The organism is Pseudoalteromonas aliena (assembly GCF_038155085.1).
In the GTDB taxonomy this organism is placed as follows: domain Bacteria; phylum Pseudomonadota; class Gammaproteobacteria; order Enterobacterales; family Alteromonadaceae; genus Pseudoalteromonas; species Pseudoalteromonas aliena_A.
The window spans coordinates 576716-623593 of the sequence record NZ_JBAKAU010000001.1; the positions used below are offsets into that span (position 1 = coordinate 576716).

The following is a 46878-nucleotide window of genomic DNA, read 5'->3' on the forward strand; positions in this document are numbered from 1 at the left end:
GCCGCTGGCGCGCCTTCTGATTTAGCTGGTGCTGATTCTTCTTTAGATGAACCTTCACTTGCTGGCGCTGCATCAGCATCACCAAGTAAACCCATAACTTGATCGCCAAGTACGGTTGCACCTTCTTCTTGTGATATTTCTGTAATTACACCATCATGCTGTGCAACAACTTCTAAAACCACTTTATCTGTTTCAATATCTACCAAGTTTTGATCACGAGTTACTTTGTCGCCAACACTTACATGCCATGTAGCAACGGTAGCATCTGCAACCGACTCAGGAAGAACAGGAACTTTAATTTCTGTGCTCATTGCTTATCCTTTATTTTCTATAGTAAGCGCGTCGGCAACGAGCGCTTGTTGTTCTTTAGTATGTACTGACATGTAACCACACGCTGGTGATGCAGACGCTTTACGTCCTGCATATTTTAATTTAGCACCTTGTGGGATTGCATCAATAAAGTGATGTTGTGAACAGTACCATGCACCTTGGTTTTGTGGCTCTTCTTGACACCATACAAAATCAGTTACGTGTTGGTAACGCTCCATAATTGTTTGCATTTCGTCATGTGGGAACGGATATAACTGCTCAACACGAACAATAGCAATATTATCTTGCTCAAGCTTACGACGCTCTTGTAATAGTTCGTAATAAACTTTACCACTACAAAATACAACGCGTTCAACTTTCTCAGGGTTAATATCATCAACTTCGTCGATCATATTATGGAAAACACCATGCGATAGCTCTTCAAGCGATGAAGTAGCAAGAGGATGACGAAGCAACGACTTAGGCGTCATAACAATCAACGGACGACGTAGTGGTCGAACTGATTGACGACGAAGCATAGCGTAAACTTGTGCAGGAGTAGATGGAACACATACTTGCATGTTGTGATCAGCACATAGTTGTAGGAAACGCTCTAAGCGAGCTGAACTATGCTCTGGACCTTGTCCTTCGTAGCCATGTGGTAACAAAATTGTAAGACCACATAAACGGCCCCATTTTTGCTCACCAGAACTTAGGAATTGGTCAAATACAACTTGTGCACCGTTGGCGAAATCACCAAACTGTGCTTCCCAAAGCACTAATGAAGTAGGCTCAGCTGTTGCATAACCATATTCAAAAGCAACAACAGCTTCTTCAGATAAAACAGAGTCATATACTTCAAAAGTACCTTGATCTTCGCTTAAGTGCTGAAGAGGTGTATAAGTAGCGCCGTCTGATTGACTGTGAACAACAGCATGACGATGGAAGAATGTGCCACGCCCTGAATCTTGACCAGTTAAACGAATATCAGTACCTTCAGTTGCGATTGTTGCATAAGCAAGTGTTTCTGCCATACCCCAATCTAGAGGTTTCTCACCAGAAGCCATTAATTTACGATCATCGTAAATCTTTTTAACGCGTGACTGTGCTTTATATTGCTCTGGGTAAGAAGCAATTTTCTCACCGAGTGCTTTAAGCTCCTCTACAGGCACACTAGCATCGTAATTAACATCCCATTCATGGCCAACATACTTTGCCCAATCTGAAGAATGCGATGTCACTGGTTGTATTTCTGAAACAACACAGTTGCCTTCGTCTAATGCATTTCGATACTCATCAGCAAGTGCTTTTATTTCTTGTTCAGAAAAAGAGCCTTCAGCTATAAGTTGGTCTGCATAAATTAAACGCGGAACCGGGTGCTTTTTAATTTTTTGGTACATAACAGGCTGAGTTGCATTAGGCTCATCAGCTTCATTGTGACCATGGCGACGGTAACATACTAAATCGATTACTACGTCACGTTTAAATTTGTTTCTGAAATCAAGTGCAATTTGAGTAACAAATGCAACTGCTTCAGGGTCATCAGAGTTAACATGGAAGATAGGTGACTGAACCATTTTAGCAATGTCAGTACAGTAATCAGTAGATCGTACATCGTCTTGTTTTGATGTAGTAAAACCAACTTGGTTATTTACAACAATACGAATACTACCACCACAACTAAACGCGTTAGTTTGTGATAAGTTAAACGTTTCTTGTACAACACCTTGGCCTGTAACCGCAGAATCACCATGAATTGTAATTGGTAAAGCTTTAATACCAGAACTGTCACCTAAGCGGTCAAGACGAGCACGTACTGAGCCCATAACAACTGGGTTTACAATTTCAAGATGAGAAGGGTTAAACGCAAGCGCCATATGAACATTGCCGCCTTTAGTAGCAAAGTCAGATGAATAACCCATGTGGTACTTAACATCGCCAGAACTTAATGTTTCTTTATGTTTACCAGCAAACTCATCAAATAATTCTGATGGATTTTTACCAAGTACATTTACAAGAACATTTAAACGACCACGGTGAGCCATACCAATAACAGCTTCTTGTTGGCCGCTTTCACCAGCGCGGTGAATAAGCTCTTTTAACATTGGAACTAACGCATCACCACCTTCAAGTGAGAAACGCTTAGCACCTGGGAACTTAGCCCCTAAATATTTTTCAAGTCCGTCAGCAGCAGTTAATCCTTTAAGGATACGCAGCTTTTCGTCTTTTTCGAATTTTGGCCTAGACTGGACAGATTCTAAACGCTGTTGTAACCAACGCTTTTCCTCTGTTGATGTGATGTGCATATACTCAGCGCCAATTGAACCACAATATGTAGTTTTTAGTGCTTGGTATAGTTCACCTAAAGGCATAGTATCGCGGCCTACGGCAAACGATCCTACGTTAAACTCGCGGTCAAAATCACTTGAAGATAAGTCGTGGTACTCTAGCTCTAAATCTCGTACACGCTCTCGTTGCCAAATACCTAATGGATCTAGGTTTGCATTTTGGTGTCCACGAAAACGGAAAGCATTAATAAGTTGTAGAACTTTAACCTGTTTAAGGTCACCGCCACTACCCTCTGCTACCACTACTTCTCTATGCTTGTTTTTTGCAAGCTGTGCAAACTGCATTCGAACTTCTGAATGTTTTACTTCAACATCCACACCATCAACTTTAGGTAATTGTTCGAACACTTCTCGCCATTCATCTGGCACAGAAGTCGCATCGTCTAAATACGCTTCATAAAGCTCTTCTACATAAGCAACGTTGCCGCCGTTTAAATGTGAAGATTCTAGCCATGCCTTCATCACACCTTCGTGCATTTATAAGCCCTTTTCTTTAGCGCAGAAATTAATAGTTATCATAACAAGATGGCTAATAATCTATATTAGCCATCTTACGTTTACTAAGTAATCAAACCGCTCGGTTTAATAACATAGATTTGATTTGCCCAATTGCTTTAGTCGGGTTAAGACCCTTAGGACAAACGCTAACACAGTTCATGATACTGTGGCAACGGAACACGCTAAACGCATCGTCTAAATCCGCTAAACGTTCTTCAGTTGCTGTATCTCGGCTATCAGCTAAGAAACGGTAAGCGTGAAGAAGGCCTGCTGGACCAATGAACTTGTCTGGATTCCACCAGAACGAAGGACACGATGTCGAACAACATGCACACAAAATACACTCATATAGCCCATCTAATTTATCACGTTCTTCAATAGATTGAAGACGCTCGCCTGCTGCAGGCTGATCATTAATTAAATAAGGTTTTACTTTTTCGTACTGAGTGTAGAACTGACTCATGTCAATAACAAGGTCACGAACCACAGGTAAGCCTGGTAATGGACGTACTACAATTTTACCTTTGCCATTTTTTTGTAGCGTAGATAAAGGAGTAATACATGCTAAACCATTTTTACCATTCATGTTAACACCATCAGATCCACACACACCTTCACGGCATGAACGACGGAAAGATAATGTCGGATCTTGTTCTTTTAAAAGAATAAGTGCATCTAACACCATCATGTCGTGACCTTCCTCTGTTTGCAAGGTGTATTCTTGCATACGAGGAGCGTTGTCAACATCTGGATTATAACGATAAACTGAAAATTGTACTTGTGCCATCGTCTATCTCCTAGTAAACACGTGCTTTAGGTGGGAAAGCTTCACGCGTTTTAGGCGCATAGTTTACATCACGCTTGCTCATTTCATCCGTTACAGGATTGAATACTGAGTGACATAACCAGTTTTCGTCATCACGATCTGGGTAGTCAAAGCGAGAATGTGCACCACGGCTTTCTGTACGGAAGTTTGCAGCTACTGCAGTTGAGTAAGCTGTTTCCATTAAGTTATCTAGTTCAAGACATTCGATACGCTGCGTATTGAAATCTGATGATTTATCATCAAGACGAGCATGTTGCAGACGTTCACGAATTTCTTTAAGTTCTTGAAGACCTGAAGCCATTGAATCACCTTCACGGAATACCGAGAAGTTAAGCTGCATACATTGCTGTAGGTCTTTTTTGATTTGAACTGGATCTTCACCTTGGCCAGCCGTTGAACTTTCCCAACGGTTGTAACGTGCAAGAGATGCTTCTAAATCTGACTCTGAAGCCGCTTTTGATACTTCAACATCTTTAAGGTATTTACCTAAGAAGTTACCAGCAGCACGACCAAATACAACTAAATCTAGTAATGAGTTACCACCTAGACGGTTTGCACCGTGTACAGATACACATGCAATCTCACCAACAGCAAATAAACCTTCAACTACTTTTTCGTTGCCTTGAGCATCGATTTGTAGTGCTTGCCCATTTACGTTAGTAGGAACACCACCCATCATATAATGACAAGTAGGAATTACTGGAATTGGCTCTTTAGCTGGATCAACGTGAGCGAAAGTTTTAGCTAGATCACATACGCCAGGAAGACGTAAGTTAAGCGTTTCTTCACCTAAATGGTCAAGTTTCAGCTTGATATGAGGACCCCAAGGACCATCACAACCACGACCTTCACGGATTTCAGTCATCATTGAACGCGCAACAACATCGCGAGACGCTAAGTCTTTTGCGTTTGGTGCGTAACGTTCCATGAAGCGCTCGCCATCTTTATTTAAAAGATAACCGCCTTCACCACGACAGCCTTCAGTTACTAGCGTACCAGCACCTGCAATACCCGTTGGGTGGAACTGCCACATTTCCATGTCTTGCATAGAAATACCAGCGCGTGTTGCCATACCAACACCGTCACCGGTGTTAATGTGAGCATTTGTTGTTGATGCGAATATACGACCAGCACCACCAGTGGCTAATACAACTGCTTTAGATTTGAAGAAAGTGATTTCACCTGTTTCAATCTCAATTGCTGTACACCCTACTACATCACCATTGTCGTTTTTAACTAAGTCAAGTGCATACCACTCAGAGAATACATTTGTTTTGTTTTTAACATTTTGTTGATATAAAAGATGAAGTAAAGCATGACCAGTACGGTCAGCAGCAGCAGCAGTACGTGCGGCTTGTTCACCACCAAAGTTTTTCGATTGACCACCGAAAGGACGTTGATAAACACGGCCATTTTCAAAACGAGAAAATGGTAATCCCATGTTTTCTAATTCAGTAATAGCTTCTGGGCCAGTTTGACACATGTATTCGATAGCGTCTTGGTCACCGATAAAATCGGAACCTTTAACGGTATCGTACATATGCCATTCCCAGTTGTCCTCGTGTGAATTACCAAGCGCTACTGTAATACCACCTTGAGCAGATACAGTGTGTGAGCGCGTTGGAAATACTTTAGATATTAATGCACACGTTTTGCCAGATTCTGTAATTGCTAAAGCAGCGCGCATACCAGCACCACCTGCACCAATTACTACGGCGTCAAATTCACGAACAGAATATTTCACTTAAACACCCCATAATACGATTAGACCAATAGCTACGTAAGCAAGCGCCATCAGGTTTAATACAAAACCTAAAGCTGCACGTAGCTTTGCACACTTAACATAATCGGTAAGAACTTGCCAAAGGCCAATACGGGTATGAACCATCATGCAAATAAGGGTAATTAAAGTAAACCCTTTCATTGCTAGGTTTGAGAATAGGCCTGTCCAGGCTTCGAAAGTGACTTCTGGCGTCGCTAAGAAATAGCCGATAATAAAAATCGCATATGCGCTGATTATTAATGCCGTGGTACGTAAAGATACAAAATCTTGCACACCATCACGTTTAAGAGTTGCTTGATTTAAGACCATATCCACACCCCTGCCAATACGGCAAATACAACGCCAAGTGCCATTGCAATTTTAGCGCTTAGGTTACCTGATTCAAGTTCTTCCCAATGTCCCATATCCATAATGATGTGACGGATACCACCGATTAAGTGATAACCCAATACAGAAAGGGTGCCCCAAGCTATAAATTTGGCAATGAATCCGCTTAGCAGACCCTTGACGAATTCAAAACCTTCAGCTGAAGAAAGAGACTCTGACCAAGCCCAAATGACAAACGTTAAAGCAAAAAATAATGCAACACCGGTGACGCGGTGAAAAATTGAAGCTTTAGCCGTTGCCGGCATAGATATAGTTGTTAGATCTAGATTTACAGGTCTTTGCTTTTTCACAGTTACTTGCCCATCTTTGCTCACAGTGGAGCTCATCTACTTGTTTTTCTAAAAACCCACCAAATATTACTGGTGGAACTATCAAAGTAAACGCATCAAAACAGTTAAAGTTCACAAAAAAGTAAAATTTAAGTTGTAAAAATATGTTTACCCAAAGTCAAAACGGTTTAAAACCACCGTTAGTATATATACCCATAGAACTTTTTACAATTCTTGTTTATTTATAGGTGTTTGCGAATTAGCCAATAGTATTATATTTAATTAATACCGAATATTTATTATACATATATGCATAATGTTTATATAAATTGACTTTAGCCCCCTCTTTCACGTTAAAATGTGAATATGTGCTTAAAACAGATTTCAGAACTTTAAAATCTAAAAATCAGAATAGATATCTTAATAGGAGATACATAGCGATGGCAGATAAAAAAGCCACAGTCCATATTGATGGGCTAGATCCAATCGAACTTCCAATTTATCAAGGCACTGCTGGCCAGGATGTGATCGACGTTCGTACGTTAGGCTCACATGGTCACTTTACTTATGACCCAGGTTTCATGTCGACTGGTTCTTGTGAATCTGCAATCACCTACATTGATGGTGGCAAAGGTGTACTACTTCACCGCGGTTACCCGATTGAGCAATTAGCTGAAGATTCTAACTACATTGAACTTTGTTACTTATTGCTAAATGGTGAGTTACCATCGAAAGAGCAATATGACTCTTTTGCTAAACAAATAACTCGCAGCACTATGCTTGATGAGAAAATTGCTAACTTTTTCCAAGGCTTCCGCTTTGATGCTCACCCTATGGCAATGTTATGTGGTGTAGTAGGTGCTTTATCATCTTTTTATCATGAAGACCTTGATATTACTGACGCAGGACAACGCAAAACAAGCGCAATTAAGTTAGTAGCTAAGCTACCTACTATTGCTGCAATGGCTTATAAAACAAATATCGGCCAGCCGTTTGTATACCCGCGTAACGATTTAAGCTACGCAGAAAATTTCCTACACATGATGTTCTCTGTACCTGCTGAAGAATACAAAGTTAACCCTGTAACTGCTAAAGCGATGGATAAAATCTTTATGCTTCATGCAGACCATGAACAAAATGCATCTACGTCTACAGTACGTCTTGCTGGTTCATCAGGTGCTAACCCATATGCTTGTATTGCTGCAGGTATTGCTTCACTTTGGGGCCCTGCACACGGCGGCGCTAACGAAGCATGTTTAAACATGTTAGAAGAAATTGGTTCTGTTGATCGTATTGATGAATACGTAGCTAAAGCTAAAGACAAAGCTGACCCGTTCCGCCTTATGGGCTTTGGTCACCGTGTTTACAAAAACTTCGACCCACGTGCTACAGTAATGCGTCAAACGTGTCATGAAGTTTTAGCTGAACTAAATATCCAAGATCCACTTCTTGATATTGCTATGAAGCTTGAGCAAATTGCCCTTGAAGACCCGTACTTTGTAGAGAAGAAACTATACCCTAACGTAGATTTCTACTCTGGTATTATCTTAAAAGCGATTGGTATTCCAACAAGCATGTTCACTGTAATTTTTGCAATGGCACGTACTGTTGGTTGGATCACTCACTGGGATGAGATGCTATCTCAACCTGGTCATAAGATCAGCCGCCCTCGCCAAATGTATACCGGTTATACTCAACGTGACTACGTATCGACTGACAAGCGTTAATTAACGCTGGTTAGTTTAAAAGGCCGCATTTTGCGGCCTTTTTTATTAACAGCACTTGAGAATTATCATAAACCAATTACAATCCCTGCCTTAAAAACACTATGTAGATAAGCTATGCCTACTTTAAAGTTTGATATAAATAAAATTAGAAAAGACTTCCCGACATTAAATCAAACAATAAACGGCTGCCCGCTTGTTTATTTAGACTCAGCAGCAACCTCACAAAAGCCTCAATCAGTTATAGATACAATTACTGAGTTTTATACGTCTCAAAATGCAAATGTACACCGTGGACGCCATACACTTAGTGAGCAGGCCACTTATTCTTATGAACAAGTCAGGGATAAAACTGCAAGATTTTTTAATGTCTTAAGTAAAGAGATTGTATGGACTAAAGGTGCTACAGAAGCCATAAATTTGGTCGCTAACGGCTTAAAAAAGCGTTTAGATGAAAGTCATACCATAATAATATCTCCGCTTGAGCATCACGCAAACATAGTGCCTTGGCAACTAGTGAGCCAACAAACGGGAGCTAAATTAGTCTCTCTGCCACTTAATAATAACGGCACGCTAAACATACAACAATGCTGTGAATTTATAAAAGAAACAAAACCTGCCTTATTAGCTATTACACAAGCATCGAACACACTGGGTAATATCACTGATTTAAAGCCACTAATTGTAGCTGCAAAAGAGGTGAATTCGCTTGTTTTAGTGGATGGTGCACAAGGTGCACTGCATTTAAAACCCGATTTACGTGAGTTAAACTGTGACTTTTATGTTTGCTCAAGCCATAAAATGCTCGGTCCAACAGGCTTAGGTGTACTTTATGGCCAATATGAAGAGCTAAATACGCTAGATATTTACCAATCTGGCGGAGAAATGATCGATAAAGTTTACTTAACTCATAGCACTTATCGCCCAGCTCCTGCCAAATTTGAAACTGGCACACCAAATATTTCTGGAGTTTTAGGCTTTGGTGCCGCATTAGATTATTTAAATGAATTAGACCACGTGAAAATACAGCAATACGAACAAGAATTGTTTAGTTACGCGGCACAAAAATTGGTTAGAGTAGAAGGCATTACCATATTCAGTAACCTATCTGACAACATTGGTACACTCTGTTTTAATTTTAAAGATGAACATCCTTACGATTTGGCAACTTTACTTGACGGATATGGAGTTGCAGTCAGAAGCGGACACCATTGTACACAACCATTAATGACACATTTAGGGCTTAATGGAACACTAAGAGCGAGTTTTTCTTTTTATAATACCTACAAAGATGTAGATATATTCATTGATTCACTTAAAAAATGTATCGCTTTATTAGATTGAGCGCCAGTTTAATAGAATTAATTAGGATAACTCATGACAAATACGTTTAACAAAGTCACAGAATCTATAAAAAATGCACCTGCTTGGCAGCAAAAATATCGAGAAATAATGCTTTTAGGAAAAACGTTACCGGCTTTAGCTGATGTTTTAAAAACTGATGACGCACTCGTCTCTGGTTGTGAAAGCAAAGTATGGATGTTTGTTGAATTTGACTTAACCGAAAATACACTTGTTGTAATAGGTGACTCTGATACTCGTATAGTAAAAGGGTTATTAGCTATTATTTTAGCGCTTTATAACGGGCTCACACCAGAGCAGGTAGTGAATAAAAATGCGTATGAAGAATTTGAAAAGCTGGGCCTTATTAGCCACTTAAGCGCATCACGTGGTAATGGTATTAAAGCCATGGTTGAAAAAATTCAAACCATGGCACAACACAAGCTTAGTTAACCAGGGTCTGTTGATCTTTCAAGGTTAAATTGCAGCAGTCTGTTTGGTATTTAGGCAAGGCAGACTCTAGGCTTGCGAGCGTTGTTTTTTATCTAGGTATTTACGTACAGCTTTAGCAGCTACAAAAAAACCAAAGCTTCCTGTGATCATAGTCACAGAACCAAAGCCATTATTACAGTCCATATTCATCGTGCCATCAGCACTTTGCTTAGCATGACATACGCTGCCATCGCTTCCTGGGTAAACCAGTTGCTCTGTTGAGTAAACACAATCAATATTAAACTTACGTTTAAGATTATTACTAAAATTATATTGCTTGCGCAAGATATAGCGAACTTTTGCAAGTAATGGGTCTTGCGTAGTTTTAGCTACATCACCAAACGTTATTTGGCTAGGATCTGTTTGCCCGCCAGCACCACCAGTTGTGATTATAGGCAGTTTATTGCGTTTGCAGTGAGCAATTAATGCTGCTTTTTCTTTAACTGCATCAATGCAATCAATTACATAATCAAAGCCTTGAATATGCTCTTGTATATTATCAAGCGTAATAAAGTCATCTATTACGCTAATTTGGCAATCTGGATTTATAAGCTCACAGCGCGCTTTCATTGCATCTACTTTAGCTTGGCCTACAGTCCCGCTAAGTGCATGAATTTGTCTATTGACATTAGTTGCACAAATATCATCCAAATCGATAAGTGTAATTTTGCCTACACCAGTACGGGCAAGAGCTTCTGCTGTCCAGCTTCCTACACCACCAATCCCTACTACACAAAAATGTGCTTGTTGAAGCCAATCAAACTGTTGATGACCATATAAACGTTTAATGCCACCAAAACGTATATCTGTAACTCTTTCGCTCATTTACCAATCCAGTTGCCATGGCGATTGCCATGCTTGAAAATCTTGATGTTTAATTAACGCCAAAAACTCATCACCATTATCGGGTAATAAAGTTAGCTGTATTTGTTCACCTTGCCATAAAAAGCTCAACGCATATGCATGTAAATAGGTACGACTTGATGGCGTGCCTGCATACATTGCATCGCCTAAAATAGCTGCCCCCACACTTTTTAGTGCCACTCTTAGTTGATGTGTTTTGCCAGAGTAAGGTTTTAAAATATACCCTCTAAATCCTGGCTTATAACTTAGAGAATAGAATCGCGTTATTGCAGGGTTAAGTGTACTAGTCAGTAACTTAAACGAGCCACGGCGAGACTTAGCCATATCGCCTTTTATCCACCCCTGCTTCTTTTTTGGTTTAGCATCACTAATCGCTAAATAAAATTTAGCAATCGCATGCTCAGTAAACATAACAGTAAAGGCGGCTGCGGCAGCTTTACTTCTAGCTAAAATAATAAGCCCTGAAGTTACCTTATCTAAACGATGAACTGCATAAAGTTTTTGAAATAATTGCAGTTCGGCTAAAACAACGAACCCAGGCCCATCATCTGAATGAAAACTAAGACCCGCTGGCTTTTCTAAAATATAAAAATCGTTATGCGTATAAACAACTTTCAATATTTTACTTGCTTGTTCATTCACGCGTTTTTACTTTTAATATACGCTATCACTTTATCTAGGTCATTGGGCGTGTCGACACCTGCGTGAGGAGCAATTTGAGCTTGTTCTATTTTGATTTTATAACCATGATACAACACACGTAACTGCTCAAGTGATTCAAGTAACTCAAGTGGCGAAACACTCAATTTTATATATTCCTTAATAAAGCCCGCTCTGTACGCATAAATGCCTATATGGCGCTGAAACGCTTCTAAATTAAGGGCACTGCTATCATCCATCATTGTATTTCTATCAAAAGGTATACTTGCACGAGAGAAATACAGGGCATTTTTATTTATATCACTAAGTACTTTCACTGCATTAGGATTAAATACTTCATCACGCTCTTCAATAGCAACACTTAGCGTTGCCATAGGTGCTGTTGACTTGTTTAATAGCGCAGCAACTTGAGATACGTTTTCTGGTGCAAGTAACGGCTCATCACCTTGTACGTTAACCACAATTATATCGCTATCTAGGTTAAGTAAATCAACAACTTCTGCTAACCGTTCAGTTCCCGATTGGTGATCTTCGCGAGTCATTACCACATCACTTGTAAATCCACTTACTGCATCGAATACTTTTTGATGATCGGTAGCTATAACAACTTTACTTGCGCCTGATAAACATGCTTTTTCGTAAACATGCTGAACCATAGGTTTGCCACAAATATCGGCAAGAGGCTTACCTGGTAACCGTGTTGAAGCAAAACGAGCTGGGATTACAACTACGAATTCCACTTTTCGATCTCTTCTAAAGATAATTCACGAGCTTCATTTTCAAGCAATACAGGAATGTCATCTGTAACAGGGTAAGCTAATTTAGCTGCGGTGCTGATAAGCTCGCTATTTTCCTTATCAAAGTGAAGTTTCCCCTTGCAAACAGGACAAGCAATTATCTCGAGTAACTTTGTATCAAAGGCCATTAAGTATTCCTTTTTCTTTTAATAATAAATTTAATGTGTTTATTACGTTATCGGTAGGTTGTGCATCTACAGGTAAATAATACCAATTAGGTTTTGCAAAAGACTGACATTTAACAGCGTCTTTTTCAGTCATTATAATGCAATCATCACCGAACTGGGCAAAATCATCTGCGGCATAAGCATAGTGGTCCCTAAAATGATGAGTCGATAATAACTTAATATTTCGTGCTTCTAATGAGTTTTCAAATCGTTTAGGGTTCCCTATTGCACTTATTGCATGTGCTTCGCTTACGTGATTTTTTGCATAATCGTTTGAATTAACTAAACGAAGATTACTTACTTGTAATACGTAGCTATTATCAGTCTCACCGCCATTTTCAACTACCATATCAACACTTTGTAAGCGTTTAGTTGTTTCACGAAGTGGGCCTGCTGGCATAGCAAAGCCATTCCCAAAACGGCGTTCACTATCAACAATACAACACTCAATGCTTCGGGGCATTTTATAATGCTGCATCCCATCATCAGAAATTATCACATCGAGCTTATAGTTATTTTCTAATAAATCGATATTATGCTCTCTATTAGGACCAACCGCTATTGGGCACTTTAAACGGTGATATAAGAGTACAGGCTCATCTCCAGCCTGCTGAGCATCAACAAGCCCAGTAACTAATAGCGGGTAATTATCTGCTTTACCACCATACCCTCTACTAATAATACCAACAGATAAACCTTGCTGTGTTAGGTGCTCATACAGCCACAAAACAAAAGGCGTTTTACCATTACCGCCTACACTTATATTACCGACTACAATAATAGGCGTTTTGCACTTAAAAGGTTTAAGTATTTTAGCGCTGTACAAGTATTTTCGAAATGTCGATACAACCCAAAACAAAGCACTTAATGGTAATAACAATAAAGTAATTAGGCCAAATGGTTTATACCAGCTTTGCTCTATTTTGCTCACGCCTGATCACCAAACTGCATTTTGCAAAGTGCTGAATAAGTACCGTCATTTATTAATAAGCTATTATGATCGCCACTTTCTATTACACGACCATTATCAATAACATAGATTCGGTCACTGTTTTCAATGGTAGAAAGCCTGTGAGCTATTACAATAGACGTTTTATCTTTCATTAATGTATCAAGCGCATGCTGAATTAATTTTTCAGATTCGGTATCAAGCGCCGATGTCGCCTCGTCTAAAATCAAAATAGGTGCATCTTTTAAAATAGCGCGAGCAATAGCTATTCGCTGGCGTTGACCACCAGAGAGCATGACACCATTTTCACCCACCATAGTGTTAAGTTGCTCTGGTAAATCTTTTACAAACTCCCAAACATGGGCTTGTTTAACTACTTGCTCTAATTCTTTATCTGATACATTTCGCTGTATTCCATAACAAATATTGTTAGCAATCGTATCATTAAATAACACGACTTGCTGAGACACTAAAGCAAATTGACGACGTAAATCTGTTAATTTATAATCCTGCAGTGCGATTCCATCAAGTAATATTTCACTCGGTAGCTCTAAATCATAGTACCGTGGTAGTAGATTAGAAATTGTTGACTTACCCGAGCCTGAACGCCCTACCAAGGCAATACTTTCACCCGCTTTAATCGTTAGTGATAAATCGTTTAGTACGGCTTCATCTTTTGTTGGGTACTTAAAGGTTACATTCTTAACTTCAATTAAACCTTTAGCTTTATCGACTGAAACGGTGCCAGTGTCTTTTTCCATTTTTTCATCTAAAACTAAAAATATACTTTGAGCAGCAGAGATACCACGTTGCATATCACTATTTACATTGGCGAGTTGTTTTAGTGGGCGTAATAGCATCATCATTGAAGCAATTAATGCCATGAAGTCACCGGAGGTAATCGTATCAATCATTGAGGGGAGGGATACTGCCCATAAAATAACAGCCATAGCACTTGCTGCTAATATTTGGATAATTGATACACTTAATGCTTTTGTGGCATCCATTTTAATGCGCTGCTGGCGATTATGATTGTTAATCTTTGAAAAATGGTTTATTTCTTGATCTTGCCCGCCAAAGCCATGAATAACTTTGTGGCCGCTAAGCATTTGCTCAGAGCTTCGAGTAACCTGCCCCATAGCTGATTGGATACTTTTAGAAATATGTCGAAAACGCTTAGAGACAATTGTAACGATAATAGCAACAAGTGGGATAATCACTAGAAATATAAGTGAAAGCTTCCAACTGGTATAAAACATCACACTAAGTAAAAAGACAACAAAGGCCCCTTCACGTACAACAATAAGTAGCGCTTTAGTAATAGCTTGCTGAACTTGCTCTGTGTCAAAAGTGATTTTTGAAATTAAGTCGCCCGTGGAATTTTTGTCATGAAAAGAAACTGGTAAATGTAATATGTGCTCAAATAACTCTTGGCGTAAAGACCTTACAACTTGCGAACCTACATAACTTAGGCAATACGAAGACATAAAGTTAAAAATTCCGCGCCCTAGCACTAACGCTATCACTACAAAAGGGGCATATTTTAAAACTTCAGTATTTCGCTGGTTCAAACCTTGATCTATAAACGGCTTCATTAATTGGATAAATAAAGCATCCATTGCTGAATAGCCAATCATTCCTATAATTGCGACGAAAGCGATAGTTTTGTATGCGCCAACGTAAGAAATAAGCCGTTTATATATTTGTGTAGTACTTTGATCCATAACACTCTCTAAATACAGTAACAACCTGTATTGTATCCTTCGGTGAGAGAAAACTAAACGTCAATCTTTGATAAACCAGTAACTTTCCTGCTCTCTTGCTGTTTCTATAACCAAATTATCTGAATAAAATTTAACAGTTATTTGCCCTACCTTACCTGTGGTTAATTGTTTAGCTCCTGCTTTTTTATAACGAGATACAACAGCTGGTTTTGGAAATTCCCATTGCCCTTTATAAGCACTCGAATGAATCACAATTTCAGGGCGAACTGCATCAATAAATTCACTGCTGGATGATGTATCACTACCATGATGAGGACTCAACATAACAGTACTTTGTAAGTTATAATTAGCAGCAATTAATAAAGCCTCCCGAGATGTAGATATATCGCCAGTAAGTAAAACACTGTAGTCAGTACTAAAGACCTTAACGACACATGAGTCATCATTTTCGTTATCAAAAACTTTACTATTAAAGCTTTGAACTGTAAGTCCCTTAAAGTTAATGGTTTTATCAGCGCAAACATCTTGTGTACTATTAGGGTGAAACTGTGTAAACGTGTTTTTGTATCCAGCGGTTATGAAATGTTTTAATCCTCCAGCATGATCATTATCTTCATGGCTTAAAATAGAGGTAGTCACAATTAGATTTTTAGCTTTTATGTATGGCAATAAGATACTTCTAGTACGGCTATAACGATTAAAGTAACTGGGCCCAAAATCGTAAACGAGTGCTTGACTATCTTTTTCTATTAACACCATTAAACCATGCCCTACATCAAATACATGTAATTGCCATAACGGTTTATTTTTTACAAAATAATTAAACACAATTGTAGTAATCGGTAATAAAGCCAACCACTTAAAAGGCATGAAATAGAACAGTAGCATTGTAGTGTATGCAAGCACTACAAAAGTTATACTCACTTGCCCTGTACTAACCCACCTAATTGCTTCTGGTATTTGTGAAAGTAATTCAAATATATAATGAAGAACTTTATCAAAAGCTAATATTATTACACTTATATCAATAAAACTGCTTAGTAGAGTAAAAACGATTAATAAAGGTAATATCACAACTGACAGCAATGGTATAGCAACTAAGTTTATAACTAATCCAACAATGCTTACCCCATTAAAAAAATAGAGTGATAGAGGTGACAAGCCAATAAATAACCCTACTTGAATAACAAGCATCGATAAAAGTTTACTTTTTATTCCAGTATTAACGATAGGAAATTTATTTAGTACGATAAAAATAATAGCAACGGCTAAAAAAGAAAAGTAAAGTCCTGGGTTTAATAAATAAAATGGATTAACGAGTAGTACTATTACCAAAGCAAATAAAATACTTCGCCAACGTAGCGGTTGTATTGCTATAAGATATAATAACAAACAACATGCCAGCATTATTAAAGCACGTGTCGCAGATACTAAAAAGTTACTTAAATATACGTATAAGAATGCCGCTAAAAATCCCGCTATACTATAATAAACAGATAAGTTTTTTGTTTGATCAAACAACACATTTATTTTTATAAATACAAAACGCATAAACATATAAGCAAAACCAAAAATCAAACTTATATGTAAGCCTGAGATAGCTAATAAATGACTTAACCCAAGCGATTGCATAAATTGCTTATCATCAAAGTTCATTAAAGACTTATCGCCACTTAAAAGTGCATAGTAAAGCCAAAGTAGCTTAGTATTTTTATAAGTATTTTTTAAAAATTGTTGATAACGTATAATTAATCTATCACCACTGTTGTGTTTTATTTCTAACTTTCTATTTAATACCTTACCTTTAAAAAATATTTTATTTATAAAAGCATTCTTTTCGTTATCAAATACATTAAAATTTTTATTACTTCTAAAATACTTTAAATTTAATGAAGCGGAAAACTCATCCCCTTTAGATAAAATATCGAGAGTATTAACGCTTAACAAAGCTCTCGGCGCTACAAAAATTGGGTACCTACTTGTCTCCAAGGATAGAATTTTAACTTTTATATATTGTGGTACTTTTGCTGAAATAACCTCCTCAATTATAACATCAGCATTAAGCGCATACTTTTCACTCGATTTAGGGATTTCAAAACTATAAAAAACATAAAAATTGATAACCACGCTGCAAATTGCGCAAATAAAGCCTAACAATACGTTCAAAAACGGCTTAAAATAAGCACTTACAATTACAATGGAAATTGTGAGTATTGTAAATTCGAGAGTTTGGTAATAAAACACGGTTGCTATACAACCAATTACAAACCCAAGACATATCCACACAGAAGTAAATGGTTGCTTTAAATGGCTAAAAAAACGATCCAAAGATTTTTACCCGATCCAAATAAAATTAGACATCATAAAACTCTAAAAATATTTGGACGCCTTTTGCAAGATGCAAATCTTTGGCATTTGAACAGGCGCTCTGCGCGAGGTGCGTTTGCTGTTGGATTGTTTTTTGCCTTCATCCCTGTTCCTTTTCAAATGGTTTTAGCAGCAGCAGGCGCTATATTATTTAGGGTAAACTTACCTATTTCTGTTGCTTTAGTATGGCTTACTAACCCGTTGACCATGCCACCTATTTTTTATGGCTCATATTTAGTAGGCACATTAATTCTTAACCAACCAGAACAACACTTCGTATTTGAAGCCAGCTGGTCTTGGTTTCTTGAAAGTATAGAAACAATTGGTCCTGCATTTCTACTTGGTTCATTTGTATGTGCTTCTATAGCTTCAATTACGGCTTATTTTAGTATTGATATTATATGGCGTCGCTCTGTTAAAAAAGCCTGGTTATCTCGCAATCAGTAACAAAAATAAATTATTTACATAACAATCTCTGTAAATAATTTATTATAGACGAAAAAAAACCAACTTCATTAAGTTGGTTTTTTAGTTAACACTTATTGGGTTTTAAAAACGAAATACACGTCTTATTGCAACCAATGGTAATAACAAGAGTGAATACCAAGGAAAGCTAGCTGAATTACGTTCATATACTTCGGCCTCTGGTGGAGCACAATTTTCCACTTCACCATTAGCAATTGGGGTTAGCTTAACTGCAACAGCAATACTCTCATATTCAATCTCACCATTGATATCAGTTACAATACCACCTAAAGTATCACGCTTTTCTACTGTTTTTGTAGCTGTACCAAATATTTCATTATTTTCATTAATTGATGTCGCTTCGGCGATAGTATAAGGGTAATCAGTTTCACCATCAGTATCATAACAAGGTAATAGATCATTTAAATTGGTAATTTTATCTTCACCAATTTTGTATATAAATGCTTCTTTGCGACGAGTATTATCCGATACCCCAACTTCGCCTTCACCAACAATATAACCTTGATTGTTAATATCATTGCCATAGGAGCTTGAGCTTGAGAAATAATCTGTAGGGAAAACAGTGCTACCCGATGCAATGTCATGATAGAAGAATTTATTGCGAAGAGTACCCTCTATGCGTTTAGTCGCATAGCCTGTAATCACATCATTATCATTAATCGCTACGGACTTTCCAGCCTGCCAGTCATCTTCTTGATCAATAAAATCAATAACGGCACCATCTTTAAAATAAACGGGCATTGTAAGAATCGTATCGTCATTATTGTAGTAACGCGTATTCGACGAACCTACAATTGTGCCGTTACTATTTACAGCTAAGGCAGTGCTCGTAAATGCATCATCTTCTGTTTCACCTTCATCTGGGGCTAATGCTAGACCTAGTTCTTCAACAGAAGTAATATTTAACGACTCATCAAGCTCCCACTTAGCAGCACGCTTATTAAATATCCCTCTTGAAATGTTAGTATTTAATAAATTAATACATACTGAAGTTGGCTCATCTTCGTTATCACAGTTATCATCTATATTATCTTGCCTATCTGCTGGAATACTCGTAGATATATTACCAACCACTGTGTAGCCACTATTAGTTTTTATGATATCGTTCGCGCGACTTGTGCCACCATATTCATTAAATTCAGGCATAAGTGGCACTTGCACACCATCCGCACTTATTACAATTCCACGCTCTATAAATTCATGGGTGAACCACGTTTCAGCATCATCTTCATCATCAGGTGTAAAAGAAACTTTGTCATAAGGAGCACTACCCCAACCAACTGTTACACCATCTTCACTCACGGCATTAAATATATTTGCTGTAGAACGAGTTAATCCATCATAATCTACGGATGCAATATCAAATAATGGCTGTTCGATTACTTCTGTATCTATATACTTAACACCAACTAATGAATTTAATTTTTGATATTCAAAATTTGTAGAAATTGAAGATAAAAAACTAACCATAAAATTATGCGCGTCAGGGTTAGTAGTAACAGCATCACTATTCTCAATATCATCGAGTGTGAAAGTTATAACTTTATCACTTAGCTCAAATGCCGCTTCTGTATTATCGTAACTATTTTCGATAATATTTTCTGAAAAATCTATGTAGCTGGTATCTATTGGTAAATTGTATAAACCATTTGCGAAACCAATAATATGTCCACTTTCACTTACATCTGTTACATAAGAATATTTAGCGCCTTCAAGATTTCCCAATTCACTTAACTGATATGTAGCGCCTATTGCTGAAGTGCTTAATGTCGCTAAAATACTAGCTGCGAGTAATTTATATTTCATTTTAGTCCTTACTACTGATTCTTTAATTCTTCAAGTTCTTCCCAGCGCTCAAAGGCAGCTTCAAGGTCAGACTCGAGTTTTGTTAAATAGTTCAATGCCTTAGTTGTCACATCGCTGTCTTGTTTAAAAAAGTCAGGATCGCTCACTATTACTTGTTGCGCTTCAACTTCCGCTTCTAGTTGCTCCATTTTATTAGGCAACTGTTCTAATTCAAGTTTTAATTTGTAAGAGAGTTTATTGCTTTTATTTTCTGCTTTAGCTACGGGTGCGGGTGCTGTTTTTTCAGCTTTTTTGACCGGCTGCTGTTGTGCTGTTTTTTCTTGTTCAGCTAAGTATTTTACATACGCTTCGTAATCACTATAACCACCAACAATATCAGTTACTTTACCATTACCTTCAAATGCCCAAACACTTGAACATGTATTATCAATAAATTCTCGGTCATGGCTTACAATCAGCACTGTACCTTGATACTGATTAATAATGTCCTCTAGTAACTCTAACGTTTCAATGTCCAAGTCATTCGTTGGTTCATCGAGAACAAGTATATTAGATGGTTTTAAAAAAAGTTTAGCTAATAGCAGTCTATTTTTTTCACCACCAGAGAGTGCTTTAACAGGGGTTCGAGCCCGTGCTGGAGGGAATAAAAAGTCTTGCAGGTAACCTAAAACATGACGCGAACGACCGCCCATCATCACTTCTTGTTTACCTTCGGCAACGTTATCTTGAACAGTTGCTTCTTCGTCAAGTTTTTCACGGTATTGGTCAAAGTAAGCAAACTCTAAATTAACACCTTGCTTAGTTACGCCGCTATCGGGTTCTAAATCACCAAACATTAGTTTTAATAGTGTTGTTTTACCAATACCATTAGGGCCAACTAAACCAATTCTGTCACCACGCATTACAAGTGTCGAAAAATCATCAGCAATAACTTTGTCTTTAAATGCATGGGAAAGGTGCTTAGCTTCAAATACTAACTTACCAGAGCGATCAGCTATTTCAATATTAAAGTCAGTTTTTCCAACTTGATCAACACGTTGCTTACGCTCATTTCGTAACTGTTTAAGTTCACGAACTCGCCCTTCATTTCGTGTTCGGCGGGCCTTAACGCCTTGTCTTATCCATGCTTCTTCTTCGGCTAAACGCTTATCAAATAATGCATTTTGAGCTTCTTCTACTTTTAAATCATGCGCTTTTTGTTCTAAATAAGTCGCGTAATCACCAGGGTAAGAAATAAGCTTACCACGGTCTAAATCTAAAATACGTGTAGCAACAGCGCGAATAAACGCACGGTCATGCGATATAAATACGATGCCGCCTTTAAATTCTTTTAAAAACTGTTCAAGCCACATTACACTTGCCATATCTAAATGGTTTGTTGGCTCATCTAATAATAATAAATCAGGCTCACTTACAAGTGCACGCGCAAGTGCAACTTTACGTAACCAGCCACCTGAAAGGGACTCAAGTTTAGCCTCTGGCGTTAATTCTAACTGTGTTAAGACTAATTGAATCCGGCTATCAAAACGCCAGCCATCAACGGCTTCAAGTTGGTTTGATAAACGTTCCAGTTTGTTTAATAGCTTATCAGTACACTGTGTTTGCAGTTCGTTACTAACATGATGAAAATCAATTAGCAGGTTAGCAATTTCCGGCATACCTTGTGCAACGTAGTCAAATACAGTTCCGCTTGCACCTTTTGGTGGATCTTGCTCAAGGCGAGATATTTTTAATCCACCTAATTGGTTAATTTCACCATCATCAAGGATAACTTGACCATCAAGTATTTTTAAAAGTGTTGATTTACCGGCCCCATTACGGCCAACAATACACACTCGCTCGCCACTTTCAATTACAGCATCCGCATTATTAAGTAACGCATGTGTACCAAAAGCAAGTTGTGCTTTTAAAATTCTTATTAAATCCATGTTCTTATTTGCTCTTATTCTGCTTGTGCTAAAAATTCGCGCACAGAGTGTAAAGTAAAAGGCCAATATAACTTCTCGCCTTTTTCACTTTTTAATACAGGAATAGTAATTTGATACTCAGCAATAAGCTGCTCATCAGTCATAATATCGATTAGTAATAACTCACTGCTGTCATTTAGTACATCAGTGATAAGTTGCTCAGCTTGTTCGCACAAGTGGCAACCATCAGTATGATATAAAATCCATTTAGCCATGCGTAATTAGCCAGCTATTGTGAATTTTTTTATTACGTTTGAAGTCTGGTGATAACGTTTTATCTGAGATATTAACGGTTTTTAAACCTAGACCAATCAGGCTAACTTCATCCATTACAAAGCCACGCTTGTTATTAGAAAAAATCAAAGTACCTGATGGACTTAAAATCTTTTTAACCCAAGTTAGTAGTTTAATATGGTCACTTTGCACATCGAACGCATCTTTCATACGTTTAGAATTAGAGAACGTAGGCGGATCTAAAAATATTAAATCGTACTGTGCTGTTGCATGCTCAAGCCATTTTAAGCAATCGGCTTGTTCAAAACGATAACGTGTATTGCTTATATTATTTAGATCAAAGTTATCTTGGCCCCACTTTAAGTAGGTTTTAGATAAATCAACAGTAGTAATCGCTTTTGCGCCGCCAAGGGCTGCATGCACTGATGCACTGCCTGTGTAGGAAAATAAATTTAAAAAGCGTTTATCTTTGGCATTTTCTTGAATGTAACGACGTACTAAACGGTGATCTAAAAATAAACCTGTATCTAGATAATCAAACAGATTAACTTTAAATTTCGCACCAAATTCTTCAACTACCATAGTACGATTTTGCTTTGCCATAGGTGTATATTGCTCTTCACCCTTTTGCTTTTTACGTACTTTTACCGCAATATTTTCCGGTGCGATATTTAACTGTTGTGCAGTTAAACTAATCACATCTTGAAGGCGTTTATCTGATGTTTTTTCATCGATTTCTTTTGGTGCTGCATATTCAAAAATAACAGCCGAATCTGCGTACACATCGACTGCTACATTGTATTCAGGAATATCAGCATCATAAACACGATACGCTTGAACCTCGTTTTGTTTGAGCCAGTTTTTTAAACCTTGTTTGTTCTTTTTCAAACGATTAGCAAACGACATAGAGCCTTCAAAGTTAAGTGCTGGCTTATCTTCAGTCGTTAAACTAACTTGCTTATCATCTAATTGATACAAATTAAGCTCAACATCAAGTGGTCCATTTTTAAACTTATAACGTTTAAGCCTGACTAGTTTTAACAGTTTAAATAAGCTCTCATCCATGCCCAATAAAGCAAGTTTCCAGTGATTAAAGTGCTTTTTAAAACCAACACCCATACTACGGTGTAAATTTACAAGTTCAGCCATAGAGCCAATCCGTTCACCATAAGGTAAGTTTGAAATAACGACCCCTGGCAATTTAGCAACGGGAGTTAATTTTGTCGCATCACTTTGTTTAAATTTAATAACCGTATCAAGCTCAGCTCGCTCTGCGTTTGCTATAGCTTTATCGAGTACTTCGGCGTCGTAATCGTGTCCAATTAACCATAATTTAGGATCGGTGATTTGCGCTAATAACTCTTCACGAAGTTGCTTAAATTTAGCCGCTCTAAAGCTTGGCAAACGCTCAAACGCAAACCCTTCTCTAAATAAACCAGGGGCTTCATTACGCGCCATACCTGCAGCTTCTATTAAGATAGTGCCGGCACCACAACATGGGTCGAATAAAGGTTGATTTACATTATCAAGCCAGCCACTTCGTTTAATAAGTGCAGCTGCTAAGTGTTCCTTAATTGGCGCTTTACCTTGACCTTGACGGTAACCACGTTCAGATAAACGCGGGCCAGAATAGTCAATATACATTGAAACGCCATGGCGATTAAGACGCGCAACAACGCGTACGTTCGCATCTTGTTTATCAACATTTGGGCGCTGCTCATATAAATCATTGAAATAATCAACAATGGCATCTTTAATCACTAACCCTGAAAACTGCGTGTTTTTCAGTGAGTCATTTGTACCATTAAAATCTACAGCGAACGTTTGGGTAGGACCAAACCACTCTTGCCAAGGTTGCAAGCGAGCAAATTGATATAGGCTATCTTTGTCATTAACGCCTTCTTTTTCTTCGATAAGCATAAGCACACGCGTAGCAAAACGGCTTGATAAACACACCTTTTGCGCCAGTAATGAGTCAGCCTCAAAACGAACAGAACCCACAGTCTGCTTAGACACAACTGCGCCAAGCTCTGTTAGTTCATCAACCAATAAATTTTCGATTCCGATAGAAGTAAGTGCGATAAATTGCAAAGTAATAACCCTTAATAGCTAATTGCGCAGGATTATAACATAGGTTCGAATATAAACGCGCCAAAAACACACGCTTAGGACTTAAATTTGGTTAAGCTGTTTGACTTTGATAGTGAAGGTTTAATAGTGGATGAACTCGATTATTGAGTACACGAATTACTTCAAACTGCCCTAGTGACAAATTATCATCGAGTTTAAAGTCGTCACTTAGACTAATACAAATAGATGCATCAGGGCAATGCTCAACAATTAAGAATTCACCGGTTTGAGATTTGGAAGTTAATTTTACTATAGCTTCAACGCTTGGTTCACTTCCTGTATATTCTTCAAAAAACCAGCTTTTGGCTAATACTGGTTTTAAGTGAAACTTTACAGCTGTAGCATTTAACGCAATTTGGCAAATTTGAGCTGGTTTCCATAACCCAAAACCATCTAAATAATTATATACTTGTTCATAAAATGCAGCATCTTCAAGGCTAAAACGTGGATTTTTAAAAACAGAATCGGTGAGTTGTCTTAACTTATAGGGCGTACATAATTGCATGTCGTCATTTAAATCAAGTAACAAACGATTTTTATTAGGACAAGTAATCCACTGCCATTGCTTTGATGCTTGTAACATTTACTCCTCCTTGGGTATGTTAAATAATTATTGCTCACAGTATAACCGCTTTTGACCACTTTTAAAATGCTTGCTTAGAACATTTATCGAACGATCAAAAGCTTAGATAACAGATCCTTATAAGCTGTTAACGATCGATTTTACCAATTGTGGACCTTTGTAGATGAACCCAGTATAAACCTGGACTAAATTTGCGCCTGCATCGAACTTTTCTTTTGCAGATTGCGCATCATCTATTCCGCCTACTCCGATGATTGGTAACTTACCTTGAGTTAAGCGTTTCAATTCACTCACTACCTCTGTAGAACGCATTCTAACAGGGTATCCTGATAAACCGCCGGCTTCTTCTGCATATTGCTGGCCCATAACTGCAGCTCGCTCAAGCGTGGTGTTGGTGGCAATTACACCATCGATTTTATTATTTAAAAGTGATTCACTTACTTGTTGTATTTGAATTTGATCTAGATCCGGTGCAATTTTTACAAGCATAGGCACTTGTTTATTATGCTTTGCAACTAAATCTAACTGTTCGTTTTTAAGACTTTGGAGTAAATCATCAAGTGCAGCGCCATATTGCAAATCACGCAAACCAGGTGTATTTGGTGATGAAATATTTACCGTAATATATGAGGCATGCTCAAATACTTTACGCATGCAATGAATATAGTCATCTTTACCTTGTTCATTTGGAGTATCTTTATTTTTACCAATATTGATACCGAGTATACCGCTGTATTTAGCTGCTTTTACATTTGCAACTAAGTTATCTATGCCTTTATTATTAAAACCCATACGGTTAATTATAGCGTTTGATTCTGGCAACCTAAAAATACGAGGTTTATCATTACCAGCTTGAGGACGCGGTGTAATAGTTCCAACTTCAATAAAGCCAAAGCCCATTTGGCTGAATGCATCAATACATTCCGCATTTTTATCAAGGCCAGCTGCTAGCCCTACAGGGTTTTTAAATTTCAGACCCAAAAAATCGACTGGCTTATCAGAAATATTTTGCGACCAAGCTAATTTCAAAGGTGTATTAGTAAAACGACGAAGATTATTAAGTGCAAACTCATGCGCCCACTCCGCATCACGGGTAAACATAAAACGGCGAGCTAAATCATAAAACATCAATATAATCCTCTTTTTAAATTTTAGACAAAAAAATACCTCAGACAAGGCTGAGGTATTGTATAACAATTTTAACAATCAGTTATTTATTTACTAAACAATTAGCTGATTAAAGGTAAATTATTTTCCTGATGTATCACAATTATGGCTTAGCAACATAAGTTCACGAAGTGCAACCGAGAACTTAGCAAAGTCATGACTTTGAGATGTTTTAAACTCAGCAAGCATTTGCTTCCAACGAAGAAGCAGTAACTCTTGGCTATCCATCCACTGATCAATTTGAATATCAACATCGTCAGTGTCACCCTCAAAACTATTCAAAACAACTTGAGACAATGTGCGTTGTTGCCAATCAAGCTCTTCACGATATGATGAACGTGCCAATGCTTGCCAGTGATTAGCAACCGGTTGATGTGTAATTTGGTCTAAAAACCAATGTAAGCCCATTCTCGCGCCAAGTTTAAAGTAAGTGTTCGAAACCATTGAAATATTACGGTTTGAACTATTTGCAATTTCAGCAAGGTCCATAGCAGAGAATAAACTTGATAACGAAACAATACGTTTAGCTATCTCCAGTGGAACACCACTCTCTACCAACTTATCTGATTCAACTACAATGCGCTCATTTTCTTTCTCGACTAAGTAAATGTTTAAGTTATCACTTAAATCTTTAAATGTTGGTGCAAAATATTCGATCGATTGTTCAATAGTTTGTGCTTTATTACGATGACGTAAGAACCAACGCGTTGCACGGCGAACAGTACGACGTAATTGATAAAGCATTTCAGTTTGTACCGCTGCTGGAATCTTATTATCAAGTGCACTGATAGATGACCACGTATCACGCATTTCAAAGATTTCACTCGCTATTGAATAACATAGTGCAATTTCAGTTTCGTTAGCACCAGTTTCTTCATGCATACGTACCATGAAATTTAGACCCATGTCGTTTACGATATTATTAGCAAGTTTAGTCGCTATAATTTCTTTACGCAGTGGGTGATTATTCATCGCATCATTAAACTTCTCACGTAGTGGACGTGGGAACGATTTAACAAGCAGCTGGCGATAATAAGAATTCTCTGTAATTTCGTCTGTTACTAATGACTCTTTTAATACCATTTTTGCATAAGAAACTAACACCGATAGCTCAGGGCGAGTTAAGTCTTTACCCGCGGCTGCGCGTTCTGCTAATTCTTCATCGCTTGGGATAAACTCAATGGCACGATTTAGCTTACCATCTTTTTCAAGAGCATGGATAAAGCGAATCTTTTCTTTAAGGGTTGAAGTCCCTTTAGACTGAGTTATTGAGATTGTATGTGTTTGGCGGTAACAATCTTGAAGTACAAGTTCAGATACTTCATCAGTCATAGAGTAAAGTAATTCATCGCGTTGTTTACGTGTTAAGTCACCTTCTGCTACTAGGCCATTAAGTAAAATCTTTATATTTACTTCGTTATCTGAACACGCTACACCGCCAACGTTATCAATAAAGTCTGTATTTACACGTCCGCCTTTAGCTGCAAACTCAATACGACCTAATTGAGTCGCGCCTAAGTTACCACCTTCACCAATTATTTTAGCGCCTAACTCTTTACCGTTGATACGTAGTGCATCGTTTGCACGGTCCCCTACATCAGCATCGGTTTCTTTAGAGTGTTTAATGTATGTTCCAATTCCGCCATTCCATAATAAATCGAAGTTCATCATTAATGAGGCTTTCATTAGCTCATTAGGCGTCATGCTTGCTTTTTTAGTGCCCAACATTTTTTTCATTTCAGGGCTAAGCGTAATTGATTTAGCAGCACGAGAGAAAACACCACCACCAGCAGAAATTAATTCTTTATTGTAATCTTCCCATGATGAGCGCGGCATATTAAATAAACGCTCACGTTCTGGGTAAGACGTAGCTGCATCAGGATTCGGATCAATAAATATATGCATGTGGTTAAATGCTACTTGTAAACGAATATGTTTAGATAACAACATACCATTACCAAATACATCACCCGCCATGTCACCAATTGCCACTACAGTAAAATCGGTAGTTTGACAGTCAATATCCATTTCACGGAAATGACGTTTAACAGACTCCCACGCGCCTTTGGCGGTAATACCCATTTTTTTATGGTCGTAACCTACAGAGCCGCCTGATGCAAATGCATCACCTAACCAGAAGTTATATTCATTTGCTATACCATTTGCAATGTCAGAGAACGTAGCGGTTCCTTTATCGGCTGCAACAACTAAATAAGCATCGTCTTCATCGTGGCGAACAACATCACGAGCAGGCACAATTTCACCGCGCTCAATGTTATCTGTTATATCTAAAAGTCCACGAATAAATATTTTATAACACTCTTGGCCTTCTTTAATGAACGCTTCACGTTCACTTGGTAGCTGTTTACAAACAAAACCACCTTTAGAACCTACAGGTACAATTACTGTATTTTTAACTTGTTGCGCTTTAACTAAGCCTAGTACTTCAGTACGGAAATCTTCACGACGGTCTGACCAACGAAGTCCACCACGAGCAACTTTACCATAGCGTAAATGCACACCTTCAACGCGCGGAGAATATACAAAAATCTCAAACGCAGGAAGCGGAAGTGGTACATCTGGAATTAGGCTTGGCTGTATTTTAAACGACACATACGATTTAAACTGCCCTGCATCATCTTTTTGGAAATAGTTAGTACGTAACGTAGCAACAATCATATCTACGTATAAACGTATAATACGGTCATCATCAAGGTTTGCTACATTTTCAAGCTCTAAATAAATTTGCGTACTTAATTTTTCGAGAGTTTTAGCACTCGCAGGGCTTTTAACTGAGAACTTTTTAGCAAATAAGTTTACAATTTGCGCTGCAATATTTGGGTAATTTGCAAACGTGCTCTCAATATAGCTTTGTGAGAAAGTAACACCAATTTGGCGCATGTATTTCGCATAAGCACGTAAAATAGAGGCTTCACGACCTGTTAAGCCACCTATTAGCACTAAACGGTTAAAGCCGTCATTCTCTAAGCGATTGCTCCAAACGTTAGTTAACGCAGCACGAAAGCGCGCTGAAATCTTATCAAAGTCAGCCATCCCTTTGCTATCAATTAGCATAGAGAAATCCATAATCCAATTAATACGCCCATCGCTAGTTTTAACTGAATATGGTGTTTCACCAACAACGCGTAAGCCAAAGTTTTCAAGCATTGGCATAACATCAGATAAGTGAATTGGCTCATCTTTATGGAATAAGCTTAATCGTACAATATTACTGTTTGCTTCTTCTTGAGGACGGTAGAACAGCATTTCTAGTTTGTTTTCATCGCTAAGTAGTTCTAACTTTTCAATATCAACAACCGCAGCACTCGGAAGCACTTCATCTTTGTATGAGCGTGCAAACGCATTACAGTATTTACGATTTAAATCGTTACCACGAGCTTCACCAGCTGACTCTAAAAGCGCAGATTGGAGTTTATCTTCCCACGTACGCGCTGCTTCTACTAAATTGTTTTCAATGTCTTTCACGTTATATTCGATATTGTTGTCGGTCACACGAACGGTGTAATGAGTACGCGCCAGTGTTGACTCTGAGAAATAGGTAGTAAATTCGACTTTATCGTCAGAATTAAATGCATTTGCTAAAATATCTTGGGTTTCACGACGTAGTGCGGTGTTATAACGCTCACGCGGTACATAAACCATACAAGATAAAAAGCGACCATACGCATCTTTTCGTACGAATAAGCGACACATATCACGCTCTTGCACTTGTAAAACACCCATAGCAACTTCAAGTAGCTCACTTTCACGCGCTTGAACTAACTCGTCACGAGGGTAGGTTTCTAAGATATTTAATACCGCTTTATAAGCATGCGTACCTTTAGCAAAATCACATATCTCCATGATACGGTTAATTTTACTCTTTAATACAGGAACATCAGCAGCACTATTGTTATAAAAACTAGATGAGAATAAACCTATAAAACGATCCTCACCTATTACATTACCTTTATCATCGAAACGTTTAATCCCTATATAGTCAATATAAGCCGGACGATGAACACGAGAAACTGAGTTAGTCTTTGTTAATATTAGTAGATTATTACTGCGTGCTTCTTGACGGGCAACTTCAGGTAACTCAGATAGCAGTCGTGCATGCTCTTCTGTTGAGTTTTTCATCAAGCCTAGACTTGTGTCCATTTTTCCCTTTAATTGGTAATCACCTTGAACTGGGCTTAACTCATATTCACGGTAACCCATTAGGGTAAAGTTGTCTTTCGCTAACCAATCTAAAAACTCTGTTGTTTCTAAGACTTCATCTTTACTTTTATTATGATGGCGCTTAGGCAGCTCTTTGGTTACCTCAATCAATTTTTTACGAATAGGCTGCCAATCCTCAACAGCTATAGATACATCAACAAGTACAGACTCTAATTCTTTCTTGAAAGACTCAATCACAGATGTATCTGTTTGACGGTCAATTTCAATAAAGAAGACCGTTTTAGTTGATGACGATTCTTGCTCTGCTTTTAAATTTGATAATCCAGAAATTTTAGCGTTTGTATCACGCTTAATTTTTAATGGGCAATGAAGTAATAAGTGAGAGGCGATATTTTCGCGAGTCATAGCCATGCGAACAGAATCAACTAAAAACGGCATGTCTTTAGTAATAATCTCTACAATCGTATGTGATGACTGCCAGCCATCTTTTGCCACTTCTGGATTGAAAACGCGGATAACAGCATCATCAGTAGTATTTTTTTCTAGCGAATTCCAAAGGCTTAGAGCTGCACCATATAGGTCACTATCGTTTCGATTCGCCAAATCCTCTTTAGACATATTGCTGTACAAGGCTTTGGCGAATTTCTCAACAAGTAAGACATTATCAGCGCGAACTTTTTTCTGGATCAGCTTACAGACATTATCCAAGATAACCGAGGCTTGGCCTTCATTTCGTGTCATTGTATGTTCCTTAATCTATCCCTGCTAAAAAGCAGAATATTTGTACAGCGTATTTTTTGCGTGGAGTCATTTAAATTCTAACCCTTTTACAGCTAATAAACAGCCTTTTCGATGAAAACATTTTAAGCATTTCAGCTATTTGGTCATCTATTCACAAAATATAGATATAAATGGCCATTACTGGCCATTTAGGAGCAAAATTATTCATATTATTTTTTCTGGTCGGTCCAGAGAAAACTACCAATTGCTGGTAATAATAGTACTGCACCTAACATATTTACTAAAAACATGAAGGTAAGCAGTATACCCATATCAACTTGGAATTTAAGATCAGAAAATATCCAAGTACTTACACCAATGGCCAATGTAATCCCAGTAAATAATACTGCACTGCCTCGTTCAACAAGCGCATTACGATAAGCAACACTCAGTGGTACATTTTGTTTAAGCTGCCCCATCATCGACGACAGTATATAAATACCATAATCAACACCAATACCTACACCTAATGCAATTACAGGTAAAGTAGAAACAGTTAGACCTATTTCCAGCTGTACCATAAGTGCTTGGGCAAAGGTTGATACAATATATAGCGGTAATACCACGGCTATTGTTGCTTTTACGCTTCTGAAGCTGATTAAGCATAAAATAATAACGGCACCATAAACGTAAAGCATCATTGGTATTTGTGCTTCTGATACAGACTCATTAGTAGCTGCCATTACACCCACAGGGCCAGATGCTAATTTAAATGCAAGTTTTTCAGTGCCCTCTTCTTGGGCAAATTGCTTAACACTCTTAATTACGGTATCGATAGTTTGTGCTTTATGATCATCTAAGAATATAATCACAGGCATAACAGAACAATCACCATTTAAAAGCCCAGTGCTGGTTTCTACTCGCGCTGTTGATTGCACTAAGCTTGCAGAATTACGCGGCAGACTTTGCCATTTTAAATTGCCTTCGTTGTACCCTGCGTTCACCGATTGAGCTACAGAGCTCAAACTTACAGCAGACTGCACACCGGCCACATTCTCAACTTTGTATTGAAAACGGCTTATACGCTCCATCACATCATGCTCAGTACATGCTGCAGGATACGCTTCTACAATTACTTTTAAAATATCAGACGAGATAGTGTACTTATCCGATATTAAAAACGTGTCTTGGTTATAACTGGCATCTTGATGCAGGGATGGCGCGCCTGCATGTAAGTCACCTATACGCATTTTATCTGCTTGCCAGTAGCCTAGAGCAAATAAAACAAGGGTAAATCCGATAATCATTTTAGCGATTTTAGGATCGGTTGCTTTTACTAAAATGTCTCTGATCTTATCAAGTATATTAGGCTTCTCAGCATCGCCAGATTGAATATGTACACTGTTTTCAAAGTTCATGTACGAAGCCCAAACTGGCAGCAAAATTAAATTTGTAAATATAATTACTGCCACACCTAAACTCGCTGTAATAGCAAGTTCGCGGATAATACCAATATCAATAGTAAGTAATGTTAAAAAGCCTACGGTGTCTGAAAGCAGTGCAATACCACCTGGTATTAATAAAGCTCTAAAGCTTGATTGACAGCAAACACGCGTAGTTTTTCCTTCACCCACTTTTTTACCAATCGCGTTTATCATCTGCACCCCATGGCTTACACCAATAGCAAAGACTAAAAAAGGCACCAAAATAGACATAGGGTCAAGACCAAAACCTAAACTTGAAAGCAGGCCTAATTGCCAAATAACAGCAATAATAGAACACGCGATAGGCAAAATAGTTAGCTTTAAACTGCCACAAAATAGCCAAACCATAATAAAGGTAAAGGCGATAGCAATAGCAAAAAATATGACCACCCCTTTAGCGCCTTCAGCTATATCACCTGCCATTTTTGCAAAGCCAATGATATGAATACTTACTTTGTCTGTACTTAAAGGCTCTCTTAAATCAGTTTCCAACTTTTGTGCAAAAGCTAAGGTGTCTAATTTTTGTTGTGTTTGAGGATCTGTTTCTAAAAGTTGAGCCGTTACCATTGCACACGAGTAATCGCTGGCAATCATACGCCCTACAACTTTTGCTTTTTCAATGTTTTCCTTTACTACACTTAATCCACGCGTATCTGCTTTAAAGTTTGCAGGAATAATAGGACCACCGGCAAAGCCATCCTCTACTACTTCAACAAAACGAGCACTAGGTGAAAATATAGAATTCACTAAAGGACGATTTACACCAGGAATAAAATAAAGCTGATCGTGAACCGCTTTTAATTGAGTAAAAAACTCTGGATTAAATATATCTCCGCTGTCGTCACATACCGAAATTAAAATACTGTTTGCACCACCAAACTGCTTTTCATGCTTAGTGTATACCTTCATATAATCATGATTTAACGGGATATTTTTATTAAACGATGCATCAAGTTGAATTTGAGTCGCTTTAAATACAAGTAAACAGGTTATAAGTGCAAAACTTATAAGCATAATTAGACGATGCCTAAAAATCGCCTTTTCAATAAAATCGAGTAACTTATGCATTAAGGGGTTAACTCCTTCACTTTAATGCCATCTTCTGTAGCCATGATCAATCTGTTATCTAAAATTACACCATCAAGAATAGCTTTACCGTCAGCAAGCTGCTCATGGGTGAGTAACCCATCTTGAAGATGAAAAATAACGCCACTATTAGCGAGCATGAGCCATTGTTTATTATAATTAATGATGTTGTTAATCGTCGCTGTTTTAATATTATCGAAATGACGCCACTGCTGTTCGCCACTTTGCTTTGCAAAAACATTACCTCGCAGCCCCGCCACAATTTCTTGAGTACTATCTGATGCAATTGCAAAGAATGAACCGGGGTAAACTTCTTCTATCCTTTGCCAAGTTTCGCCATTGTCGATGCTTCTGGCCATTAAACCCATTTCACCAACTAACATTAATCCATTGTCTGTTTTTTCTATACGATTAAAGTGCGGTAAAATTGAAGCTGTTTCGGCTTCATACCCTTCTGGGTCGTTTTCTTTTAAATCGTTTAAGTAATCACGATCATCACTAAAGAGTAGCGAATCTAAAAAGCGTTTTTGCCAATGTTTACCACCGTCAGTAGTTTGATAAAACATGCCATATGCGCCTACCGCAAAACCTTTTAGATCATTCTCAAAAAGAATATCTAAACATGGTTTGTCTAATTCAGGTAATGCTTGTTGTAACTGCCAATTAACGCCAGCGTCGTTAGTATTAATAATTGTGGCATCGTGGCCACACGCCCATCCATTATTTTCATTACTAAAATCAACGGCAGTTAAGAGCACTTGAGTTGGGACTGTTTCAGCTTGGTGCCAGATATCGCCCGATATACTTTTAATAACAGTACCGTGTTTACCAACAGCAATTAAGCCATTATCCGTTTTAATTATATCAGTGAGTAAGGTTTTAGCTGCATTTGTTGCACTGATTGCATAGCTAGGGGCTTCTTGTGCAAGACTCGCACAGCTTATTATCAGGCTGGCATATACCAAATACTTCATAAATTTTAATCGCCTTGTACCAGAGAGTTGTTTGTCTTTTACTAGGGAGTGCGCTGCGCGCTGTAAGACAAACGCGATGAGAAAGGAAAAGGCACTTAACATATAGTTAAGTGCCTAGTTTAATACTATCTACCTGCGCGACGTAAAGCGCTTGAAGTAAATTCGTTGTCGTTGAACGACTGTGAAAAATCGTACATTTTTTCTTGGTTATCTAAACCAATTGCTAAATAGCGACGAGAATTCAAATCATGATAGACCTCAAGCGTACTCCATTGTGTAGGTACTTCGTAGTAATTAAGGCCATAAGCCATTGCTACACGGTAAAGTTGATCGCGGTTATCATAAATATCAGTAACCTGTACTTGCCAGCTATCTTCATCAATGTAGAACACTCGTTTTTTATAAATATGGCGTGTATCTTCTTTTAAGTTAGCTTCGACAACCCAAACACGGTGTTTTTCATAACGTGTGTGTTCTGGATTAATATGCCCAGGCATTAAAATATCATCGTATTCTAACTTATCACTATGAAGCTTATAGCTGTTGTAAGGTATGTATAATTCTTTTTTACCTTTTAATGTCCAGTTATAGCGATTAGGTGAACCATTGAACATATCAAAATCATCAGTAGTACGTAAACTATCCGCAGCAGTGCCTGGTGCATCATATGCAACATTAGGCGCACGACGAACGCGACGTTGTCCTGAGTTATAAGTCCACGCTTGGCGAGGCGTTAATATTTGGTCCATCGTTTCATGGACTAATAATGCAGTACCCGCTAAACGTGCAGGCTCTGTAACACTTTGTTTAAACTTAAACAAAATGTTTGAGTCTTGTAGCTCTGCTGGTGTTGCACTAGGATCTGAGTATTTAACTAATAGCTGCTCATCAAAGCCAACATAATTATAAGAACCAGATGCAGTCGGTGCAGCTTGACCACCAAAACGCTCAATAGACTGGCCGCGGTAACGTAATAAGTGATTCCAAATAGCCTCTAAACCGCTTTTAGGAATAGGGAAAGGAATACCAATCGCCGTATTTTTAATACCGTTACCGCCTTCAACTAACTCAGCTGTAGCGGCAAACTTTTTAGTCGCATCATATACAAACTGAGGGTATGAAGCTGAGCGGCGTGTTTCGTATACTGGCATTTTAAATGTATCTGGGTACGCTTCAAATAACGCAATTTGTCCCGGGCTTAAGTTTGCTTTGTATTTATCAATATTAGTTTTATCAATAGTGAAAAGCACTTTATCAGTGGCAAATGGGTCAAGATGATGCATGCCAGGCTCATAGCCTTTTGGCACTGTTGTAATACCATTATTCCACGCTGGAATAGAGCCATCAGCATTAGCTGCTTTTTCAGCACCCAGTGGCGTTAAGTTTTGACCTAATTGAGCAACTTCATCAGCGCTTAATTTAGCTAAAGCAGCACTGCTTGCAAACAAGCTACAAAAAGCTGTAGCTATGAGGGTAGGTTTTATAATCATAGTAATGTTACCCCTAAATAGAATATTTTAAGTTAAAAGAAACATAATCGCGGTCTGAGAAAGTATTAATACCGCCACCGCCCCAAAACGAGTTATAGCTCACATCAAGTGACCACGCATTTTGGTAGTTAAAGTTCATAGTTGCACCCAAAGATTTACGGTCTTCAATAAATAAGAACATAGGATCTGGTGTATTACCATTTACGTCATGAGAAAATACAAAACGTGGAGAGAAGTTAATACCTTTGTAAAGGTTAAAATAATCACCTTTAGCAATTAGGCGGTAACCCCAAGAAGATGCTGTGGCGAATGATTTTTCTTCAGCGCCATTTGATAAACCAAGTTGCAATGTTGAATAATCAGTAGTACCTGGGCCTGTAATTGTGCCACTACGGCCTGTACCAGATACATTTAAACGCATTTCGTCATATTCTGGCATGTTATGAATTTTTACAGCACCCACTTCACCAACAACAGCCCAACTATCAGCACCTAATGAAGGTCCAAATAAATGAGTCGCCGTGAATTGAATTTGTGATGTATCACGTTCAATATAACCTTGAGCAACTTCACCCGCACCAACAGAACTAATATCATCGCCAAAACTCATTTGCGAAATACCTGCAAAATCAGGACGAAGACCTGCAAGTGCTAACTGCTCAGGCATAGCTGTATAAAGTAACTCTACGTCATCAATTTGCAGTGGTTCATCTTGGCGAAACGCAAACTCACCCGCAAAGGCTGTTTCACCAATAGTCGTATTAAAACTTAAACCATATAGCTTAATATCTTCAGGATAGTCATTTTCAGCTTTAGAAAAAGCTTTTAAATCAGCAACATTATCTGACGTGATTTCTGTTGTCATGATCATCGCTAAATCTTGGGCAATTGCTGCTTGCGAAAAGTTTGATACGCGACCGGATATTAGCGGACGACGGCTATGGTAATTCACGTGATAAAGGGCAATTTCTGTATCATTAAATTCAGGTAAAAATACACCTAAACGTAAACCATACTGACCGCCATCTTTAGGCTCTGTTTTACCATTATCCCCTTTACCTTTTAAAGCAACCTTAGTTGGGTATGCAAGATACATTTGAGCTAATAAAGCACTTCCTTCTGCACTTGAAGGATCAATACCTTGTGCAGCAGCGGCTAATGCAAAGTCAGATGTTAAGTTATTCAAACTATCTGTTAAAAAAGCAACATCAATATCCGGGTTTGACGTAAAACCTAATTGAACATTCTGCTGATAACCATTTTCTGCTGCAAAGTCATTCGTAGAAAAATATGTTCCAGCTGCGGGTAAACGCGTTTCATGCCATTGATATTGATAAAAGCCTTCAAGCGTAATGTTCTCAGTAATACCGAGCGATGCCCAAAGCATACCTACAGGTATAAATGCTTCTTTAAGTTCAGCACCAGGTGCTTTTAAGCGATCTATATCAACAGGGTTTACGTTAATGCCATGAGATATAAGTGTACTCTCCCCCCAGTTAACTACTTGTTGACCTAAACGAACAGATAAGGGGTTATTACCATCGTTTAAATCAAAGTCAGCCCATACAAATGCATCTAATAAACGAATGTCGGTACAGCTTTGCGCTTTAGTATCTTTATCCTCACACGGGTCAACTCCTTGCCCTGATGTTGGATTTGAATAAGCGTGATAACCATCCATTAATGCAAAATCGTAGAAATACATGAAGCGGGTAAATAACCCATAATTATCTTTATTTATTGATAGATCGTGTGTACCTTTCAATAATTTTGAAAATGAATCTCCGCTGTCAAAATTTAAATTACCAGCATCACCATTATTTGAATAAGACCCTGGTTGAGCCCATACATCCTGAGATGAATAGATAGTGTTGTTTAGCGCAGGGTTATAACCTGCCCAATTGAATGCTGGGTTATTACTTTTGCCAATTAGGCTAAAGTCTCTATCTTCTACGCGGATACTTTGCCCGTATGAGAAGGTTGAATCGAAGGTAATGTCAAAACCTCCAGCTTCAAATGTTACAGCTTGAGTACTTGCTGTAGATAAACCTAAACTAGCGGCTGCTAAACCTATAGCGATTTTGTTTTTAACAAAAAGCGATCTTCTTATCATTGTGGTTCCCCCCTGTCGCGGGTCATTTTGTGTGATCAAGTTATTGTTTTTAGTGTAATCGTAACGATAGAAGTGAATTAGTGAAATTACAAATAGTCACATTCGATCAGTCATAAGTTTTTTCTTAGCTGACGTTTACGTATTGGTAAGACGTCATACCAGACAATTTATACACGTAAATTAACAATAGAACAAATTGAAATTAACAAAAAGATAATATTTATATTGTTTTATAACATAAAAAACGAGGGTTAAGCCACTCGCTCTAAGCGGATAAATTTATTCTCGGGGGTAAGTAAAAGTCTAAAACGGCCACGTATTCCTATACTTGATATAAAAGGCCTTAAATGAGTAGCAGCAAAACGAATTGTCTTGCCGCTATCTTCAACTACTTGTAATGAACTATAACGACCATGGTAGTAATCCATGCATTCGTTATAGCTCAATCTAATATTAAAATAATACTCAGTCATTTATGCGAGCGCTTTTTCTACCTTTTCATAAAGATCGTCACTTAGTCCTTCAAGGTCGGCTAAGCGTTGTAACTGTTGCCTCATCACTTGAGAGCGTGCCTCATCATAGCGCTTCCACGACATAAATGGTGTTAGCATTCTTGATGCATTTTGCGGATTAATAGCATTAAGCTTTATCAATAAATCACCTAATAGCTCATACCCTTTGCCATCTGCTCGATGAAATTGCGCAATATTAAAATGACTAAAGCTACCAACAAGTGCACGTACGCGGTTTGGGTTTGAAAAATCAAAACATGGGTGTTCATACAATGCTTTAATATTATCTATCGCATCACTGCCCGACTGCATAGCTTGAAGCGCGAACCATTTATCCATAACTAATACGTCATGGCGCCATTGGCTATCAAAATGACTTAAAAGGGTATTCTGAATTGGATTTGACGCTTTTACAGCAGCACTCAATGCGCTTAGTACATTGGTCATATTATTTGAATTAGCAGCTTCATTAATAAATGTAATAGCTTCAGCTTTTTGTGTTTTAGCAAGGTAATGCAAACATAATTGTTTTAAAGCACGGTTTGCAACAGCCTTTGCGCTTACGCTACCGTCATCTTCGAGTGACTCGTAGCAACTAACAAAGTCATCACTTAGCTCTTCTGCAATTTGCAGCTCAAACTTATGCGTAATTTTAATTATTTCATCAACAGGAATTACATCAAATTCGGCAGCTAATGTGTCAAAGCTTGGTATTTTAAGTAATTCAGCAATTAGCGCTAAATCGCCTTCTTTAGCATTAATAAGAACGCGAAGTGCATTTATTATATCAGCACTAAGGGCACTATTGCTTGCATTAGTAATTTGCGATTTCACAGCTTTAATAAACAGTTGTTGCTGTGCATCCCAGCGAGAAAAGTCGCTGCGAGCATAGTGCATTATATGCAGCAGCTCGGTCTCTGTAGTTTGTTGAGTCAAAATACAAGGCGCAGAAAAGTCCTCAAGTAAAACGGCAACGGGCTTAGTGGTTATGTTGTCAAAGCAGAACGTTTGAATTTTACTTGTAACATTGAGTACGTGATCTTGCTTTTCCTCTTTGTACTCAAGCTCAATACTTTGTCCATTGGCATCTAAAAGCTCAATGGCAAAAGGAATATGCAGAGGCTTATTTTCAGGCTGATTGCTAGGTGCACACTGCTCTATTGTTAACGAGTATGTATTTGTGGCGCTATCAAAGCTTTGCTCTGCATTTAATCGGGGAGTTCCAGATTGACTGTACCAAAGCTTAAATTGTTCCAAATTAACACCTGATGCATCACTCATTGCACTGACAAAGTCATCACATGTTACTGCTTGCCCATCGTGGCGCTCAAAGTAAAGTGTCATCCCTTTTTGAAAATTAGTTTCACCTAGTAACGTGTGCATCATGCGGATAACTTCAGCACCTTTATCGTATACTGTTACAGTATAAAAGTTATTCATCTCAATAACTTTTTCAGGACGAATTGGATGCGCCATAGGACCTGCATCTTCGCTAAACTGATGCGTACGCATTACTTTAACAGCATCAATTCGGTTAAGTGCACGAGAACCTAAATCACTACTAAACTCTTGGTCTCTAAATACGGTTAGCCCTTCTTTTAGCGATAACTGAAACCAATCTCGGCACGTTACACGATTGCCCGTCCAGTTATGAAAGTATTCGTGCCCTACAATGGATTCAATCGTATGGTAGTCTTTGTCTGTGGCTGTTTCTTGATTGGCTAATACACATTTACTATTAAAAACGTTTAGCCCTTTATTTTCCATTGCGCCCATGTTGAAAAAATCGACGGCTACAATCATATAGATATCAAGGTCATACTCTAAATTAAAGCGTTCTTCATCCCATTGCATCGCTTTTTTAAGTGAACCAATAGCATGGGGTGTTTTAGATAAATTACCCTTATCAACAAATAATGCTAACTCTACGTCTTTACCGCTTTTAGTCGTGTACGTATCTTGTAAAACATCAAAATCGCCCGCTACAAGTGCAAATAAATAGCTCGGCTTTTTAAATGGGTCTTGCCATTTCACAAAATGACGACCATCTTGTGTTTCACCGCTATCTACTTGATTACCATTAGAAAGAAGTTGTAGATACTTTTTATCAGCAATGATAGTTACATCAAACGTGGCAAGTACGTCAGGGCGATCCATGTAATAGGTGATTTTTCTAAATCCCTGCGCTTCGCACTGTGTGCAATACGCACCGCCAGATAAATACAAACCTTCTAAAGAAGTATTCGTCTCAGGTGATATCTCGGTAACAATACTTAATTGGCAACTATCCGGTAGGTTATTAATTATTAGCTGCTCACCAACAATTTCATAATCCGTTATCTCAACTGTATCAATAGATAAAGACAGTAAACGCAAATCTATACCATCAAGCACTAAAGGTACTTTTTTATCACCAACACGGGTAAGTGTTAGTAAAGAGCTTACTTTGGTTGATAAAGGCTGTAAGTCAAATGTTAGCTCTGTGTGGTCAATTAGAAAGTCAGGAGCTTTATAGTCTTTAAGGTATTGTGCTTGAGGTTTACTTGATTCAGTCATAGATACTCCAAAGCAGCTCCTTTTAAGTTTAAAGGAGCTGCTTAAAATTAGGCAGATTGTTTTGGCTTAATACGTAAAATTTTAATGCCTAAGTAGGCATAAACAACCGCTAAAACAGGGTTAATTAAGTTAAAGAAAGCGTAGAGTGCATAATCAAAAGGGTTTATAAGTAAAACGCTTTGCATGTATGCGCCACACGTATTCCATGGAATTAGTGGGCTAGTAATTGTACCGCCATCTTCCAATGTACGAGATAAGTTAACAGGCTTCAAACCACGTTTTTCATATTCATCTTTAAACATACGTCCAGGTACAACAATCGCTATATATTGATCGGCCGCTATTACGTTAGTTCCTATACACGTTGCTATTGTCGCCGCAATTAACGACCCCGTACTTTTAGCTATTTTAAGTATGCTTTTTACAAAAATATCCAAAAGACCTGTTTTTTCCATAATGGCACCAAACATCAGCGCAGTCATAATCAGCCATGTAGTTGTAAGCATTCCAGACATACCGCCACCACTAAGTAAGGAGTCCATTTTGTCATCGCCTGTACCTATGCTAAAACCATCAAAGAACGTAGTCCATACAAGTTTAAAATAACCAACTAACTGGCCTTGAGATACATCAATTTGGCTAGCAATTAAATCAGATTGAAACAACATAGCCCAAACAGCGCCCACAACTGCACCGATAGAAATAGCTGGAAAAGCGGGCATTTTTCTAATTGCCAACACTAAAAGTACAATTAACGGAATGAGCATTTCAAAACCTATATTAAAGTTTTGCTGTAAAATAGCTGTTATTTCATCTATACGTCCAGCTTCGCTTGAAGCTGTTGCATTGAAACCCATAAATATAAATATAATCAATGCAATTACAAAGCTCGGCACTGTAGTCCATAACATATGTTGAATATGCTCAAATAAATCAGCACCAACTACTGCTGGGGCTAAATTAGTAGTTTCTGACAGCGGGCTTAGCTTATCACCAAAGTATGCACCCGATATAACTGCACCTGCCGTAACTGTTTGCTCAAGCCCAAGACCCGTAGCAACACCTAATAAAGCAACACCTATAGTAGCGGCAGTAGTCCAAGAACTACCAATACTCATTGCTACAATGCCACAAATTAAACAGCTCGCTGCATAAAACCAGCTAGGGTTTATAACTTGTAAGCCATAATAAATTAAAGTGGGTACCGTGCCCGAAAGTAACCAAGTACCAATCAAAGCACCCACCATCAATAATATTAAAATTGCGCCAAGTGAAAGAGTGATCCCCTCAATCATTGCTTGCTCAAGTTTTTTCCAGGTATAACCATTTTTTAGGCCAATTAAAGCGGCTGCAAACGTAGCAAATAAAAGTGCAATTTGGTTAGGGCCTGATGATGAGTTATCACCAAATAAATATACAGCGGCACCGAGTAAGCAGATTAATACAGAGATGGGGATTAGTGCATCAAAAAACGAGGCTGGCTTGATTGGTTTATCTTCCAATGGCTTCAAAATAGAGACTCCTACACACTTAATGTGTCTTTAATTATTATTTTCTTGCACGTAAAGCGCATTAATTGAGGACTATTGATGTAGCTCAACTTTATGTAATCAGAGATTATAACAATTTAGTATATTATAGGTAGTAAAAAAGGCGCTTTAGCGCCTTTTTTATAGAGGTAAAACCAGTTGTTACTTCTTAGCTATACGACCATAATTAATATAATCTTGAGTAATTAAAGCAGCTTCCTCTAAAAATGGGTCAAGCTCTTCAATTACTTCTGGTATATCATCTAGATTATCTACGGTATCTTTTCCTAAACGCTTAAGACGTTCGTTAGTGCGCACAAGTGCACGTGCCTCACCTTCATCTTTTTCTTTAATGCGCGTAGCTTCAACTAAAGAGATAGTTTTACGATCTTTTTCTTCGTTATAACGCGCAATATCATCAAACACATAGTTAAACTCAGGTTCAGATTTAATACGTTGCTCATGGTTTTTTTCTAAATAAGTAATTACTGGCGTTAAATTCCCTAACCTTTTGTATTTCGCCTTAACAATGCTATCCCAAGGAAGTGCATTATCTTGCTTACTTTCGCCCCACTCTGCAGGATCGATTGCTGATGGAAACGAAATATCAGGAATCACACCTTTATGTTGCGTGCTACCACCGTTAATACGATAAAACTTAGCAATAGTATACTGTACGCTACCCAGCGCATTATCGTATAAATCGTAAGCACGGCCTAAGCCTTTGTGCTGCTGTACAGTACCTTTACCAAATGTTTGCTCGCCAATAATTACAGCGCGACCGTAATCTTGCATTGCAGCTGCGAATATTTCAGAAGCAGAAGCACTGTAACGATCAACTAACACAGTTAAAGGACCGTCGTAGTAAGTTATACCATCACGATCTTTTTGTTCTTCAATACGATTATTTAAGGTATGAATTTGAACAACCGGGCCTTGGTCAAAAAACAAACCAGACAATTGTGTTGCTTCATATAAAGAACCACCGCCATTTTGGCGCAAGTCAATAATAATACCATCGACCTTCTCTTCTTTAAGCTTAGCAAGTTCTACTTTTACATCTTTCGAAAGGTTATTGTAAAAGCCAGGAATTTCAATCACCCCGATTTTACTTGTTAGATCAGAGTATTTTGCTTCAAATACTTCTGATTTAGCAGCTCTATCTTCAAGTCGAATTTTATCGCGAGTGATTTCTACAACTTTAGGAGCGCCGTGAGTATCAACACCTTTTAAATACTGTAGACGTACTTTAGTTCCTTTAGGACCTTTAATTAAATCAACTACGTCATCTAAACGCCAGCCAATTACATCGACAAACTCTTCGCCATCTTGAGCAACACCAATAATGCGGTCATCAGCTTTAATTTGATCTGTTTTATCTGCAGGGCCTCCCGGCACTAAGCTGCGAATAACAGTGTAATCTTCATCAGGACTTAATACGGCACCAATGCCCTCGAGCTCTAAGTCCATATCCATTTTGAACTGCTCTGCACGACGTGGCGATAAATAAGACGTATGCGCCTCAATACTGCGTGCTAGCGAATTCATAACGATTTGAAAAGCATCTTCTGAATTAGATTGTACTAAACGTTTTTCTGCATTTTTGTAGCGTTTGGTCAGTACTTCTTTAATACCTTCCCAATCTTTACCTGTCATTTTTAAACGCAGTGCGTCGTATTTTACACGCTCACGCCAAATTTCATCAAGCTCGGCTTGTGAAACAGGCCATGCTGAATCTTCACGGTCAAAAAAGTATTCATCTTCTTTATCAAACGTCATTTCTTTTTCAAGTAAAGTAAGTGAATATTCATAACGTTCAAAACGGCGTTTAAGACTTAAGTTGAAGATATCAAACGTAAAACCTAATTTACCGGTAGTCAAAGCGTTGTCAAAGTCGTCGCGGTATTGCTCAAAAGAAGCGATATCGCTGGCTAAGAAAACGCTTTTATTAAAATCAAGGGATTCGATATAACGATCGTACACTTTACTAGAAAGCTCATCGTTAAATCGAACCGGTGTATAGTGTGAACGAGCAAATAAGCTAGCCACTCGTTTGCTAGCAGTACCATGTTGACTCTCTTGCTTGAGCTGGGGTAAATCGTCAATGGTGACGGCTTCTACAGCAGCAAATAATGAACCTGAAAACAGGGCAGCAACTAACGGAATGAGCGTAAACTTTTTACTCATACACAACTCCTTAATTTATTTACAACTTAAACGATGTATAAGCTGTCAGCTTTGGTTTTAACTTGCATACCTGTTACTAACTCAACATGAACATCATCTTTATTCACTTCAGTTATTACTGCATTTACAAGTGCTTGGCCAAGTTTAACCTTAACCTTATTATTAACCTTGACCTCAGTTGCTGGTAAAGGTTCAATTTTTCCTGAACGTTTAGCCGGCGCTGCCTTAGCAGATTTGTTAGCTGCAGGTGCGTTTTTATCGCCTGTTTTGCTAGCATGAGCAGGTTTTTTCTTGAAAGATTTAGAATCTGAATCTTGACGTGGACGCTGTTGTTTTTTGCGTTTAGCCATCTTAGCGCGGCTTTCTTCCAATGCTTTTTGCGCATGGTCGATATGCTCTTGCTCAACTTTTTCACCTTGATTGCCATCAAGATCAATACGAAACTCTGACTTAGTCACAGCTTCTAAATAACGCCAATTAGACGTGTATTTTCTAAGCGCTTGACGAACTTGAGTTTTACTTACTTTTTCAGACCCTTCAATACGCTCCGCAATATCTTTGAAAATACCGACTTTAAGCGGCTTGATGCCATCTTTTTGTTTAAAACATTGCGGGAATTCTTGATATAAAAATTCCAACACTTCATTAATATCTTTTAGCTTGTTTGTGGTTTCCATTTTAGAACCTATTTTTCACATCTTTTCATCAAGGGACGAATCGACGTAGTGTATTACCCAGTCGACCAACTCTTCGAAATCGGCTTCTATAACAGCCATATCACCTCGAAGGTGTTCCCAAATACCATTAATTGTTTCATCAATAAATTCACATTCTGAATCATCTGGAAGACGATCCCATGCAATATGAATCAAATCATTGAGCGTTTCCGCTACATGTTCTTCATCGCCTTCCCAGTCGCCAACATCTTGTACAGCAAATAGGTAGTCTTGAACATTTAGCAAATCTTTCATTACAAGCTCGCCTCTAAGCATTTTACTAATGCTTCTAGACCCGCTTTATCGTCAGCATCAAATCGGCCAATACTTGGACTATCAATGTCTAGCACTGCAAATACTTTACCATGTTTCATGATAGGTACAACCACTTCAGAGTTAGACGCTGCATCGCAGGCTATATGCCCGTCAAAAGCGTGAACATCTTCAATTAGTTGTGTCTCTGCGTTTGCAGCGGCAGTTCCACATACCCCTTTTCCAACTGGAATACGGATGCATGCAGGATTGCCTTGAAACGGGCCAAGTACTAACTCAGTAGGAGAATCCATAAAGTAAAAACCCGCCCAATTTACATCTTCTAAAGAGGTAAATAACAGCGCGCTTATATTTGCCATATTGGCAATTACATTAGATTCACCAGCTATCAGCGATTGCGTTTGCTTAACTAATGACTGGTAAAAATCGTGCTTTTGCATACCAAACTACTTCTTATTAAACATACAGTAGCTAAAGGTACTCTTTGTCGTGAAAAATTGGAACCTTTTGGAGGTAAAAAAAAGGAAATCGCACCGTTTATCAGCGTGCTTGGTTAATAATGCTGCGATTATTTTTTTGCCGTTTTACGAAGACCAAACAAAAACAGCCCAGCAGCGAATGCTGACATTACACTATTGATCAAAAATATCTCGCCAGTTGTGGCACTTAATAAGTAACTAAATATCGCTCCGCCTAACAAACCAAGCGTTAATACACCTGAATAATTAACTTTAGAATACTTAAACATGAGTAAGTACCCTGGCACAACAAAAGCAGCCATTGTTAAGCCTACTATGTGTGCGTTTGATATAGCGGTCATTAATAAGGTAAGAAATATTGATACAAACTCGCCTTCAAGCGTAAGAGAGTAATAAACACCAAGTAAACTGCCTACAATAATAGGCGATAATAACGAAAGCCCTACGCTTTTTGCTAGCTGATGTTTCATTTAAAATCCTTAATACACAAATCTAAATTCTGTGTATAAAGCATGCACCAAGATCTAAAGGTTAGAAACAGAGACTATGGTCGTAATTTATGATGGCAAAACGCACAGTTTCTATTTGCACTTATTTATTTTACAGGCACAAAAAAGCCCGCTAATTTAGCGGGCTTTTTTGTTATATGGTGGAGAGATAGGGATTTGAACCCTAGATGGGCTATAAACCCATGCCGGT

Annotated in this window: 36 protein-coding genes (1 of these 36 running past the window's edge); 4 read left to right on the forward strand and 32 right to left on the reverse strand. The window is 38.2% G+C overall.

The window, feature by feature from the left end; all coding sequences use genetic code 11:
* The 6 genes from odhB to sdhC form a co-directional block, all read right to left on the reverse strand.
* Window positions 1-311, reverse strand: the 5' end (the start) of a protein-coding gene (odhB, locus tag V6260_RS02640) for a 2-oxoglutarate dehydrogenase complex dihydrolipoyllysine-residue succinyltransferase (protein WP_341592539.1). It extends 1207 nt beyond the left edge of the window; the window shows 311 of its 1518 coding nt (coding positions 1-311); its start codon is at window positions 309-311; its stop codon lies beyond the left edge, outside the window.
* Window positions 312-314: 3 nt separating this feature from the next.
* Window positions 315-3134, reverse strand: a complete 2820-nt coding sequence (gene sucA, locus V6260_RS02645; protein WP_341592540.1) for a 2-oxoglutarate dehydrogenase E1 component — start codon at window positions 3132-3134, stop codon at window positions 315-317.
* Between the two features lie 91 nt (window positions 3135-3225).
* A complete protein-coding gene (locus tag V6260_RS02650; protein ID WP_002961804.1) occupies window positions 3226-3942 on the reverse strand; it encodes a succinate dehydrogenase iron-sulfur subunit in 717 nt (238 codons plus the stop codon).
* Window positions 3943-3952: 10 nt separating this feature from the next.
* The gene (gene sdhA, locus V6260_RS02655) at window positions 3953-5725 is read right to left on the reverse strand and encodes a succinate dehydrogenase flavoprotein subunit (RefSeq protein ID WP_341592541.1); all 1773 of its coding nucleotides are present in this window, start codon (window positions 5723-5725) and stop codon (window positions 3953-3955) included.
* Window positions 5726-6073, reverse strand: coding sequence for a succinate dehydrogenase, hydrophobic membrane anchor protein (gene sdhD, locus V6260_RS02660; RefSeq protein ID WP_341592542.1), 348 nt, complete (start codon window positions 6071-6073; stop codon window positions 5726-5728). It abuts the gene before it with no gap.
* Entirely contained in the window at window positions 6064-6441 is a 378-nt protein-coding gene (gene sdhC, locus V6260_RS02665; protein WP_341592582.1) for a succinate dehydrogenase, cytochrome b556 subunit, read from the reverse strand. The genes sdhD and sdhC overlap by 10 nt, the downstream gene beginning before the upstream one ends.
* Window positions 6442-6860: 419 nt before the next feature.
* Between sdhC and V6260_RS02670 the strand changes: the two genes are divergently transcribed.
* From V6260_RS02670 to V6260_RS02680, 3 genes are all read left to right on the forward strand, one after another.
* Window positions 6861-8147, forward strand: a complete 1287-nt coding sequence (locus V6260_RS02670) for a citrate synthase (RefSeq protein ID WP_341592543.1) — start codon at window positions 6861-6863, stop codon at window positions 8145-8147.
* A 114-nt stretch (window positions 8148-8261) separates the two neighbouring features.
* Window positions 8262-9488 (forward strand): SufS family cysteine desulfurase, encoded by a 1227-nt coding sequence (locus V6260_RS02675; protein WP_341592544.1) that lies wholly within the window; start codon window positions 8262-8264, stop codon window positions 9486-9488.
* 33 nt (window positions 9489-9521) lie between these two features.
* On the forward strand, window positions 9522-9938 hold the full coding sequence (locus V6260_RS02680; protein ID WP_002961794.1) for a SufE family protein: 417 nt from the start codon (window positions 9522-9524) through the stop codon (window positions 9936-9938).
* 66 nt (window positions 9939-10004) lie between these two features.
* Here V6260_RS02680 and tcdA read toward each other — a convergent pair whose 3' ends face one another.
* The 7 genes from tcdA to V6260_RS02715 are packed head-to-tail and all read right to left on the reverse strand — an operon-like array spanning window position 10005 to window position 17466.
* Window positions 10005-10802, reverse strand: a complete 798-nt coding sequence (gene tcdA, locus V6260_RS02685; protein WP_341592545.1) for a tRNA cyclic N6-threonylcarbamoyladenosine(37) synthase TcdA — start codon at window positions 10800-10802, stop codon at window positions 10005-10007.
* The gene (locus V6260_RS02690; RefSeq protein WP_341592546.1) at window positions 10803-11483 is read right to left on the reverse strand and encodes a TIGR01621 family pseudouridine synthase; all 681 of its coding nucleotides are present in this window, start codon (window positions 11481-11483) and stop codon (window positions 10803-10805) included.
* Window positions 11480-12241, reverse strand: a complete 762-nt coding sequence (kdsB, locus tag V6260_RS02695; protein WP_341592547.1) for a 3-deoxy-manno-octulosonate cytidylyltransferase — start codon at window positions 12239-12241, stop codon at window positions 11480-11482. Before kdsB ends, V6260_RS02690 begins: the two co-directional genes overlap by 4 nt.
* On the reverse strand, window positions 12229-12426 hold the full coding sequence (locus tag V6260_RS02700) for a Trm112 family protein (protein WP_341592548.1): 198 nt from the start codon (window positions 12424-12426) through the stop codon (window positions 12229-12231). Before V6260_RS02700 ends, kdsB begins: the two co-directional genes overlap by 13 nt.
* Window positions 12416-13396, reverse strand: a complete 981-nt coding sequence (gene lpxK / locus V6260_RS02705; RefSeq protein WP_341592549.1) for a tetraacyldisaccharide 4'-kinase — start codon at window positions 13394-13396, stop codon at window positions 12416-12418. Before lpxK ends, V6260_RS02700 begins: the two co-directional genes overlap by 11 nt.
* Window positions 13393-15138, reverse strand: a complete 1746-nt coding sequence (gene msbA / locus V6260_RS02710; protein ID WP_341592550.1) for a lipid A export permease/ATP-binding protein MsbA — start codon at window positions 15136-15138, stop codon at window positions 13393-13395. The genes lpxK and msbA overlap by 4 nt, the downstream gene beginning before the upstream one ends.
* A 60-nt stretch (window positions 15139-15198) precedes the next feature.
* Window positions 15199-17466 (reverse strand): DNA internalization-related competence protein ComEC/Rec2, encoded by a 2268-nt coding sequence (locus V6260_RS02715; RefSeq protein ID WP_341592551.1) that lies wholly within the window; start codon window positions 17464-17466, stop codon window positions 15199-15201.
* On the opposite strand from V6260_RS02715, the gene V6260_RS02720 reads away from it, so the two are divergent.
* A complete protein-coding gene (locus V6260_RS02720; RefSeq protein WP_341592552.1) occupies window positions 17446-17952 on the forward strand; it encodes a DUF2062 domain-containing protein in 507 nt (168 codons plus the stop codon). The two genes, V6260_RS02715 and V6260_RS02720, sit on opposite strands and share 21 nt — an antisense overlap.
* A 102-nt stretch (window positions 17953-18054) precedes the next feature.
* Here the strand turns inward: V6260_RS02720 and V6260_RS02725 are convergent, their stop codons facing one another.
* The 19 genes from V6260_RS02725 to V6260_RS02815 form a co-directional block, all read right to left on the reverse strand.
* Window positions 18055-19797: a DUF3466 family protein gene (locus V6260_RS02725; protein ID WP_341592553.1), complete on the reverse strand. Its 1743-nt coding sequence runs from the start codon at window positions 19795-19797 to the stop codon at window positions 18055-18057.
* A gap of 11 nt (window positions 19798-19808) precedes the next feature.
* A complete protein-coding gene (gene uup / locus V6260_RS02730; RefSeq protein WP_341592554.1) occupies window positions 19809-21725 on the reverse strand; it encodes an ATP-binding cassette ATPase Uup in 1917 nt (638 codons plus the stop codon).
* Between the two features lie 14 nt (window positions 21726-21739).
* Window positions 21740-21979: a glutaredoxin family protein gene (locus V6260_RS02735; protein ID WP_341592555.1), complete on the reverse strand. Its 240-nt coding sequence runs from the start codon at window positions 21977-21979 to the stop codon at window positions 21740-21742.
* Window positions 21972-24089 carry a bifunctional 23S rRNA (guanine(2069)-N(7))-methyltransferase RlmK/23S rRNA (guanine(2445)-N(2))-methyltransferase RlmL gene (gene rlmKL / locus V6260_RS02740; protein WP_341592556.1) on the reverse strand — a complete coding sequence of 706 codons (2118 nt, stop codon included), beginning with the start codon at window positions 24087-24089 and terminating at the stop codon, window positions 21972-21974. Before rlmKL ends, V6260_RS02735 begins: the two co-directional genes overlap by 8 nt.
* A 91-nt stretch (window positions 24090-24180) precedes the next feature.
* On the reverse strand, window positions 24181-24711 hold the full coding sequence (locus V6260_RS02745) for a cell division protein ZapC (protein WP_341592557.1): 531 nt from the start codon (window positions 24709-24711) through the stop codon (window positions 24181-24183).
* Between the two features lie 117 nt (window positions 24712-24828).
* Window positions 24829-25839 carry a quinone-dependent dihydroorotate dehydrogenase gene (gene pyrD, locus V6260_RS02750; protein WP_341592558.1) on the reverse strand — a complete coding sequence of 337 codons (1011 nt, stop codon included), beginning with the start codon at window positions 25837-25839 and terminating at the stop codon, window positions 24829-24831.
* A gap of 120 nt (window positions 25840-25959) precedes the next feature.
* The gene (locus V6260_RS02755; protein WP_341592559.1) at window positions 25960-30801 is read right to left on the reverse strand and encodes an NAD-glutamate dehydrogenase; all 4842 of its coding nucleotides are present in this window, start codon (window positions 30799-30801) and stop codon (window positions 25960-25962) included.
* Window positions 30802-31010: 209 nt separating this feature from the next.
* Complete coding sequence (locus V6260_RS02760) at window positions 31011-33332, reverse strand: efflux RND transporter permease subunit (RefSeq protein ID WP_341592560.1); 2322 nt, start codon at window positions 33330-33332, stop codon at window positions 31011-31013.
* The gene (locus V6260_RS02765) at window positions 33332-34324 is read right to left on the reverse strand and encodes a WD40/YVTN/BNR-like repeat-containing protein (protein ID WP_341592561.1); all 993 of its coding nucleotides are present in this window, start codon (window positions 34322-34324) and stop codon (window positions 33332-33334) included. Before V6260_RS02765 ends, V6260_RS02760 begins: the two co-directional genes overlap by 1 nt.
* Before the next feature lie 125 nt (window positions 34325-34449).
* Window positions 34450-35814, reverse strand: a complete 1365-nt coding sequence (locus V6260_RS02770) for a DUF1329 domain-containing protein (protein WP_341592562.1) — start codon at window positions 35812-35814, stop codon at window positions 34450-34452.
* Between the two features lie 13 nt (window positions 35815-35827).
* The gene (locus V6260_RS02775) at window positions 35828-37927 is read right to left on the reverse strand and encodes a DUF1302 domain-containing protein (RefSeq protein WP_341592563.1); all 2100 of its coding nucleotides are present in this window, start codon (window positions 37925-37927) and stop codon (window positions 35828-35830) included.
* A gap of 251 nt (window positions 37928-38178) precedes the next feature.
* Window positions 38179-38400: a DUF2835 domain-containing protein gene (locus V6260_RS02780; RefSeq protein WP_341592564.1), complete on the reverse strand. Its 222-nt coding sequence runs from the start codon at window positions 38398-38400 to the stop codon at window positions 38179-38181.
* On the reverse strand, window positions 38401-40995 hold the full coding sequence (gene pepN, locus V6260_RS02785) for an aminopeptidase N (protein ID WP_341592565.1): 2595 nt from the start codon (window positions 40993-40995) through the stop codon (window positions 38401-38403). It lies immediately after the preceding gene.
* A 47-nt stretch (window positions 40996-41042) separates the two neighbouring features.
* Window positions 41043-42506 carry a Na+/H+ antiporter NhaC gene (nhaC, locus tag V6260_RS02790; protein ID WP_341592566.1) on the reverse strand — a complete coding sequence of 488 codons (1464 nt, stop codon included), beginning with the start codon at window positions 42504-42506 and terminating at the stop codon, window positions 41043-41045.
* Window positions 42507-42686: 180 nt separating this feature from the next.
* The gene (gene prc / locus V6260_RS02795) at window positions 42687-44711 is read right to left on the reverse strand and encodes a carboxy terminal-processing peptidase (RefSeq protein ID WP_341592567.1); all 2025 of its coding nucleotides are present in this window, start codon (window positions 44709-44711) and stop codon (window positions 42687-42689) included.
* Between the two features lie 26 nt (window positions 44712-44737).
* Window positions 44738-45388 carry an RNA chaperone ProQ gene (proQ, locus tag V6260_RS02800; protein WP_341592568.1) on the reverse strand — a complete coding sequence of 217 codons (651 nt, stop codon included), beginning with the start codon at window positions 45386-45388 and terminating at the stop codon, window positions 44738-44740.
* 15 nt (window positions 45389-45403) lie between these two features.
* Complete coding sequence (locus V6260_RS02805) at window positions 45404-45682, reverse strand: hypothetical protein (RefSeq protein WP_149592688.1); 279 nt, start codon at window positions 45680-45682, stop codon at window positions 45404-45406.
* Window positions 45682-46140, reverse strand: a complete 459-nt coding sequence (locus V6260_RS02810) for a GAF domain-containing protein (protein WP_149592244.1) — start codon at window positions 46138-46140, stop codon at window positions 45682-45684. The genes V6260_RS02805 and V6260_RS02810 overlap by 1 nt, the downstream gene beginning before the upstream one ends.
* Before the next feature lie 128 nt (window positions 46141-46268).
* Window positions 46269-46649 (reverse strand): hypothetical protein, encoded by a 381-nt coding sequence (locus V6260_RS02815; protein ID WP_182671580.1) that lies wholly within the window; start codon window positions 46647-46649, stop codon window positions 46269-46271.
* Window positions 46650-46878 lie beyond the last annotated feature (229 nt).

Excerpts from the sequence above, each read along its gene's own strand:
- V6260_RS02760 (WP_341592560.1), bottom strand. The coding sequence starts at position 33,332 with ATGCATAAGTTACTCGATTTTATTGAAAAGGCGATTTTTAGGCATCGT.
- V6260_RS02670 (WP_341592543.1), top strand. The coding sequence starts at position 6,861 with ATGGCAGATAAAAAAGCCACAGTCCATATTGATGGGCTAGATCCAATC.
- V6260_RS02815 (WP_182671580.1), bottom strand. The coding sequence starts at position 46,649 with ATGAAACATCAGCTAGCAAAAAGCGTAGGGCTTTCGTTATTATCGCCT.
- sdhD (WP_341592542.1), bottom strand. The coding sequence starts at position 6,073 with ATGGTCTTAAATCAAGCAACTCTTAAACGTGATGGTGTGCAAGATTTT.
- pyrD (WP_341592558.1), bottom strand. The coding sequence starts at position 25,839 with ATGTTTTATGATTTAGCTCGCCGTTTTATGTTTACCCGTGATGCGGAG.
- V6260_RS02725 (WP_341592553.1), bottom strand. The coding sequence starts at position 19,797 with ATGAAATATAAATTACTCGCAGCTAGTATTTTAGCGACATTAAGCACT.
- V6260_RS02700 (WP_341592548.1), bottom strand. The coding sequence starts at position 12,426 with ATGGCCTTTGATACAAAGTTACTCGAGATAATTGCTTGTCCTGTTTGC.
- V6260_RS02720 (WP_341592552.1), top strand. The coding sequence starts at position 17,446 with ATGGCTAAAAAAACGATCCAAAGATTTTTACCCGATCCAAATAAAATT.
- V6260_RS02775 (WP_341592563.1), bottom strand. The coding sequence starts at position 37,927 with ATGATAAGAAGATCGCTTTTTGTTAAAAACAAAATCGCTATAGGTTTA.
- proQ (WP_341592568.1), bottom strand. The coding sequence starts at position 45,388 with ATGGAAACCACAAACAAGCTAAAAGATATTAATGAAGTGTTGGAATTT.
- V6260_RS02745 (WP_341592557.1), bottom strand. The coding sequence starts at position 24,711 with ATGTTACAAGCATCAAAGCAATGGCAGTGGATTACTTGTCCTAATAAA.
- pepN (WP_341592565.1), bottom strand. The coding sequence starts at position 40,995 with ATGACTGAATCAAGTAAACCTCAAGCACAATACCTTAAAGACTATAAA.
- V6260_RS02675 (WP_341592544.1), top strand. The coding sequence starts at position 8,262 with ATGCCTACTTTAAAGTTTGATATAAATAAAATTAGAAAAGACTTCCCG.
- V6260_RS02770 (WP_341592562.1), bottom strand. The coding sequence starts at position 35,814 with ATGATTATAAAACCTACCCTCATAGCTACAGCTTTTTGTAGCTTGTTT.
- tcdA (WP_341592545.1), bottom strand. The coding sequence starts at position 10,802 with ATGAGCGAAAGAGTTACAGATATACGTTTTGGTGGCATTAAACGTTTA.
- sucA (WP_341592540.1), bottom strand. The coding sequence starts at position 3,134 with ATGCACGAAGGTGTGATGAAGGCATGGCTAGAATCTTCACATTTAAAC.
- V6260_RS02755 (WP_341592559.1), bottom strand. The coding sequence starts at position 30,801 with ATGACACGAAATGAAGGCCAAGCCTCGGTTATCTTGGATAATGTCTGT.
- V6260_RS02810 (WP_149592244.1), bottom strand. The coding sequence starts at position 46,140 with ATGCAAAAGCACGATTTTTACCAGTCATTAGTTAAGCAAACGCAATCG.
- V6260_RS02765 (WP_341592561.1), bottom strand. The coding sequence starts at position 34,324 with ATGAAGTATTTGGTATATGCCAGCCTGATAATAAGCTGTGCGAGTCTT.
- V6260_RS02780 (WP_341592564.1), bottom strand. The coding sequence starts at position 38,400 with ATGACTGAGTATTATTTTAATATTAGATTGAGCTATAACGAATGCATG.
- uup (WP_341592554.1), bottom strand. The coding sequence starts at position 21,725 with ATGGATTTAATAAGAATTTTAAAAGCACAACTTGCTTTTGGTACACAT.
- msbA (WP_341592550.1), bottom strand. The coding sequence starts at position 15,138 with ATGGATCAAAGTACTACACAAATATATAAACGGCTTATTTCTTACGTT.
- V6260_RS02680 (WP_002961794.1), top strand. The coding sequence starts at position 9,522 with ATGACAAATACGTTTAACAAAGTCACAGAATCTATAAAAAATGCACCT.
- V6260_RS02805 (WP_149592688.1), bottom strand. The coding sequence starts at position 45,682 with ATGAAAGATTTGCTAAATGTTCAAGACTACCTATTTGCTGTACAAGAT.
- prc (WP_341592567.1), bottom strand. The coding sequence starts at position 44,711 with ATGAGTAAAAAGTTTACGCTCATTCCGTTAGTTGCTGCCCTGTTTTCA.
- V6260_RS02735 (WP_341592555.1), bottom strand. The coding sequence starts at position 21,979 with ATGGCTAAATGGATTTTATATCATACTGATGGTTGCCACTTGTGCGAA.
- V6260_RS02650 (WP_002961804.1), bottom strand. The coding sequence starts at position 3,942 with ATGGCACAAGTACAATTTTCAGTTTATCGTTATAATCCAGATGTTGAC.